53 protein-coding genes and 1 pseudogene (2 of these 54 cut by a window edge) are annotated in these 56324 nt (G+C 63.4%); 25 read left to right on the top strand and 29 right to left on the bottom strand.

Features of this window, described 5'->3' with window-relative positions; genetic code table 11:
- Nucleotides 1-827: the 3' portion of an MDR family MFS transporter gene (locus tag FEM01_RS13555; RefSeq protein WP_138219993.1), read on the top strand. It extends 625 nt beyond the left edge of the window; the window shows 827 of its 1452 coding nt (coding positions 626-1452); its start codon lies beyond the left edge, outside the window; its stop codon occupies nucleotides 825-827.
- A gap of 105 nt (nucleotides 828-932) precedes the next feature.
- Here the strand turns inward: FEM01_RS13555 and FEM01_RS13550 are convergent, their stop codons facing one another.
- Nucleotides 933-1565, bottom strand: coding sequence for a TetR family transcriptional regulator (locus FEM01_RS13550; RefSeq protein ID WP_138219992.1), 633 nt, complete (start codon nucleotides 1563-1565; stop codon nucleotides 933-935).
- A 254-nt stretch (nucleotides 1566-1819) separates the two neighbouring features.
- Here FEM01_RS13550 and ttgA point away from each other — a divergent pair, with 254 nt between their 5' ends.
- The 5 genes from ttgA (at nucleotide 1820) to FEM01_RS13525 (ending at nucleotide 10377) form a co-directional block, all read left to right on the top strand.
- Entirely contained in the window at nucleotides 1820-2974 is a 1155-nt protein-coding gene (gene ttgA / locus FEM01_RS13545) for a toluene efflux RND transporter periplasmic adaptor subunit TtgA (protein ID WP_138219991.1), read from the top strand.
- Between the two features lie 3 nt (nucleotides 2975-2977).
- Nucleotides 2978-6130, top strand: coding sequence for a multidrug efflux RND transporter permease subunit TtgB (ttgB, locus tag FEM01_RS13540; protein WP_138219990.1), 3153 nt, complete (start codon nucleotides 2978-2980; stop codon nucleotides 6128-6130).
- Nucleotides 6127-7569 (top strand): AdeC/AdeK/OprM family multidrug efflux complex outer membrane factor, encoded by a 1443-nt coding sequence (locus FEM01_RS13535; protein WP_138219989.1) that lies wholly within the window; start codon nucleotides 6127-6129, stop codon nucleotides 7567-7569. The genes ttgB and FEM01_RS13535 overlap by 4 nt, the downstream gene beginning before the upstream one ends.
- Before the next feature lie 379 nt (nucleotides 7570-7948).
- Nucleotides 7949-9211: an OprD family porin gene (locus FEM01_RS13530; protein ID WP_138219988.1), complete on the top strand. Its 1263-nt coding sequence runs from the start codon at nucleotides 7949-7951 to the stop codon at nucleotides 9209-9211.
- Nucleotides 9212-9393: 182 nt separating this feature from the next.
- The gene (locus FEM01_RS13525) at nucleotides 9394-10377 is read left to right on the top strand and encodes a LysR family transcriptional regulator (RefSeq protein WP_138219987.1); all 984 of its coding nucleotides are present in this window, start codon (nucleotides 9394-9396) and stop codon (nucleotides 10375-10377) included.
- Here the strand turns inward: FEM01_RS13525 and FEM01_RS13520 are convergent.
- The gene (locus FEM01_RS13520; protein ID WP_138219986.1) at nucleotides 10277-10963 is read right to left on the bottom strand and encodes a Crp/Fnr family transcriptional regulator; all 687 of its coding nucleotides are present in this window, start codon (nucleotides 10961-10963) and stop codon (nucleotides 10277-10279) included. The genes FEM01_RS13525 and FEM01_RS13520 overlap by 101 nt on opposite strands.
- 89 nt (nucleotides 10964-11052) lie before the next feature.
- Here FEM01_RS13520 and FEM01_RS13515 point away from each other — a divergent pair, with 89 nt between their 5' ends.
- A complete protein-coding gene (locus FEM01_RS13515) occupies nucleotides 11053-11577 on the top strand; it encodes a DUF962 domain-containing protein (RefSeq protein ID WP_138219985.1) in 525 nt (174 codons plus the stop codon).
- Between the two features lie 254 nt (nucleotides 11578-11831).
- Here the strand turns inward: FEM01_RS13515 and pcaC are convergent, their stop codons facing one another.
- The 9 genes from pcaC to pcaR all read right to left on the bottom strand — a co-directional run bounded on the left by pcaC (nucleotide 11832) and on the right by pcaR (nucleotide 21628).
- Nucleotides 11832-12233 carry a 4-carboxymuconolactone decarboxylase gene (gene pcaC / locus FEM01_RS13510; RefSeq protein WP_138219984.1) on the bottom strand — a complete coding sequence of 134 codons (402 nt, stop codon included), beginning with the start codon at nucleotides 12231-12233 and terminating at the stop codon, nucleotides 11832-11834.
- A gap of 10 nt (nucleotides 12234-12243) precedes the next feature.
- Nucleotides 12244-13035: a 3-oxoadipate enol-lactonase gene (gene pcaD, locus FEM01_RS13505; protein WP_138219983.1), complete on the bottom strand. Its 792-nt coding sequence runs from the start codon at nucleotides 13033-13035 to the stop codon at nucleotides 12244-12246.
- Between the two features lie 11 nt (nucleotides 13036-13046).
- Nucleotides 13047-14399 (bottom strand): 3-carboxy-cis,cis-muconate cycloisomerase, encoded by a 1353-nt coding sequence (locus FEM01_RS13500; protein WP_138219982.1) that lies wholly within the window; start codon nucleotides 14397-14399, stop codon nucleotides 13047-13049.
- A gap of 9 nt (nucleotides 14400-14408) precedes the next feature.
- Nucleotides 14409-15698: an MFS family transporter gene (locus FEM01_RS13495; RefSeq protein WP_138219981.1), complete on the bottom strand. Its 1290-nt coding sequence runs from the start codon at nucleotides 15696-15698 to the stop codon at nucleotides 14409-14411.
- 157 nt (nucleotides 15699-15855) lie between these two features.
- Complete coding sequence (gene pcaF, locus FEM01_RS13490) at nucleotides 15856-17061, bottom strand: 3-oxoadipyl-CoA thiolase (protein WP_171030961.1); 1206 nt, start codon at nucleotides 17059-17061, stop codon at nucleotides 15856-15858.
- Nucleotides 17058-17837 (bottom strand): CoA-transferase subunit beta, encoded by a 780-nt coding sequence (locus FEM01_RS13485; protein ID WP_138219979.1) that lies wholly within the window; start codon nucleotides 17835-17837, stop codon nucleotides 17058-17060. Before FEM01_RS13485 ends, pcaF begins: the two co-directional genes overlap by 4 nt.
- Nucleotides 17834-18694 (bottom strand): CoA transferase subunit A, encoded by an 861-nt coding sequence (locus FEM01_RS13480; protein ID WP_138219978.1) that lies wholly within the window; start codon nucleotides 18692-18694, stop codon nucleotides 17834-17836. Before FEM01_RS13480 ends, FEM01_RS13485 begins: the two co-directional genes overlap by 4 nt.
- A 164-nt stretch (nucleotides 18695-18858) precedes the next feature.
- Nucleotides 18859-20205: an MFS transporter gene (locus tag FEM01_RS13475; RefSeq protein WP_138219977.1), complete on the bottom strand. Its 1347-nt coding sequence runs from the start codon at nucleotides 20203-20205 to the stop codon at nucleotides 18859-18861.
- A 553-nt stretch (nucleotides 20206-20758) separates the two neighbouring features.
- A complete protein-coding gene (pcaR, locus tag FEM01_RS13470; RefSeq protein ID WP_205884549.1) occupies nucleotides 20759-21628 on the bottom strand; it encodes a pca regulon transcriptional regulator PcaR in 870 nt (289 codons plus the stop codon).
- A 527-nt stretch (nucleotides 21629-22155) separates the two neighbouring features.
- Here pcaR and FEM01_RS13465 point away from each other — a divergent pair.
- Together FEM01_RS13465 and FEM01_RS13460 are read left to right on the top strand one after the other, a co-directional pair.
- Nucleotides 22156-22356, top strand: coding sequence for a hypothetical protein (locus FEM01_RS13465; RefSeq protein WP_138219976.1), 201 nt, complete (start codon nucleotides 22156-22158; stop codon nucleotides 22354-22356).
- A 316-nt stretch (nucleotides 22357-22672) separates the two neighbouring features.
- Nucleotides 22673-24145, top strand: coding sequence for an inorganic phosphate transporter (locus FEM01_RS13460; RefSeq protein WP_138219975.1), 1473 nt, complete (start codon nucleotides 22673-22675; stop codon nucleotides 24143-24145).
- 81 nt (nucleotides 24146-24226) lie between these two features.
- Here FEM01_RS13460 and FEM01_RS13455 read toward each other — a convergent pair whose 3' ends face one another.
- Nucleotides 24227-25702, bottom strand: coding sequence for a helicase HerA-like domain-containing protein (locus FEM01_RS13455; protein ID WP_138219974.1), 1476 nt, complete (start codon nucleotides 25700-25702; stop codon nucleotides 24227-24229).
- 172 nt (nucleotides 25703-25874) lie between these two features.
- Between FEM01_RS13455 and FEM01_RS24785 the strand changes: the two are divergent.
- The 5 genes and pseudogenes from FEM01_RS24785 to FEM01_RS13435 form a co-directional block, all read left to right on the top strand.
- Nucleotides 25875-26891 (top strand): annotated as a pseudogene (locus tag FEM01_RS24785) (HAMP domain-containing protein); the annotation flags it as partial.
- Between the two features lie 93 nt (nucleotides 26892-26984).
- Nucleotides 26985-27749, top strand: a complete 765-nt coding sequence (locus FEM01_RS24780) for a methyl-accepting chemotaxis protein (protein ID WP_416781538.1) — start codon at nucleotides 26985-26987, stop codon at nucleotides 27747-27749.
- Between the two features lie 179 nt (nucleotides 27750-27928).
- Nucleotides 27929-29050, top strand: coding sequence for a glycosyltransferase family 4 protein (locus FEM01_RS13445; protein WP_138220048.1), 1122 nt, complete (start codon nucleotides 27929-27931; stop codon nucleotides 29048-29050).
- Nucleotides 29043-29798 carry a DUF2334 domain-containing protein gene (locus FEM01_RS13440; RefSeq protein ID WP_138219972.1) on the top strand — a complete coding sequence of 252 codons (756 nt, stop codon included), beginning with the start codon at nucleotides 29043-29045 and terminating at the stop codon, nucleotides 29796-29798. Before FEM01_RS13445 ends, FEM01_RS13440 begins: the two co-directional genes overlap by 8 nt.
- Nucleotides 29795-30787, top strand: coding sequence for a lysylphosphatidylglycerol synthase transmembrane domain-containing protein (locus FEM01_RS13435; protein ID WP_138219971.1), 993 nt, complete (start codon nucleotides 29795-29797; stop codon nucleotides 30785-30787). The genes FEM01_RS13440 and FEM01_RS13435 overlap by 4 nt, the downstream gene beginning before the upstream one ends.
- A 141-nt stretch (nucleotides 30788-30928) precedes the next feature.
- On the opposite strand, the gene purU is transcribed toward FEM01_RS13435, so the two are convergent.
- The gene (gene purU / locus FEM01_RS13425; RefSeq protein ID WP_138219969.1) at nucleotides 30929-31780 is read right to left on the bottom strand and encodes a formyltetrahydrofolate deformylase; all 852 of its coding nucleotides are present in this window, start codon (nucleotides 31778-31780) and stop codon (nucleotides 30929-30931) included.
- A gap of 301 nt (nucleotides 31781-32081) precedes the next feature.
- On the opposite strand from purU, the gene mvaT reads away from it, so the two are divergent.
- Nucleotides 32082-32459, top strand: coding sequence for a histone-like nucleoid-structuring protein MvaT (mvaT, locus tag FEM01_RS13420; protein WP_138219968.1), 378 nt, complete (start codon nucleotides 32082-32084; stop codon nucleotides 32457-32459).
- A gap of 77 nt (nucleotides 32460-32536) precedes the next feature.
- Here mvaT and sbcB read toward each other — a convergent pair whose 3' ends face one another.
- The 3 genes from sbcB to FEM01_RS13405 form a co-directional block, all read right to left on the bottom strand.
- Nucleotides 32537-33967 carry an exodeoxyribonuclease I gene (sbcB, locus tag FEM01_RS13415; protein ID WP_138219967.1) on the bottom strand — a complete coding sequence of 477 codons (1431 nt, stop codon included), beginning with the start codon at nucleotides 33965-33967 and terminating at the stop codon, nucleotides 32537-32539.
- Between the two features lie 62 nt (nucleotides 33968-34029).
- Nucleotides 34030-34389: a PilZ domain-containing protein gene (locus FEM01_RS13410; RefSeq protein WP_138219966.1), complete on the bottom strand. Its 360-nt coding sequence runs from the start codon at nucleotides 34387-34389 to the stop codon at nucleotides 34030-34032.
- 124 nt (nucleotides 34390-34513) lie between these two features.
- Nucleotides 34514-34900: a tetratricopeptide repeat protein gene (locus tag FEM01_RS13405; RefSeq protein WP_138219965.1), complete on the bottom strand. Its 387-nt coding sequence runs from the start codon at nucleotides 34898-34900 to the stop codon at nucleotides 34514-34516.
- A gap of 181 nt (nucleotides 34901-35081) precedes the next feature.
- Between FEM01_RS13405 and pyk the strand changes: the two genes are divergently transcribed.
- Nucleotides 35082-36536: a pyruvate kinase gene (pyk, locus tag FEM01_RS13400; RefSeq protein ID WP_138219964.1), complete on the top strand. Its 1455-nt coding sequence runs from the start codon at nucleotides 35082-35084 to the stop codon at nucleotides 36534-36536.
- Between the two features lie 67 nt (nucleotides 36537-36603).
- Here pyk and FEM01_RS13395 read toward each other — a convergent pair whose 3' ends face one another.
- On the bottom strand, nucleotides 36604-37524 hold the full coding sequence (locus FEM01_RS13395) for an iron-sulfur-binding ferredoxin reductase (RefSeq protein WP_138219963.1): 921 nt from the start codon (nucleotides 37522-37524) through the stop codon (nucleotides 36604-36606).
- Nucleotides 37525-37878: 354 nt separating this feature from the next.
- Here FEM01_RS13395 and FEM01_RS13390 point away from each other — a divergent pair, with 354 nt between their 5' ends.
- Complete coding sequence (locus tag FEM01_RS13390) at nucleotides 37879-39402, top strand: fumarate hydratase (RefSeq protein ID WP_138219962.1); 1524 nt, start codon at nucleotides 37879-37881, stop codon at nucleotides 39400-39402.
- 53 nt (nucleotides 39403-39455) lie between these two features.
- Here FEM01_RS13390 and FEM01_RS13385 read toward each other — a convergent pair whose 3' ends face one another.
- Both FEM01_RS13385 and FEM01_RS13380 read right to left on the bottom strand, forming a co-directional pair.
- The gene (locus tag FEM01_RS13385) at nucleotides 39456-40328 is read right to left on the bottom strand and encodes a carbon-nitrogen hydrolase family protein (RefSeq protein WP_138219961.1); all 873 of its coding nucleotides are present in this window, start codon (nucleotides 40326-40328) and stop codon (nucleotides 39456-39458) included.
- Nucleotides 40325-40915 carry a GNAT family acetyltransferase gene (locus tag FEM01_RS13380; RefSeq protein ID WP_138219960.1) on the bottom strand — a complete coding sequence of 197 codons (591 nt, stop codon included), beginning with the start codon at nucleotides 40913-40915 and terminating at the stop codon, nucleotides 40325-40327. The genes FEM01_RS13385 and FEM01_RS13380 overlap by 4 nt, the downstream gene beginning before the upstream one ends.
- 115 nt (nucleotides 40916-41030) lie before the next feature.
- Between FEM01_RS13380 and FEM01_RS13375 the strand changes: the two genes are divergently transcribed.
- Entirely contained in the window at nucleotides 41031-41429 is a 399-nt protein-coding gene (locus FEM01_RS13375; RefSeq protein WP_138219959.1) for a nuclear transport factor 2 family protein, read from the top strand.
- Nucleotides 41430-41474: 45 nt separating this feature from the next.
- Here FEM01_RS13375 and FEM01_RS13370 read toward each other — a convergent pair whose 3' ends face one another.
- The 6 genes from FEM01_RS13370 to FEM01_RS13345 all read right to left on the bottom strand — a co-directional run bounded on the left by FEM01_RS13370 (nucleotide 41475) and on the right by FEM01_RS13345 (nucleotide 46398).
- On the bottom strand, nucleotides 41475-42053 hold the full coding sequence (locus tag FEM01_RS13370) for a DJ-1/PfpI family protein (RefSeq protein ID WP_138219958.1): 579 nt from the start codon (nucleotides 42051-42053) through the stop codon (nucleotides 41475-41477).
- A gap of 236 nt (nucleotides 42054-42289) precedes the next feature.
- Complete coding sequence (locus tag FEM01_RS13365; protein ID WP_138219957.1) at nucleotides 42290-43447, bottom strand: phospholipase D-like domain-containing protein; 1158 nt, start codon at nucleotides 43445-43447, stop codon at nucleotides 42290-42292.
- A 1-nt stretch (nucleotide 43448) separates the two neighbouring features.
- The gene (locus FEM01_RS13360; RefSeq protein ID WP_138219956.1) at nucleotides 43449-44042 is read right to left on the bottom strand and encodes a YceI family protein; all 594 of its coding nucleotides are present in this window, start codon (nucleotides 44040-44042) and stop codon (nucleotides 43449-43451) included.
- Nucleotides 44043-44086: 44 nt separating this feature from the next.
- The gene (locus FEM01_RS13355; RefSeq protein WP_138219955.1) at nucleotides 44087-44383 is read right to left on the bottom strand and encodes an amidase; all 297 of its coding nucleotides are present in this window, start codon (nucleotides 44381-44383) and stop codon (nucleotides 44087-44089) included.
- A complete protein-coding gene (locus FEM01_RS13350; protein WP_138219954.1) occupies nucleotides 44380-45456 on the bottom strand; it encodes a serine hydrolase domain-containing protein in 1077 nt (358 codons plus the stop codon). The genes FEM01_RS13355 and FEM01_RS13350 overlap by 4 nt, the downstream gene beginning before the upstream one ends.
- Before the next feature lie 54 nt (nucleotides 45457-45510).
- Nucleotides 45511-46398 carry an acyl-CoA dehydrogenase gene (locus FEM01_RS13345; protein WP_138219953.1) on the bottom strand — a complete coding sequence of 296 codons (888 nt, stop codon included), beginning with the start codon at nucleotides 46396-46398 and terminating at the stop codon, nucleotides 45511-45513.
- Between the two features lie 135 nt (nucleotides 46399-46533).
- Here FEM01_RS13345 and olsB point away from each other — a divergent pair, with 135 nt between their 5' ends.
- Together olsB and FEM01_RS13335 are read left to right on the top strand one after the other, a co-directional pair.
- The gene (gene olsB / locus FEM01_RS13340; protein ID WP_138219952.1) at nucleotides 46534-47289 is read left to right on the top strand and encodes an L-ornithine N(alpha)-acyltransferase; all 756 of its coding nucleotides are present in this window, start codon (nucleotides 46534-46536) and stop codon (nucleotides 47287-47289) included.
- On the top strand, nucleotides 47289-48077 hold the full coding sequence (locus FEM01_RS13335; protein ID WP_138219951.1) for a lysophospholipid acyltransferase family protein: 789 nt from the start codon (nucleotides 47289-47291) through the stop codon (nucleotides 48075-48077). The genes olsB and FEM01_RS13335 overlap by 1 nt, the downstream gene beginning before the upstream one ends.
- Before the next feature lie 51 nt (nucleotides 48078-48128).
- Here FEM01_RS13335 and FEM01_RS13330 read toward each other — a convergent pair whose 3' ends face one another.
- Nucleotides 48129-48704 (bottom strand): ACP phosphodiesterase, encoded by a 576-nt coding sequence (locus FEM01_RS13330; protein WP_138219950.1) that lies wholly within the window; start codon nucleotides 48702-48704, stop codon nucleotides 48129-48131.
- A 144-nt stretch (nucleotides 48705-48848) separates the two neighbouring features.
- On the opposite strand from FEM01_RS13330, the gene FEM01_RS13325 reads away from it, so the two are divergent.
- The gene (locus FEM01_RS13325; RefSeq protein WP_138219949.1) at nucleotides 48849-49151 is read left to right on the top strand and encodes an ArsR/SmtB family transcription factor; all 303 of its coding nucleotides are present in this window, start codon (nucleotides 48849-48851) and stop codon (nucleotides 49149-49151) included.
- Nucleotides 49152-49168: 17 nt separating this feature from the next.
- On the top strand, nucleotides 49169-50218 hold the full coding sequence (locus tag FEM01_RS13320) for an alkene reductase (RefSeq protein WP_138219948.1): 1050 nt from the start codon (nucleotides 49169-49171) through the stop codon (nucleotides 50216-50218).
- A 102-nt stretch (nucleotides 50219-50320) separates the two neighbouring features.
- On the opposite strand, the gene FEM01_RS13315 is transcribed toward FEM01_RS13320, so the two are convergent.
- The 3 genes from FEM01_RS13315 to FEM01_RS13305 form a co-directional block, all read right to left on the bottom strand.
- Nucleotides 50321-51142, bottom strand: a complete 822-nt coding sequence (locus FEM01_RS13315; protein WP_138219947.1) for an ATPase — start codon at nucleotides 51140-51142, stop codon at nucleotides 50321-50323.
- A gap of 85 nt (nucleotides 51143-51227) precedes the next feature.
- The gene (locus FEM01_RS13310) at nucleotides 51228-52223 is read right to left on the bottom strand and encodes an NAD-dependent epimerase/dehydratase family protein (RefSeq protein WP_138219946.1); all 996 of its coding nucleotides are present in this window, start codon (nucleotides 52221-52223) and stop codon (nucleotides 51228-51230) included.
- Between the two features lie 49 nt (nucleotides 52224-52272).
- The gene (locus FEM01_RS13305; RefSeq protein ID WP_138219945.1) at nucleotides 52273-53163 is read right to left on the bottom strand and encodes a LysR family transcriptional regulator ArgP; all 891 of its coding nucleotides are present in this window, start codon (nucleotides 53161-53163) and stop codon (nucleotides 52273-52275) included.
- A gap of 90 nt (nucleotides 53164-53253) precedes the next feature.
- Between FEM01_RS13305 and FEM01_RS13300 the strand changes: the two genes are divergently transcribed.
- From FEM01_RS13300 to FEM01_RS13290, 3 genes are all read left to right on the top strand, one after another.
- Nucleotides 53254-53853 (top strand): LysE/ArgO family amino acid transporter, encoded by a 600-nt coding sequence (locus tag FEM01_RS13300; protein WP_138219944.1) that lies wholly within the window; start codon nucleotides 53254-53256, stop codon nucleotides 53851-53853.
- Nucleotides 53854-54094: 241 nt separating this feature from the next.
- The gene (locus FEM01_RS13295) at nucleotides 54095-54691 is read left to right on the top strand and encodes a superoxide dismutase (RefSeq protein ID WP_012274023.1); all 597 of its coding nucleotides are present in this window, start codon (nucleotides 54095-54097) and stop codon (nucleotides 54689-54691) included.
- A 268-nt stretch (nucleotides 54692-54959) separates the two neighbouring features.
- Nucleotides 54960-56324, top strand: the 5' portion of a protein-coding gene (locus FEM01_RS13290; protein ID WP_138219943.1) for a putative bifunctional diguanylate cyclase/phosphodiesterase. It continues 687 nt past the right edge of the window; the window shows 1365 of its 2052 coding nt (coding positions 1-1365); its start codon is at nucleotides 54960-54962; its stop codon lies beyond the right edge, outside the window.

Raw genomic sequence — 56324 nt, 5'->3', positions numbered from 1 at the left:
GCCTGGGCAGCCTGCTGCTGGGCATCACATTGGTCGGCCAGGGGCATGCCTGGCTGTCCGCACACGTGCTGGCGCTACTGGGGTGCGCGATGCTCGGGCTGCTCGTATTGATTGCCCACGAGCGCCGCTGCCGCGAACCGTTGCTGCCGATGAGCCTGTTCGCTAACCGCACAGCGGTGTTGTGCTGGTGCGTGATTTTCTTCGCCAGCTTCCAGTCGATCTCGCTGACCATGCTGATGCCATTGCGATACCAAGGCATCACCGGTGCCGGTGCCGACAGCGCCGCCCTGCATTTGCTGCCCCTGGCCATGGGGCTGCCGCTAGGCGCCTTCACTGGCGGGCGCATGACCAGCCGCACCGGCCGCTACAAACCACAGATCCTGGCCGGCGCACTGCTGATGCCACTGGCGATCGCCGCCATGGCCCTGACGCCTGTGCAGGCAGGCGGATGGAGTACCCTGTTCATGCTGCTAAGCGGAATCGCCTGCGGCTTGCAGTTCCCCACTTCGCTGGTGGGCACCCAGAGCGCCGTGGAAGCCAAGGATATCGGCGTTGCGACCAGCACCACCAACCTGTTCCGCTCGCTCGGCGGTGCGCTGGGGGTAGCGTGCATGTCGAGCCTGTTGCTGGCGCTGCTGCACCTCGAAGGGTTCGAAATGAGCGGCAACCCGCTGCTGGGCAGCTTGCAAACCGGAGAAACGGACGCGGCAACCCAAGCCCGACTGGTGGAGACCTTCCGCCACCTGTTGCTCGGCAGTGCCAGTGTGGCACTACTGGGATTGATGGCGGCGCTGGCACTGCCGGACCGGCAATTACGCGGGCGCTGAGGCCGTCAGCGTCTGCGCCGCCATGCTGCGCGCGCGGGCGCGACAAGCCTTAATCACCGCTTAATGAAAAGCGGGCAACACTTCCTCACAATCATTCACAAAGTCTCATTTGCGCAGCCCCGGGCTCAAGCGCAGCATATCCAGCCCGGTGTCGACCCATTTCTCGGCATCGCGCAGCAGGTCGAAACTCTCCGGCAACAGCAGCCAGCGCCCGATCAAACCATCGACATACGCGAACAGGGCCACTGCGGCACGCTCGCAATCGAGGTCTGCCGGCAACTGTTGCCGGCGCACCGCGTTACTGAGGGCCAGGGCGATGCCCTCATGGCAATCGATCACGGCGCTCTGGCGCTGCTGGCGGATTTCACACATGTCATCGGTGAACTCGCACTTGTGATGCAGGATTTCGTTGATACGCCGGGTCCGGGCGTCGAGCACCAGCTCGTTGAACACTTGCAGCAGCAGCTTGCGCATGCAGCCAAGCGGGTCAAGCTCGTCCTCGCTCTCGCTGGCACGTGCAAGGTGGTCATGGGTTTCGCGCAAGCTGTCGAGCAACGCCTGGACAAGGTCGGCTTTGTTACTGAAATGCCAGTAGATCGCGCCACGGGTCACGCCCGCGCGTTCGGCGATATCGGCCAGGGTGGTACGCGCAACCCCGCGCTTATAGAAGGCCTTTTCCGCAGCCTCGATGATCTGGGCGCGCGTTTCCTGGGCTTCTTCTTTGGTTCGACGGACCATGGCAGTACAACCTCATCAGGCCCCGCACAGGCAATAGCCGCACGGGAATCAGGCCGGGGTCGCCTCTTGCAGGGCGATACCCGGGAAAATGGATCACTTCGCGGTGGTAATCGAGTACCTGCCGGCGCTATTTACAAACAACCATGAATGTAAGTATATTCCTTAGCAAGCTATTTATCCACCCGATAGCATTCTTCTGACAGAACTCTTCCACTATTCTTGAGCTTCCCTGCTCCTGCGACCCGAGGATCCTCATGCAATTCAAGCCAGCTGTTACCGCTCTGGTTTCCGCCGTCGCCCTGGCAACACTGCTCAGCGGCTGTAAGAAAGAAGAAGCCCCGCCCGCAGCGCAGGCGCCTCAGGTCGGCGTCGTTACCCTACAGCCGCAGGCCTTCACCCTGACCTCGGAACTGCCGGGGCGCACCAGCGCCTACCGGGTCGCCGAGGTTCGCCCTCAGGTCAACGGCATCATCCTCAAGCGCCTGTTCAAGGAAGGCAGCGACGTCAAGGAAGGGCAGCAGCTCTACCAGATCGACCCGGCCGTCTATGAGGCCACGCTGGCCAACGCACAGGCCAACCTGCAGGCTACCCGCTCGCTGGCCGATCGCTACAAGCAACTGATCGACGAGCAAGCCGTCTCCAAGCAGGAGTACGACGATGCCAATGCCAAACGATTGCAGGCCGAGGCCTCGCTCAAGAGCGCCCAGATCGATTTGCGCTACACCAAGGTGCTGGCCCCGATCAGCGGCCGCATCGGTCGCTCCTCGTTCACCGAAGGCGCCCTGGTGAGCAACGGCCAGGCCAACGCCATGGCCACCATCCAGCAGCTCGACCCGATCTACGTCGACGTCACCCAGTCCACCGCCGAGCTGCTCAAGCTGCGCCGTGACCTGGAAAGCGGCCAACTGCAAAAGGCCGGTGACAACGCCGCGCAAGTGCAGTTGGTGCTCGAAGACGGCAGCCTGTACAAGCAACAAGGTCGCCTGGAGTTCTCTGAAGTGGCCGTCGATGAGACCACAGGTTCCGTCACCCTGCGCGCCATCTTCCCCAATCCCGACCATACCCTGCTGCCGGGCATGTTCGTGCACGCGCGCCTGCAAGCCGGTGTCAATGCCAACGCCATCCTGGCCCCGCAACAAGGCGTGACACGCGACCTGAAGGGCGCGCCGACCGCGATGGTGGTCAACCAGGAGAATAAAGTCGAACTGCGCCAGCTCAAGGCCAGCCGTACCCTGGGCCACGACTGGCTGATCGAGGAAGGCCTGAACCCAGGTGACCGCCTGATCACTGAAGGCCTGCAATACGTGCGCCCAGGCGTCGAGGTCAAGGTCAGCGAAGCCACCAACGTCAACAAGCCGGGCAGCTCTGATCAGTCCAGCGCAGCGAAAGCAGACGCCAAAGCGGAGTAAACCATGTCGAAGTTCTTTATCGATCGCCCGATCTTCGCTTGGGTGATCGCCTTGGTGATCATGCTGGTCGGCGCCCTGTCGATCCTGAAGCTGCCGATCAACCAGTACCCCAGCATCGCGCCGCCGGCCATCGCCATCGCCGTGACCTACCCCGGCGCCTCGGCGCAAACGGTGCAGGACACCGTGGTACAGGTCATCGAGCAGCAGCTCAACGGCATCGACAACCTGCGTTATGTGTCGTCCGAAAGTAACTCCGACGGCAGCATGACCATCACCGCCACCTTCGAGCAGGGCACCAACGCGGACACCGCGCAGGTGCAGGTGCAGAACAAGCTCAACCTGGCCACCCCGCTGCTGCCGCAAGAAGTGCAGCAGCAGGGTATCCGCGTCACCAAGGCGGTGAAGAACTTCCTGCTGGTGATCGGCCTGGTGTCCGAAGACGGCAGCATGACCAAGGACGACCTGGCCAACTACATCGTCTCGAACATGCAGGACCCGATCTCGCGTACCGCAGGGGTCGGTGATTTCCAGGTGTTCGGCGCCCAGTACGCCATGCGTATCTGGCTCGATCCGGCCAAGCTGAACAAGTTCCAGCTGACCCCGGTCGACGTCAAGACCGCCGTGGCCGCGCAGAACGTGCAGGTGTCCTCCGGCCAGCTCGGCGGCCTGCCGGCAGTGCCGGGCACGCAACTGAACGCCACCATCATCGGCAAGACCCGTCTGCAGACCGCCGAACAGTTCGGCAACATTCTGCTCAAGGTCAACGCCGACGGATCGCAGGTGCGCGTCAAAGACGTTGCCACGGTCGGCCTGGGTGGTGAGAACTATTCGGTCAGCGCACAGTTCAACGGCAAGCCGGCCTCGGGCCTGGCGGTTAAGCTGGCGACCGGCGCCAACGCCCTGGATACCGCCAAGGCGCTGCGCAAGACCATCAGCGACCTGGAGCCGTTCTTCCCGCCAGGCGTGAAGGCCGTGTTCCCGTATGACACCACCCCAGTGGTCACCGAATCGATCAGCGGCGTGATCCACACCCTGATCGAGGCCGTGGTGCTGGTGTTCCTGGTGATGTACCTGTTCCTGCAGAACTTCCGTGCCACCATCATCACCACCATGACCGTGCCGGTGGTACTGCTGGGCACCTTCGGCATCCTGGCCGCAGCGGGTTTCAGCATCAACACCTTGACCATGTTCGCGATGGTCCTGGCGATCGGCCTGCTGGTGGACGACGCCATCGTCGTGGTGGAAAACGTCGAGCGGGTGATGTCCGAAGAGGGGTTGCCGCCCAAGGAGGCGACTAAGCGCTCCATGGAGCAGATCCAGGGGGCGCTGGTGGGTATCGCCCTAGTGCTGTCGGCGGTATTGCTGCCGATGGCGTTCTTCGGCGGCTCCACCGGCGTGATCTACCGTCAGTTCTCGATCACCATCGTCTCAGCCATGGGCCTGTCGGTACTGGTTGCGCTGATCTTCACCCCAGCACTGTGCGCCACCATGCTCAAGCCCCTGAAAAAGGGCGAGCACCACACCGCCAAGGGTGGTTTCTTCGGCTGGTTCAACCGTAACTTCGACAAGAGCGTGCAAGGCTACGAGCGCAGCGTCGGCACCATTCTGCGCAACAAGGTGCCGTTCCTGCTGGCCTATGCGCTGATCGTGGTCGGCATGATCTGGCTGTTCGCGCGCATTCCTACCGCGTTCCTGCCCGAGGAAGACCAAGGCGTGCTGTTCGCCCAGGTGCAGACTCCGGCCGGCTCCAGTGCCGAGCGCACCCAGGCGGTGGTCGACCAGATGCGCGAATACCTGCTCAAGGACGAAGCCGACACCGTGTCGTCGGTATTTACCGTCAACGGTTTCAACTTCGCCGGTCGCGGTCAAAGCTCGGGCATGGCCTTCATCATGCTCAAGCCATGGGGCGAGCGCTCCGCCGAGAACAGTGTGTTCAACCTGGCACAACGCGCCCAGCAACACTTCTTCAGCTTCCGCGACGCAATGGTGTTCGCCTTCGCCCCGCCTGCGGTACTGGAGCTGGGTAACGCCACCGGCTTTGACGTGTACCTCCAGGATCGCGGCGGTGTCGGCCACGCCAAGTTGATGGAAGCGCGCAACCAGTTCCTGGGCATGGCCGCGCAGAGCAAGATCCTCAGTGCCGTGCGCCCGAACGGCCTGAACGATGAGCCGCAGTACCAGCTGAGCATCGATGACGAGCGTGCCAGCGCCCTGGGCGTGACCATCTCGGACATCAACAACACCCTGTCGATTGCCCTGGGGGCCAGCTACGTCAACGACTTCATCGACCGTGGCAGGGTCAAGAAGGTGTACATCCAGGGGCAACCCAACGCGCGGATGAACCCGGAAGACCTGCAGAAGTGGTACGTGCGCAACAGCGCCGGTGAAATGGTGCCATTCTCCTCGTTCGCCAAGGGTGAATGGACCTACGGCTCGCCGAAGCTGTCGCGCTACAACGGCGTCGAGGCGATGGAAATCCTCGGTGCGCCAGCCCCTGGCTACAGTACCGGTGAAGCCATGGCCGAGGTCGAGCGCATCGCCGGCCAACTGCCAGCGGGCATCGGCTACTCCTGGACCGGCATGTCCTACGAGGAAAAACTCTCCGGCTCGCAGATGCCGGCACTGTTCGCCCTCTCGGTACTGTTCGTGTTCCTCTGCCTGGCAGCCCTGTACGAAAGCTGGTCGATCCCGATCGCCGTGGTACTGGTAGTACCGCTGGGGATCATCGGTGCGCTGCTGGCCACCAGCCTGCGCGGGCTGTCCAACGACGTGTACTTCCTGGTCGGCCTGCTGACCACCATCGGCCTGGCGGCGAAGAACGCCATCCTGATCGTCGAATTCGCCAAGGAACTGCACGAGCAAGGCCGCAGCCTGTACGATTCGGCCATCGAGGCGTGCCGCATGCGTCTGCGTCCGATCATCATGACCTCGCTGGCGTTCATCCTCGGCGTGGTACCGTTGACCATCGCCAGCGGCGCCGGTGCCGGCAGCCAACACGCCATCGGTACCGGTGTGATCGGCGGCATGATCAGCGCCACGGTACTTGCGATCTTCTGGGTACCTCTGTTCTTCGTCGCGGTGTCGTCGCTGTTCGGCAAAAAAGAACACGACAAACACGCCACCCCTGAAACTCCACGTTATGAGGCTGGGCAATGACCAAGTCTTTGTTGTCCCTGGCGGTCACCGCCTTCATCCTCGGCGGCTGTTCGCTGATTCCCGACTACCAGACCCCCGAGTCGCCGGTAGCTGTGCAGTGGCCGCAAGGCCCTGCGTACTCGCCGACCGAGTCGGCCGACGTGGCAGCCGCCGAGCAAGGCTGGCGCCAGTTCTTCCACGACCCGGCGCTGCAGCAACTGATCCAGGCCTCGTTGGAAAACAACCGAGACTTGCGCGTCGCGGCGTTGAACATCGACGCCTACCGCGCGCAGTACCGCATCCAGCGCGCCGACCTGTACCCGGCAGTGTCGGCAACTGGCAGCGGCAGCCGCCAGCGTGTCCCGGCCGACATGTCGCAGACCGGCGAGGCCAATATCACCAGCCAGTACTCCGCGACCTTGGGCGTCAGCGCCTACGAACTGGACCTGTTCGGCCGTGTGCGCAGCCTTACGCAACAAGCCCTGGAAACCTACCTGTCCAGCGAACAGGCACGCCGCTCCACGCAGATCAGCCTGGTGGCCAGCGTGGCCAACGCCTACTACACCTGGCAAGCTGACCAGGCGCTGCTGAAGCTGACCGAAGAAACGCTGAAGACCTACGAAGAAAGCTACAGCCTCACCCGCCGCAGCAACGAAGTCGGCGTGGCATCGGCGTTGGACCTGAGCCAGGCGCGCACCGCCGTCGAAGGCGCGCGGGTCAAGCTGTCGCAGTACCAGCGCCTGGTCGCACAGGACCTCAACAGCCTGACCGTGCTGGTCGGTACCGGCGTGGGCAACCTGCCTGCACCGCTGACTCTGGACGCCAACCAGCTGGCTGAAGTCCCGGCAGGCCTTCCCTCCGAGCTGCTGCAACGCCGCCCGGACATCCAGGAAGCCGAGCACCTGCTCAAGGCCGCCAATGCCAACATCGGCGCCGCCCGCGCAGCGTTCTTCCCAAGCATCAGCCTGACCGCCAATGCTGGCACCCTGAGCCCGACCATGGGCGGGCTGTTCAAGGGCGGCTCGGGCACCTGGCTGTTCCAGCCGCAGATCAACCTGCCGATCTTCAACGCCGGCAGCCTGAAAGCGAGCCTGGACTATTCGAAGATCCAGAAGGACATCAACGTCGCCAAGTACGAAAAAACCATCCAGACCGCCTTCCAGGAAGTCGCCGATGGCCTGGCCGCACGCAAGACGTTCGAAGAGCAGTTGCAGGCCCAGCGCGATCTGGTGCAAGCCAACCAGGACTACTACCGCCTGGCCGAGCGTCGCTACCGTATCGGTATCGACAGCAACCTGACCTTCCTCGATGCCCAGCGCAACCTGTTCAGCGCCCAGCAGTCGCTGATCAGCGATCGCCTGTCGCAGTTGGTCAGCGAGGTCAACCTGTACAAGGCCCTCGGTGGTGGCTGGTACGAGCAGACCCAGCAGCAGGCCTCGATCGACAAGCCCAAGGGCTGATCGATCTGGCTACGGCAAAAAGCCCACCCTCGCGGTGGGCTTTTTGTTACCCGTCGTTCACCTCCCCTGTAGGAGCGGCCTTGTGTCGCGAAAGGGCCGCAAAGCGGCCCCGACAATGTGTGCCTTGGCTGGAATCCTGGGGCCGCTGCGCAGCCCTTTCGCGACACAAGGCCGCTCCTACAAGTGCAGAATTAACTAACTGGAACATTTCGTTCGATAATCGCCCGTTTCCGTTTGCGACGAATTGCCTCGCCCCCACCCTGCCGCGCACCATCCTCCTCGCAACGTTGCACACGCTCTTACAAAAAGACGCCCAGACCCTGTGGTCCGCACCCGCAACGCCACGGCTCGCCCAATAAAAACAAGAGATTCACGACAGATGAGCACTTTGCACCCCGCACGCCAGCTGCTGCCCGGCCTGTTGGCCATGTCCTGCGCCCTGCCCGCCCTGGCCGCCCTGGCCGCCGACGGCGGTTTTTTGGAGGACGCCAAGGCCAACCTCAACCTGCGCAACTTCTACATCAACCGCAATTTCGTCGATCCGGCCAACGCACAAGGCAAGGCCGAAGAATGGACCCAAAGCTTCATCCTCGACGCCCGTTCAGGCTTCACCCAAGGCACCGTCGGCTTCGGCGTCGATGTACTGGGGATGTATTCGATCAAGCTCGATGGCGGCAAGGGTACTGCCGGCACTCAACTGTTGCCGGTGCACGACGATGGCCGTCCTGCCGACGACTTCGGCCGTTTGGGCGTGGCCTTCAAGGCACGCCTGTCGCAGACTGAACTGAAGGTCGGCGAATGGATGCCCGTGCTGCCAATCCTGCGCTCGGACGATGGCCGCTCGCTGCCGCAGACCTTCCGCGGCGGCCAGCTCACCTCGAAGGAGATCGACGGCCTGACGGTGTATGCCGGCCAGTTCCGCGGCAACAGGCCGCGCAACGACGCGAGCATGGAAGACATGTTCATGCAGGGCCGCGCCGCCGTGACTTCGGACCGCTTCAACTTCGCAGGCGGCGAATACACCTTCAACGACAAACGCACCATGCTTGGCCTGTGGGACGCCCAACTCAAGGATATCTACCGCCAGCAGTACCTGAACCTGGTACACAGCCAGCCGCTGGGCGACTGGACACTGGGCGCGAACCTTGGCTACTTCATCGGCAAGGAAGACGGCAGCGAACGCGCAGGCGAGCTGGACAACCGCACAGCCTCGGCCCTGCTCTCGGCGCGCTACAAGGGCCACACGCTGTATGTCGGCTTACAGAAGGTCAGCGGCGACGACGCCTGGATGCGGGTCAACGGCACCAGCGGCGGCACCCTGGCCAACGACAGCTACAACTCAAGTTTCGACAACGCCAAGGAACGCTCCTGGCAGATCCGCCACGACTTCAACTTCGCCACCGTCGGCATTCCGGGGCTGACCCTGATGAACCGCTACATCAAAGGCGACAACGTGCACACCAGCGTGGTGGACGATGGCAAGGAATGGGCACGCGAAACCGAACTGGCCTATGTGGTGCAGTCAGGGACGTTCAAGGACCTATCGCTGAAGTGGCGCAACTCGACCATGCGCCGGGACTACAGCACCAATGCGTTCGACGAGAACCGGGTGATCGTGAGTTACCCGCTGAACCTGCTTTAACAGGCCCGGCCTATTCGCAGGCAAGCCCGCCCCCAGCATCAGCCTGTGGGAGCGGGCTAGCCCGCGCAAAAGCCAGCAGCCCAAAAAGAACAAAAAGACATATATAAATCAAATAACATTCTTTGACGCTATATGTAACAAAAGCTAAAACCGAGTCCTGCCCCTCGTACCAGAGCCCGAGCATGGACCTCCGCCAACTGCGCTACTTCATCGCCCTCACTGAATACCGCAGTTTCGTCCGCGCCGCCGAAGCCATGGGCATCACCCAGCCGGCCTTCAGCCGGGCTATCCAAAGCCTCGAACACACCCTCGGCTGCACCTTGGTCGATCGCGGCAACAAGGCCCTGCCACCAACCCCCGAAGGCCAGGTGGTCCTGCAACACGCCCGCCGCCTGGTACAAGGCGCCGCGCAGTTGAACAACGATGTTCTGCAAATGACCAAACTTGACGCCGGCGAGCTGCATTTTGGCAGCGGCCCGGCCCTGGCCGCGCGCCTGGTGCCCGAGGCCCTGCAACGCTTCATGGCCAGCCACCCAGGCATCCGTAGCGCGCTGCTGGTGGATAACGCCGAACGCCTGGGCCAGGCGTTGCGCCGCGAGCAGATCGAATTCTTCGTCGACGACATCCGCCCCTTCGAGGCTGACCCTAACTTCCACACCGAACCGCTCAGCCCGCGCCCCGGCTTGTTCTTCTGCCGCCCCGAGCATCCGCTGCTGGCCAAGGAAAGCCTGTCGACCAACGACCTGTTCAACTACCCCTTGGCGTGCTCCCTGCTCGCCCCCGGCGTGCGCAAGCGCCTGGCCAACCTCAGCGGGCGCGACGACTTCACCCCGCACCTGCAAACCGAGCACCTGGCCGTGCTGCGCAGCGTGGTGCTGGCCAGCGACGCCATCGGCAGCGCCAGCGAGGAGGCTGTGGCCGATGACCTGGCAGGCGGTAGGCTGGTGCGCCTGCATTGGCGCAACCTGCCACCGGGGCTGGAAGTGCTGAGCGTGCGTTGCGGGATCGTCAGCCGCAGCGGCTACCGGCTGTCACCGGCAGCCCGGGCGATGATCGATACGCTGGTCAGCCTGGATGCTGAGCCAGCGCGCGCAGACGTTGCGCATCGACAATCTCCACCTCACCGTAGCCCAGGCGCAGCACGCCGGACTGCTCGAAGCTCCTGAGTATCTGGTTGATGGTCTGGCGCGACAACGACAGCATCAGCGCCAGTTGCTCCTGGGACAACTGCAAGCGCCACTGCGCGACATCACGCTCGCCATAGCCTTCGGCAATCTGCAGCAATCGATGCGCCACCCGCGGCGCGGCGCCCAGCAGGCTCTGCTGTTCCAAGGCGACGAACACCCAGCGCAGCTTGTGGCTCATCAGCAGGGCCAGTTCACGCCAGTGTTGCGGCTGTCGCTCCAGCCAGTTCAGCAATGCCGCCTGGGGAATCCACAGCAGTCGCGTCGGGCCCTCGGCAAACGCGTCATGGGTTCGCGGCTGGCCGTCGAACAGGCTGATTTCACCGAACCAGTGCGGCGCCTCGACCAAGGTCAACAACGCCTCCTTACCTTCGCTGCTGACCGCCCCTACGCGCATGGCGCCAGCCAGCACCGCATACAGCCCGCAAGGCACGTCGCCGCGCTGGAACAGGCACTGCCCCGCCGCCAGCTCCCGCACCCGCGCCAAGGCGAGCAGGCTATCCTGAACCGGGTCGGGTAATTGCCGAAACCACTGGCCGTGCAGCAGTTGGGAACGCAGCTCGTGCATGACACCTCGCAAACGCACTCTGTCGGCCAGGCGACAGACGACGACGACAGGACGGGGCACGCTGGGCTACCCCTGATGGAGGAACAACAATGAAAAACCTCGTCGAGCACCTGAGTCAATATGCGGCCTACCACCGCGATCCACGCAACATCGCCACGCATTTCGTCGGCATCCCGCTGATCGTGCTGGCGGTGAGTATCCTGCTGTCGCGTCCCGGCTGGGAAGTCGCGGGTATCTGGTTGTCACCGGCGCTGCTGCTGGCGGGTTGGTCGGTGTGGTTCTACCTGCGCCTGGACCTGCGTTTCGGCGTGCTGATGGGATTACTGCTGGGCCTGTGCCTGTGGGCCGGTCAGGCGCTGGCGGTGCAGGCCACCGGGGTGTGGCTGAGTGCAGGGCTGGGCGCGTTCGTGGTCGGCTGGATCATCCAGTTCGTCGGGCACTGGTACGAAGGACGCAAGCCCGCCTTCGTCGATGATCTCAGCGGGTTGATCATCGGGCCATTGTTCGTGGTGGCGGAGCTGGCGTTCATGGCCGGGCTGTGCAGCGAGCTTAAGAAAGCCGTGGAGGCGAATGCCGGCCCGGTGGCGGTGCGCCAGAAGAAGGCGGTCGTGTAGCCTGATACGGGCAATGTGTAGAAGCGGCCTGGTGCCGCGAACGGGGCGCGTAGCGGCCCCAGGATTCCAGTCACATGCACGATCGCCGGGAGGGCTGCGCCCTCCTTTCGCGGCACAAGGCCGCTCCTACAGGGGTAACGCTGGATTCAGGCATTGCACTATCTTGTGGGAGCACCTACACGACCAGTTCTTTGCGCGACAGCGCAGCCCAAAGGGCTGGGGGATCGCCTACACAGGTCCGGCGTTTGATTCGATCAGGTGACCTGCTGACGCGACTCGACCCCCAGCTCATCCCAGACGGCCTCGGCCATGTGGAAGGTGGCATTGGCGGCCGGGATGCCGCAATAGATCGCGCTCTGCATCAGCACTTCCTTGATCTCGTCGCGGGTTACGCCGTTGTTGGCCGCGGCGCGCAAATGCAGCCTGAGTTCATCGTTGCGGTTCATGCCGATCAGCATGGCGATGGTGATCAGGCTACGGGTGTGGCGTGGCAGCCCCGGACGGGTCCAGATATCACCCCAAGCATGCCGGGTGATCATCTCCTGGAACTCGCCATTGAAATCGTTGAGCTTCTCCAGGCTCCGGTCTACATGGGCATCGCCAAGCACCGCGCGGCGTACCTGCATGCCTGCGTCGTAACGTTGTTTCTCATCCATCGGGCAATCCTCAGCGGGCCAGCAGGAAATCGAGCACGCGGGCGGTGAACGCCTCGCCGACCTCGACGTTGGACAGGTGCGCTGCCGGGAATTCGGCATATGTGGCATTGACGATGGCGCTCTGCATGAAACGCGCATGTTCGGGCGTGGTCACCACATCCTCGGTCCCCGCCACGATCAAGGTCGGCACCTGGATGCGCGCGATCTGCGTGCGATAATCGGCATCACGCACCGCGGCGCAGTTGGCCGCGTAACCTTGCGCGCTGGTTTGTGCGAGCATCTGGCAGATGCGCTGGGCCTCAGTCGGCTGCTGCTGTGCGAAAGCCGGGGTGAACCAGCGAGCGATAGAGGCATCGCGTAGGTCGCGCATGGCCTGCTGGCCGCCCTTGAGCACAGTGTCGATACGGGTGTTCCACACCTCGTCGTTGGCGATCTTCGCGGCGGTGTTGCACAGCGTCAGGCTGTGCAGACGATCACCGGCGTTGATCCCCAGCCACTGGCCGATCAGGCCACCCATCGACAGACCAACGAAGTGCGCATGCGCGATATCCAGCGCATCAAGCAGCGCCAGGACATCGCGGCCCAGCTGTTCGATGCTGTAAGGGCCTTCGCTGACCTGCGAGCCACCATGCCCACGGGTGTCATAGCGCAGCACGCGAAAGTGCTCGCTCCAGGCGGGAATCTGCGCGTCCCACATGCCCAGGTCGGTGCCCAGGGAATTGGAAAGCACCAGTACCTGCGCATCGGCCGGGCCATCTATTTGGTAGTTCAATACGCCATCGGCCAATTGCAAAAGCGCCACAGCGGTCTCCTTCAGGCAGTCAAACGTTGATGTTCAGACACGGCCCGCGCCACCCAGACGCGGGCCTGACCGAGGTAATGAGCGGGGTCGAGCAAGCGGTCGAGTTCTTCGGCACTGAGTTCTGCGCTGACCTGCGCGTCATCGCCCAACACCGCGCGCAAATGGCGTTGTTCAGCCACCGCGCGCTGGCAACATTGCTCCAGCAGGTGGTGCGCACGATCACGCCCCAGACGCTGGGCCAGCACGATACTGACCGCTTCGGCCAGCACCAGGCCTTGGGTCAGATCGAGGTTGCGGCGCATGCGCGCAGCGTCCACCTCCATGCCCTCGGCAATCTGCTGCGCCTGTTGCAACGCGCCGGACACCAGACAGCAGATCTCCGGCAAGGTCTCCCATTCGGCATGCCACAGGCCCAGGCTGCGCTCATGCTCTTGGGGCATGGCCGCGAACAGCGTCGAGATCAGCCCAGGCACACGGGTGGCGGCGCCGATCAACACCGCCGCCCCCACTGGGTTGCGCTTGTGCGGCATGGTCGAGGAGCCGCCCTTGCCCGGTGCCGACGGCTCGAACAGCTCGCCGGCCTCGGTTTGCATCAGCAAGCTGACATCGCGGCCGAACTTGCCTAGGCTGCCGGCGATCAAGCCCAGCACCGAGGCGAATTCCACCAACCGGTCACGCTGGGTGTGCCAGGGTTGCTCGGGCAGCTTGAGCTTGAGCTGCTCGGCCAACGCCTCGGCTACCGGCAGCGCCTTGCTGCCTAACGCCGCAAGGCTGCCGGAAGCACCGCCGAACTGCAGCACCAGCAGGCGCGGGCGCAACTCGCTGAGGCGCTGGCGATGACGGGTCAGCGCGCCCAGCACACCGGCCAGCTTCATTCCCAAGGTAACGGGGGTGGCATGCTGCAGCCAGGTGCGCCCCACCAGTGGCGTGTCGGCGTGCAGCAAGGCTTGGCGCGCGAGGGTATCGGCCAGCTTGGCCAGGGCGCCCTCAATCAGCCCCAAAGCATCGCGCAGTTGCAGGATCAGCCCAGTGTCCATGGCGTCCTGGCTGGTGGCGCCCAGGTGCACGTAGCGTTCGGCCTCGGGCACGCCGCTGGCGATCACCTTGCCCAGCGCCTTGACCAGCGGGATCGCCGAGTTGCCCGCCGTGGCGATGGCCTCGGCCAGGGCACGGGTATCGTAGCGCTCGGCCTTGCACCCCGCCTCGATGGCCGCCACGGCACTTTGCGGCACCAGCCCTGCGGCCGCTTCGGCGCGGGCCAGGGCTGCTTCGAAGTCGAGCATGCCCTGTAGCCGGCCACGGTCGCAGAACACCTCGCGCATGGCGGGCGCGGTGAAGTAGGCGTCGAACAGTTGGTTGCTCATGCAACGTCCTTAATGGTCATGGTGCAGGTACTCGGCCTGTTTCGGCAGGCGCAGGCTGAACAGGAAGGCGATGGCCATCATGGCCGTCACGTACCAGTAGAAGGTGTTCTCCATGCCCAGGGTCTTCAAGCCCAGGGCCACGTACTCGGCCGAACCGCCGAAGGCCGCGTTGGCCACCGCATAGGCCAGACCCACCCCCAGCGCACGCACCTGCGGCGGGAACATCTCCGCCTTCACCAGGCCGCTGATCGAGGTGTAGAAGCTGACGATGCACAGCGCCAGGCTGACCAGCAAGAAGGCCATGAACGGGCTGCTAACGGTCTTCAGCGCCATCAGCAACGGTACGGTGAAAAGCGTGCCCAGCGCGCCGAACAGCAGCATCGAGTTACGTCGGCCGATCCGGTCGGAGAGCATGCCGAACACCGGCTGCAAGATCATGAACAGGAACAGCGCCCCGGTCATCACGAAACTGGCGCTCTTGGCGTTCATCCCAGCAGTGTTCACCAGGTACTTCTGCATGTAGGTGGTGAAGGTGTAGAAGATCAACGAGCCGCCAGCGGTGTACCCCAGCACGGTAACGAACGCCGCTGCGTGGTTGCGGAACAACCCCTTGATGGACCCGGCCTCTTTGTCCTGGCGGGTTTCGGCGCTGCTGGTCTCGTGCAGCGAGCGGCGCAGCATCAGCGAGATCAGCGCCGCGATGGCGCCGACCACGAACGGGATGCGCCAGCCCCACGCGCGCAGCTCCTCTTCACTCAGCAATTGCTGCAGGATCACCACCACCAGCACTGCCAGCAACTGGCCGCCGATCAGGGTGACGTACTGGAACGAAGCGAAGAAACCGCGCTGGCCACGAAGCGCCACTTCACTCATGTAGGTGGCGGTGGTGCCGTACTCGCCACCCACCGACAACCCCTGGATCAGCCGCGCCAGCAACAGCAGCACCGGGGCCAGGGTGCCGATGCTCGAATAGGTCGGCAGACAGGCGATCATCAGGGAGCCGAAGCACATCATCAGCACCGAGATCATCAGGGAATTCTTACGCCCATGACGGTCGGCCAGACGGCCGAAAATCCAGCCGCCGATGGGCCGCATCAGGAAACCTGCGGCGAACACCCCAGCGGTATTGAGCAACTGCACGGTGGGATCGTCTGAGGGGAAGAACGCCGGGGCGAAGTAAATCGCGCAGAAGGCATAGACATAGAAGTCGAACCATTCCACCAGGTTGCCCGATGAGGCACCGACGATGGCGAAGATGCGTTTGCTGCGTTCTTCGCCGGTGTAATAGCTTGAAGTCATGGGGGTTGCTCCTGGAGGGTACTAGGTAAGTCTAGACATACCTAGTAACACACTCGTTCCGCTTGGGGGCTGGCCATTAGCCTTGGGTCTAACGAGTCCGGCCTCATCGCGTGCAAGGCGCATCAGTGCGCCTTGCACGCGATGAGGCCGATACGGGTCAAACCCGTTCGATGGCCAGCGCCAAGCCTTGGCCAACGCCCACGCACATGGTCGCCAGGCCTTTACGCCCACCGCTCTTCTCCAACTGGTGCAGCGCCGTCAGTACCAGGCGCGCCCCACTCATGCCCAGCGGATGGCCAAGCGCGATGGCGCCGCCGTTGGGGTTCACTTGCGGCGCATCGTCAGCTACCCCCAGCTCGCGCAGTACCGCCAGGCCCTGGCTGGCGAAGGCTTCATTGAGTTCGATCACGTCGAAGTCGCTCACCGCAACGCCCAGGCGCTCGGTCAGCTTGCGCACCGCCGGGACCGGGCCGATGCCCATCACCCGAGGCGCCACACCGGCACTGGCCATGCCCAGCACGCGGGCACGCGGGGTCAGGCCGTGCAGCTTCACCGCTTCGGCCGATGCCAAGATCAGCGCGGCGGCACCGTCGTTGACGCCCGAGGCATTGCCAGCGGTGACGGTCTTGTCAGAGCCATTGACCGGCTTGAGTTTGCTCAGCGCCTCCAGGGTCGTATCTGCGCGTAGGTGTTCGTCACGCTCAACGACGGTCTCGCCTTTCTTGTGGGCGATACGCACCGGCACGATTTCCTCGGCGAAGAACCCCGCAGCCTGTGCAGCGGCAGCCTTCTGCTGGCTGCGCAGGGCGAAAGCGTCCTGGTCGGCGCGCGAGACCTGATAGTCGTCGGCGACGTTGTCAGCGGTCTCGGGCATCGAGTCCACGCCGTACTGGGCTTTCATCAGGGGGTTGATGAAACGCCAGCCGATGGTCGTGTCTTCGAGCTTCATGTTGCGCGAATAGCCGCTTTCGGCCTTGCCCATGACGAACGGCGCGCGCGACATCGACTCGACGCCGCCGGCAATGGCCAACTCCATCTCGCCGCTGGCGATGGCGCGAAAGGCCGTGCCGATGGCATCCATGCCCGAGGCGCACAGGCGGTTGAGGGTCACCCCGGGAATGCTCTCGGGCAGGCCGGCCAGCAGCAGCGCCATGCGCGCGACGTTGCGGTTGTCTTCGCCAGCCTGGTTGGCGCAGCCGAAGAACACCTCGTCGAGCTGCGCCCATTGCACGCCTGGGTTACGTTCGATCAGCGCCTTGAGCGGCACCGCCGCCAGATCGTCGGCGCGCACGCCGGCCAGCGCACCGCCAAAGCGGCCAATCGGTGTACGGATGGCATCGCAGATGAATACGTCACGCATCAGGCTTCTCCTGCCACTTGCCCATGGGCAGCGGCGGTGCGGGCTTCGAGGTCGCGCAAGGCGGTCAGCTCGACATCGCTCGGGGCAGTGGTTTCTTGCACGTCATCGGCAAAGCGTATCGCCCAGCCGGTGGCGTTAATGATCTGCTCACGGGTCACGCCAGGGTGAATCGAGGTCACCACGAACTCGTGGGTGTCGGCTTCCGGCTCCATGATGCACAGGTCGGTGATGATGCCGACCGGCCCATCGCCCGGCAGGCCCAGGCGCTTGCGCGAATCGCCGCCCTCGCCGTGGCCAACCGAGGTGATGAAGTCGAGTTTGTCGACGAACGCACGCGGCGACTGCTTGAGGATGATCAGCACTTGCTTGGCGGAACCGGCGATCTCAGGCGCGCCACCGGCACCGGGCAAGCGGGTTTTCGGTGCGAAGTAGTCGCCCACCACGGTGGTGTTGATGTTGCCGAAGCGGTCGACCTGGGCAGCGCCAAGGAAGCCGACATCGATACGTCCACCCTGCAACCAATAACGGAAGATCTCGCCGGTAGGCACCACGGTATCGGCGGTCTCGGCAAGCTCGCCGTCACCGATCGACAGCGGCAACACGCTCGGCTTGGCGCCAATCGGGCCGGACTCGTAGATCAGCACCACGTCGGGCGAGGACGTCAGGCGCGCCAGGTTGGCAGCCTTGGACGGCAGTCCGATACCGACGAAGCACACAGCGCCATTGCGCAAGCGACGGGCCGCCGCGACGGTCATCATTTCGGAAGTGGAGTAGCTCATTGCGCGGCCTCCGCGGTGCTGGCCAGCTTGGCCTGGAATTCGGTGAAGTCTTGGGTGCCACGGATGTAGGTATCGATCCAGGCGCTGAACGTCTCGCGGTTGCGGGCGATCGGGTCCCAGGCCTGGTAGAAGCGGTTGTCACGCTCGTAGTATCCATGGGCGTACGAGGGGTGAGCACCACCAGGCACCAGGCACACCGCGCTCAGGGCCCAGGTCGGCAACACGCAGGCATTCATTGGCGCGTTCAGGTCATCGACGATTTCCTCGACGGTGACGATGCAGCGCTTGGCCGCCAGGGCCGCTTCCTTCTGCACGCCCAGGATGCCCCACAGCAGCACGTTGCCCTTGCGGTCGGCTTTCTGCGCGTGGATCACGGTCACGTCCGGGCGCACCGACGGCACTGCCGCGAGCACCTCGCCGGTGAACGGGCAGGTGACGCTCTTGATCAGCGGGTTGACCTTGGGCAGGTCGGAACCTGCATAGGCGCGCAGCACCGCGAATGGCAGGCCCGAGGCGCCAGCCACATAGGCGTTGGCGAGGTCGGCGTGGCTGTGTTCTTCGATCTCGATGGCATGCGGCCAGTGTTTCTCGACCGCATCGCGCAGGCGATGCAGCGAGCCCACGCCAGGGTTGCCGCCCCAAGAGAAGATCAGCTTGCTCGCGCAGCCAGCACCGATCAGTTGGTCGTAGATCAGGTCCGGGGTCATGCGCACCAGCGTGAGGTCGCGCTTGTCCTGGCGGATGATCTCGTGGCCGGCTGCGGTCGGGATCAAGTGCGTGAAGCCTTCGAGAGCGACGCAGTCGCCATCCTGGATGAACTGCTTCACAGCCTCGTGAAGCGAGAGAATTGCTGCCATTGGAGACTCCTGGTCAGAACGAGTCGGGTCGATGAGCAGCGGGCCGATGCGTCGCTGCGATGCGTTCAGATTAAGGAGGCTGGCGGGACTCCGACAATCCGATAATCGCACTTTTGTGCGATTATCGAACCATTTGTTACCCTGTTAACCACCCTCCCGCAGGGTCAGGTCGCGTCGGCGTGACTGACCAGCCCCTTGACCACAACCCCGACCGCAGCCAGCGCAGCCGGCACCAGCAGCGCGGTCAACACCTGCTCGAAGTTCCAGCCGAGGCCCAGCAGAGTCGCCCCGCTCCAGGCCCCGAGGATCGCACCGAAGCGTCCGATGCCGAGCATCCACGACACACCGGTGGCGCGGCCCTGGGTGGGATAGAAACGTGCCGCCAGCGAAGGCATGGCCGATTGCGCGCCGTTGACGCACATCCCTGCGACCAGCACCAAGGTTGCCAGCAGGGTGATGTTGCCCAGGCTCTGGCCTACCGCGTAGGCGAACACCCCAGCCAGCAGGTAGAACACGCCAATGACTTTGTGTGGGCTGAAGCGGTCCATCGCCCAGCCCACTGCCACCGCACTGAGCACGCCGCCAAACTGGAACAGCGCGCCGATGAACGCAGCTTGCTCCATGCTCGCGCCACTGTCGCGCATCAAGGTCGGCAGCCAGCTGGTCAGCAAATAGACGATCACCAGCCCCATGAAGTACGTCAGCCACAGCAGCAAGGTGCCCACGCCATAGGTGCCCGAGAAAATCACCGCGAACACGTTGCGCGTTGCCACCGCCTTTTGCTCGGGTACACAGAAACCCGAAGCCTGCGCCACCAGCGCTGGAGCGATCGGCGCCAGGGTCTTGCGCACTTTGTCGGTACCGCGGTTACGCACCACCAGAAAGCGCGCCGATTCCGGCAGCCAGACCAGCAGTACCACCGCCAGCAGCAACGGCAGCACACCGCCGATCACCAGCAGGCTGTGCCAGCCATAGGCCGGAATCAACTTGGCCGAAATGAAGCCACCGCCAGCCATGCCCAGGTTAAAGCCGCAGAACATGCTGGTCACCAGCAGCGACTTCAGGCGCTCAGGGGTGTATTCGGAAAGCAAGGTGGTGGCATTGGGCATACCCGCACCCAACCCCAGGCCGGTCAGAAAGCGCAACACCAGCAACTGGTCAACGTTGCTGGCGTACGCCGATGCCAGGCTGAAACCGCCAAACACCAGCACCGCGCCCACCAACACGCCTTTGCGTCCGAAACGGTCAGCCAGCGGCCCCGAGCCCAAGGCGCCGAACACCATGCCGATCAGCGCGGCGCTCATCACCGGGCCCAGACTTGCGCGATCGATACCCCACTCCTGGGACAACGCCGGCGCGATGAAGCCCATGGCAGCGGTATCCAGGCCATCGAGGAAAACGATCAGGAAACACAGGATCACCACCCGCCACTGGTAGCGGGAAAGCGGTTGGTCGTTGATCAATGACTGGACGTCGAGGTAATTACCGACAGTGGATTGCGGTTTGTTCATTGTTGTTATCCGGATGAAGGGCACAGGCAGGCAACTGCGTGCTACCGACACGCAGAAACGAGAAGTGATCAGGAATGCTTGGCCGTCGCTCAGCCGTCGTGCAGCGCGACTGTTCGCGGGTGCGGCCGCGACAGCGAATGATGTGTGCTCATCGAGAAGCCCTTGGGTGGCCTGTTGTTATTGTCGGGTCGGCAAAGCCGACACGTGACAAGACATTAATCAGCAGACCGAGGCTGTGCAATTCGTTGCAAACGAGATTGTGCGTTTATCGAACAGCAATGCTGCGCGGCGTTCGATTTCGGTGCAGGGCAACGGGGGATTCGGGCGTTGCGCGGACCTGTAGGTTTTCCTGAGTGCCGGGCCACCGCGAAGCGGTCTACGCGGTGGGTGGCACCGGCCTTGCCGGTGTTCGCGGCTAAAGCCGCTCCCACAAGGTACGCGGCGCGCTTACGAAATCAGTTTTCTGCGCGACAGCGCAGCCCAAAGGGCTGGGTAATCTCACACAGGGATTGGGCCCATTTCTAAAAATGTGGCAAGACAATAATCAATGCGATCAGCCAAACAACTGATGGCAGAGGTCGCGGCTGGCCGCCAAAAGGATCGGCAAGAAGCGCTGCTCCAATTCGGTGCGGCTGACCCGGCCAACGTGAGTGCTGACGTTCAAGGCTGCCAGTACCTGCCCGGAGGCATCGTAGATCGGCACGGCAATCGAGCGCAGCCCCTGCTCCAGCTCCTGGTCCACCACGCACCAGCCCTGCTCGCGGACCTGCTGGATGCAGGCGAACAACGATGCGTGATCGTGCAAGGTACGACTGGTACGCGCCTTGAGGTCAGCGCGCTCCAGGTACTCGTGCAAGCTCGCGTCGTCCAGCGCTGCCAGCAGGATGCGGCCCATGGACGTGCAATAGGCCGGCAAGCGCCCGCCTACCGACAGGTCAACCGATATCAGCCGCTCGACCGTGGCCGAACGGGCTATATAAAGGATGTCGTCGCCTTCGAGGGTGGCCATGTTGGCAGCTTCGTGCAGTTGGTCGCTGATGCGGTCCAGGTAAGGCTGCGCCGACACCGCCAGTGGCGTGGACGATAGGTAGGCGTGCCCCAGGGTCAGCACCTTGGGCAGCAGCGAATAGGTGCGGCCATCGGTGGTGGCGTAACCCAACTTGATCAGCGTGTGCAGGCAGCGACGCACGGCAGCCCGAGGGATCTCGGTGCGGTGGCTGATCTGGGCGATGGTCAGGTGGCGTTTGCGCTCCTGGAAGGCCTGAATCACCGCCAGGCCCCGGGCCAGGGAAGTCATGAAATCCGGGTCACCGGTAAACGCCTGGATGCGCTTGGCCGGCGATGCCACGATCGGCGGGGCCAACGCAAGACTGGTGCTGCGCACCGGCTCGTTCGCCATTGGGCCAGTGGTTTCTTCGTTCATGGGCACGCCTCAAGAAATCGGGTCACTTGTGCGATTATCGAACGAACGGCCGATAATCGCAATTGACCGCCGACACTTTTACTTATACCTTTCCTCTGCCACATGTGGCTTCTTTGGAGAGACTGGTCAGGTACCCACCGTAGAAGTCCCAGGCAACGGCCTCGCCCAACCGCGAGGCCGTTTTCATTTGCATCTTCGCAACTGTAACTTTCGATCCCGCAGTTTGAACTTGTGCGTGCCCCACCGACTCTTTCAACGTATCGGGCCCGTACAACTTCACCGGCGCGCAGTTTGATGGTTTCAAGCGCATGGCCTTCGACGCGGCCATTGTTATAATCGCACACGCTGTTTGCCCCAGGCACACCACTGGCCTGGCGGCAATCAACCCTGATTCATCGCGGCACGGCCCGCGCCCGAATGTCCAGCGCCTGTTGGCGCAACGATGAGTAATCTGTCCTGGCGTCTATCGGCACACCGACGCGGTGCACCTACGCCAGTTATCAACAACAACCTGTTCAGGTATTACTGTGACGAAAGAAGAACTGCGCGCAGAACTCGAGCGCCAGGCTGAACGTTACAAGGAAGTTTACGGTGGTGAAGTCACCACCTATGCCGCACAACCCGATCCAGAGCGTAAGCCCTGGCGCAAGCGAGCGACGGTTCACGACCAGGCGTTCGCCCAAGAACTCGAGAAGATGGAAAAGGAACTGCGCCAGGACGGCGATTGAAGCAGCCCGACATCACCGTGCCATCGACCCTGGGGCCGTTGGCGCGGACCTCTCTGGTTCCTTTAACCGTGCGGATGAAATGGAATTACACAAATTTCATACATTCGTTTGAATTCCGTCAATCCTGCAAAAACCGCAATAAATCCTTGATTTAGCTGCATTTTATAGATTTTTATCGACATTTTGAGCGCATCGCCCGGCACCGACGCGCCCTCCTGCGCACCTCATCGAGCAGCCATCGGTCTGCGGCAGGTGCATCGATTGCCATGGTTTTCTGGCATAATCTCGCCCCCCTAAGACCGCCAGAAAACCCTTCATGATCGATTTATTCAGCGGACTGGATGCCTGGGTTGTCGTGAGCCTGATGCTCGCTCTAACCTTCGTGCTCGCATTCGAGTTCATCAATGGCTTTCATGACACCGCCAACGCGGTAGCCACTGTCATCTATACCAAAGCCATGCCACCGCACCTGGCCGTGTTCTTCTCCGGCGTGTTCAATTTCCTCGGTGTCCTGCTCGGCGGTGTCGGGGTGGCCTATGCCATCGTCCACCTGCTGCCAGTCGAACTGCTGATCAATGTGAACACCGGGCACGGCCTGGCCATGGTCTTCTCGCTGCTGGCCGCGGCCATCACCTGGAACCTCGGCACCTGGTACTTCGGCATCCCGGCCTCCAGCTCGCATACCCTGATCGGCTCGATCCTCGGGGTGGGCCTGGCCAATGCCCTGATCAACGACATCCCACTGGGCGATGGCGTCAACTGGCAGAAGGCGATCGACATCGCCATGTCGCTGGTGGTCTCGCCGATGGCCGGTTTCGCCGTCGCCGCGCTGGTGCTGATCGCCCTGAAATGGTGGCGCCCACTGTCGAAGATGCACAAGACGCCAGACCAGCGCCGCAAGCTCGACGACAAGAAGCACCCGCCGTTCTGGAACCGCCTGGTCCTGGTGATTTCGGCCATGGGCGTGAGCTTCGTGCACGGTTCCAACGACGGCCAGAAAGGTATCGGCCTGATCATGCTGGTGCTGATCGGTATCGTGCCGGCCAAGTTCGTGCTGGACCTGAACAGCACTACTTACCAGATCGAACGAACCCGCGACGCCACCTTGCACATGAGCCAGTTCTACCAGCGCAACGCCGCCACCCTCGGCGAGTTCCTGGCACTGGGCAAGGCTGCGCCGACCGATTTGCCGGAGCAGTTCAGCTGCAACCCGCAGCAGACCGAGCCGACCATCGCTGCGCTGCAATCGTCGCTGCAAGGCGTGACCGACTACCGCGACCTGAGCGCCGACAAGCGCGTCGAAGTTCGCCGCTACCTGCTGTGCCTGGACGACACCGCCAAGAAAGTCGGTAAGCTGCCTGGCCTGGAAGCGCGTGAAAAGGCTGACCTCGAGAAGCTGCGCAAAGACCTCACCGCCACCACCGAATACGCCCCGTTCTGGGTAATCGTGGCCGTTGCCCTGGCCTTGGGCCTGGGCACCATGGTCGGCTGGAAGCGCGTGGTACTGACCGTTGGCGAGAAGATCGGCAAGCAAGGCATGACCTATGCCCAAGGTATGTCGGCGCAGATCACCGCCGCCTGCGCCATCGGCATGGCCAACGTGTTCAGCCTGCCCGTGTCCACCACCCACGTACTGTCTTCGGGTGTGGCTGGCACCATGGTCGCCAACAAGAGCGGCCTGCAAGGCGGTACGGTGAAGACCATCCTGTTGGCCTGGGTACTGACCCTGCCGGCCTCGATGGGTCTGGCGGCTGGCCTGTTCTGGCTGGCGTCCAAGGCGATCGGCTGAGTACAGTCGCTCAGTTGATGCGGGTCAATTGGGGTTGCAGAGCAGCCCCAATTGACTTAACAGACTGGCATTAGGTACAGCCTACTTTTTCCTCCCCCCCAACAACGACCCCATCAGCCCACGCACCAACTGGCGCCCCAACTGATTGGCCGCCTGGCGTACCGCCGACTTGATCGCCTGCCCTGCCGCACTTTGCAAAAACTCCCCTGCCTTATCGGCAAAGCTATCCTCCTCAGCCTTGGGCTGTGGCGCGGGCTCTACCGGCTCACCCTTGCGCTGGGTAAGCATTTCATAAGCCGACTCACGGTCAATGGGTTTGTCATAGCGCCCCGCCAAGGGCGATGCGCCAATCAAAGCGCTGCGTTCGGTGGCGCTCAACGGCCCAATCCGCGACTGCGGGGGCGCAATCAGCACCCGCTGGACCATCGCCGGCGTCCCCTTGTCTTCCAGCGTGCCGACCAGCGCTTCGCCGATCCCCAGCTCAGTCAGCACCGCCAGGCTGTCGAACGCCGGGTTGGGACGAAAACCATCGGCCACTGCGCGCAGCGATTTCTGCTCCTTGGCGGTGAATGCGCGCAATCCGTGCTGAACGCGCAAGCCCAGTTGCGCCAGTACCGCATCAGGCAGATCACCGGGCGATTGGGTGACGAAATACACCCCTACCCCCTTGGAGCGAATCAACCGGACCACCTGCTCCAGCCGGTCCTGCAACGCCTTCGGCGTGCCGTTGAACAATAAGTGGGCCTCGTCGAAGAACAGCGCCAGCACCGGCTTATCGGCGTCACCGCGCTCAGGCAACTGCTCGAACAGCTCAGCCAACAGCCACAGCAAGAAGGTCGCATAGACCTTAGGGGCCTCGTGCACCAGGCGACTGGCGTCGAGCAGATGGATCCGCCCACGCCCATCACTGGCCGGCTGCAGCAGGTCTTCAAGTTGCAGGGCCGGTTCGCCGAACAGCGCTTCGGCGCCCTGCTGCTCCAGCGTGGCCAAGCGCCGCAGAAGAGCCTGGGTCGAAGCGCTGGTCATCAGCGCGCTGTCCTCGCCCAACAGTTGCGGATTGTCCTTGAGGTGCGCGAGCAGGGCCTTGAGGTCCTTGAGGTCGAGCAGCAACAACCCTTCGCGGTCGGCCACCTTGAATGCGGCATACAGCGCCGCCTGCTGGCTGTCGGTGAGTTCCAGCAAATTGCCCAAAAGCAGCGGCCCCATTTCGCTCAACGTGGTGCGCAAGGGGTGCCCGGACAGCCCGGCGATATCCCACAACACCAATGGGTAAGCCTGCGGCCGATGCGTCAGCCACGGCATGCTGGCGATTCGCTCGGCCACCTTACCCTGGGGCGCTCCAGCGACGCCCAGACCGCACAAGTCGCCTTTGACGTCGGCAGCAAACACCGCCACACCCGCATCGCTGAACTGCTCGGCCAAATGCTGCAACGTGACGGTCTTGCCTGTGCCGGTGGCCCCCGCCACCAGGCCGTGACGGTTGGCCAAGCGCAGGCGCTGGACAGCGGGCTGGCCGTCTGAGCACATACCTACAATCATTTCTGAATTTTCTGACATGACATTACCTCGTTCCGCTCAAGTTCTGCCCTACGACGGCCGATAGTTAGTAATGATTAATTCCTGAATTCGGTAAATACCCGTAAAGGATCGGCGGGAGCTGTTGCACGGATTATTACCCCCTGTTTGTGCGAACGACCCGATAAAAAACCTTAGCGGACGCGATCACGTCATGAATAAAAGCCTTCGTTTCAGCCACAAGATCCTTCTGGCCGCCTCACTGATCGTGATATTGGCCTTTAGCCTGTTCACCCTATACAACGACTACCTTCAGCGTAATGCGATTCGCGCCAACCTGGAGAACTACCTCGCCGAAATGGGCGACTCGACCGCCACCAACATTCGCAACCTCTTCGAAGGGCGCATCAAGCTGGTCGAGAGCGTCGCCCAGAACCTGGCGCAAAACCCACAGAACATTGGCGCCCAGTTGAACCAGAACGCCTTGACCTCAAGCTTTCTGACCATCTACCTGGGCCAGCCTGATGGCACCTTCACCGTCCGCCCTGACACCAAGATGCCCGACGGCTACGACCCGCGCGTACGCCCGTGGTACAAGGACGGCCTGAACGCCAACGGCCCGATGCTCACCGAGCCGTATATCGACATGGCCACCAACAAAATGGTGATCTCGATCATCAGCACCGCCTCGCGTTCGGTCGGTGTGGTCGGCGGCGACCTGGCCCTGGACGGCCTGGCGCAGATCGTCAACTCGCTGAACTTCGGCGGTATGGGCTACGCCTTCCTAGTCAACGACCAAGGCAAGATCCTGGTACACCCGGACCAGAACCTGGTGATGAAGTCACTGCCGGACCTGTTCCCGCAAAACACCCCGAAACTGTCCGGCAACTTGACCGAAGTCGAAGTCGACGGCCAGCCACGCCTGGTCACCTTCACCCCGGTCAAAGGGCTGCCCTCGGCCAACTGGTACATCGGCCTGTCGGTGGACAAAGACAAGGCGTTCAGCATGCTCACGGCCCTGCGCACCTCGGCGGTGATCGCCACTTTGGTGGCGGTGGTGATCATCCTCGTACTGCTCGGCCTACTAATTCGCGTGCTGCTGCAACCGCTGCACACCATGACCCGGGCCATGGAGAACATCGCCGAGGGCGAAGGCGACCTGACCCGCCGCCTGGATATCCACACCCAGGATGAATTCGGCACCTTGGGCACGGCCTTCAACCGCTTCGTCGAGCGTATCCATGGTTCGATCCGCGAAGTGTCCTCGGCCACCGAGCAGGTCAACGAAGTGGCCCAGCGGGTGATCAGCGCCTCGAACTCTTCGATGAGCAACTCCGACGAGCAGTCCAACCGCACCAACAGCGTCGCCGCTGCCATCAACCAGTTGGGGGCTGCGGCCCAGGAAATTGCCGGCAACGCAGCCCAGGCCTCGCAGCATGCCAGCTCTGCCCGTCTGCTAGCTGAAGAAGGCCAGCAGGTAGTGCAACGCAATATCGAGGCGATGAACCGCCTGTCGGATTTGATCGTCACCTCCAGCGGGCATATCGAGACCCTCAATGGCAAGACCGTGAATATCGGTCAGATCCTTGAGGTGATTACCAGCATCTCCCAGCAGACCAACCTGCTCGCGCTCAACGCCGCGATTGAGGCCGCGCGTGCCGGTGAGGCCGGGCGTGGGTTCGCGGTGGTGGCCGACGAAGTGCGCAACCTGGCCCACCGCACCCAGGAGTCGGCGCAGCAAGTGCAGAGCATGATCGAAGAATTGCAGGTCGGTGCACGCGAATCGGTCGACACCATGGGTCAAAGCCAGCGCCACAGCCAAGACAGCATGCAGATCGCCAACCAGGCCGGCGAACGACTGGGCAGCGTGACCCAGCGTATCGGCGAGATAGACGGCATGAACCAGTCGGTGGCAACCGCCACCGAGGAACAGACCGCCGTGGTCGATTCGATCAACATGGACATCAGCGAAATCAACCTGCTCAACCAGCAAGGCGTGCAGAACCTGCAAGCCACCCTGAGCGCCTGTTCAGACCTGGAGCAACAGGCCGGACGCCTGAAACACCTGGTCGGCAGCTTCCGTATCTGAGTTGCAAGCTTCAAGCTACAAGAAAAAGCGGATCGTGCGCGGTCTCGCTTCTTCTTGTAGCTTGTAGCTCGCAGCTGCTTCTTCCCGATCGAACAAACTATCCTTCCTCAAGGTCAACCTTCAGGCGAGTCATACCAGCCCCGTGCCGGATGACAGACCCCGAAGACGATCCCGGAGGGATGCTGATCGTGCACATTGCCGACATCACCATGTTCTACGCCCCAGCCAGCGGCGGCGTGCGAACCTACCTTGATGCCAAACACCGCCGCCTCGACGCCATACCCGAGGTGCGCCACAGTTTGCTGGTCCCCGGCGCCAGCGCCGGCCACACCGATGGCGTCTACCAGGTCCCCGCCCCACCCCTGCCCTTTGGCAACGGCTACCGCTTCCCGGTACGCCTGGCGCCCTGGTGCAACGAGCTGCGCCGCCTGCAACCGGACCTGATCGAAGTAGGCGACCCCTACCTCACCGCCTGGGCCGCCCTGGAAGCACGGCGTAAACTCGATGTCCCGGTGATCGGCTTCTACCACTCCGACCTGCCCCTTTTGGTGAGCAACCGCATGGGCAATTGGTTCACCCCGAACGTCGAAGCCTATGTCAGCAAGCTCTACGGTAACTTCGACAGGGTACTGGCGCCGAGCCAAGTGATGGCCGACAAGCTCCGACGCCTCGGAGTCAGAGCCGTGCACGTACAACGCCTGGGCGTGGACCTGGCCCTGTTCAACCCCGAGCAGCGCGACCCCGGCCTGCGCGCCGAACTCGGTATCCCCGAAAATCGCCACTTGCTGGTGTTCGCCGGGCGTGGCTCGCGCGAAAAGAACCTGCCCGTGCTGATTGAGTGCATGCGCACCCTGGGCCCGAATTACCACCTGTTGCTGGTCGGTTCGAACATGCCACTGAGCACGGCGGACAACGTCAGCGTGATCGATCACTTCTGCCCGCCTGCACAGGTAGCCCGAATACTGGCCAGCGCCGACTTGCTGGTGCATGCCGGCGATCAGGAAACCTTCGGTCTGGTGATCCTCGAAGCCATGGCCAGCGCCACACCAGTGGTGGCCGTGCGCGCCGGGGCGTTCGGCGAGATCGTGCCCCCAGACTGCGGCCGCCTGTGCCCACCCAACGACGCCCAGGCCATGGCCGATGCAGTGCGCGAAACCTTCGAAGCAGGCGTGCAGCAACTCGGTGCCCAGGCCCGCCAGCATGTCGAGCGCCATTACAGTTGGGACAACGTGGTCAACGGATTGCTCAGCCATTACCAAGCAGTGCTCGGCACATCGCCGCTGGCCCGCGCCCATGGCTGAACGACGCCCCAGCCTGATGCTGGTGCTGCACGACGTAGCACCGCAAACCTGGCCGGACTACCAACCTTTCGTGCAAGCCATCGATGCACTCGGCGGCGTGCGCATGACGTGGCTGGTGGTGCCAGACTTTCACCAGCGTAACGCGCTGGCACACTTTCCTGCCTTCTGCCGCCTGCTCGACCAGCGCTTGGCCTGCGGTGACGAACTAGCCTTGCACGGCTACTACCACGCCGACGACGGCCCGCCGCCACGCGGCCCGGTCGAGTTTTTCATGCGCCGGCTCTACACCCACGAAGGCGAGTTCTACGCCCTCGATCACGCAGCCGCCTTGCAACGCCTGCAAGCCGGGCTGGCGCTGTTCGAGCGCCAGGGATGGCCCGTGGCTGGCTTCGTCGCCCCCGCCTGGCTGATGAGCGAAGGCACCCGCCAAGCCTTGCGCCAACTGCCGCTGCGCTATACCAGCACACCCCAGCACCTGTACCGCCTGCCAGACTTCACCCCGATCGAGGCCCCAGGACTGGTATGGAGCGCGCGCAGCGCCTGGCGCCGCAGCGTCTCGAAAGTGCTCAGCGACTGGCAACGTCGGCGCTGGCAACACGCCGACACCTTGCGCCTAGGCCTGCATCCGGTGGACATGCGCCACCCCTGTGCACGTACTTACTGGCTCGACACCGTGCAAGCCTTGCTCGCCGAAGGCCGCGAGCCGCTGACCAAGTCCGCCTGGCTAGACCGCCAGATCGGTCCATGAAGCGTCTCGGCTGGCTTGGCCTGGCCCTGCTGCTGGCGCTACTGGTCCCGGCATTGCTGGGTGGCAGCGACCTGCTGGCGCGCCTGAGCAGGTTCCCGCTACGCCTGCTGCTGCTGTTGCTTGGGATGATCCTGTTGTGCTGGCTGATCAACACCGCCCGCCTGCGCCTGCTGCTCGGCCAGCAAGGCACAGCACTGGGCTGGAGACGCGGCCTAGGCGTGGTCATGGCCACCGAGTTCGCCATCTGCACCACACCTGGCGGCAGTGGCGGGCCACTGACGCTGATGGCGCTGCTCGGCCGCCAACGCATCACGGCCTCGCACAGCGGGGCGGTGTTCGCCCTGGACCAGCTCAACGATCTGCTGTTCTTCTTCTGCGCCACGCTGGCAATCGCGGGCTACGCGCTGTTCCACCACCTGGGCCACAGCCAGCAAAGCCTGCTACTGGGTAGCGCCGCGCTACTATGCACAGCCCTGGCGGGCGTGTTGCTGTCGTTGCGCCATCAGGCCCTGCTGATCCGCGCCAGCGGCCACTTGTTGCGGCGCCTGGGCGTGCCAGCGCAACGTCGTCGACGCTGGGCGCGCGCACTGCTGCGTTTCTGCCATGCCCTGGCCGAGACCTCGCGCCTCCCCAAACATACGCTTGCGCTGGTGTTCGGCCTCACCTGCGCGCACTGGGGGCTGCGCTACAGCGTGCTGTACCTGGTGTTGCAGGGCTTGGGGGGCGTGCTGGGATGGGGAGCGAGCTTTCTGGTGCAAATGCTTGCACTCAGCGCCGGCCAGTTCAGCCTGCTGCCCGGTGGCGCGGGGGCAGCGGAGCTGACTTCAGCAACCTTGCTCACGCCAATGGTAGGCAGTTCGACAGCCGCTGCCGCGATCCTGATCTGGCGCGCGGTTACCTACTACTTTTATCTGCTGGCAGGCGGGCCGGTGTTCGTGTGCCTGCTGGCGCGTCCTCTGCTGGAGCGCTGGCGGCGTCAGGCCGGTTGAGCGCCTGCCACAACGCGGCGGCACCGGGAAACTCGGTGCCATCCTCGTCGCTGAGCGCATCCGGGTCGAAACGCGCCAGGCAGCCCTCGCCCAAGGTAGGTGGCACCGAGGCGCCGGCCTTGTCACGAGGGTTGGCCATGCTCAGTCGAAAACCACGGTCTTGTTGCCGTGTACCAGCACGCGATCCTCAAGGTGGTAGCGCAGGCCACGAGCCAGCACCATCTTCTCGACATCACGGCCGAAACGCACCATGTCTTCGATGCTATCGGCATGGCTGACACGCACCACGTCCTGCTCGATGATCGGGCCGGCGTCCAGTTCTTCGGTCACGTAATGGCAGGTGGCGCCGATCAGCTTCACACCACGCAACGCGGCCTGGTGATACGGCTTGGCGCCGACGAACGACGGCAGGAAGCTGTGGTGGATGTTGATGACCTTCTCGGCGTAGTCGCGGCACAGCTGCGGCGGGAGGATCTGCATGTAGCGGGCCAGCACCACGACGTCGGCAGCGTGCGCTTCGACCAGGCGCGACACCTCGGCGAAGGCCGGGGCCTTGTCCTTGGGATCGACCGGTACATGGAAGAACGGAATGCCATGCCACTCGACCATGCTGCGCAGGTCGTCATGGTTGGAGATCACGCACGGGATCTCGCAATCCAGCTCGTCGGTGTGCCAGCGGTGCAGCAGGTCGGCCAGGCAGTGAGACTCGCGGCTGGCCATCAGCACCACGCGCTTCTTCTGCGCCGAGTCGGTGATGCGCCAGGTCATCGAGAACTCTTCGGCGATCGGCGCGAACGCTTCACGGAAGGCCTCGATACCGAACGGCAGCGACTCGGCGCGAATCTCATGGCGCATGAAGAACCAGCCGCTCTGCTCATCGGAGTGGTGGCTGGCTTCATTGATCCAGCCATTGTAGAGGGCCAGGAAATTACTGACTTTTGCCACGATGCCGACGCGGTCGGGGCAGGCAATCACCAGTCGATAGGTGCGCATGAAAAAAGGCTCCAGAACTTCGCAAAGGGGCATATTCTAACGGTCTGTCGGAAAAAACGCAGTAATGTTCGAAGCCCGGACACACGCGCCCATCGCGCGCACTCCCCCTGCACATGCCCCTGCGTCCTACAGGGACATGGCCATTGGCCGTAACACTAAGTAAATTTTTCTTAACCTAACAGCGATACGGCCATTCATTGCTATTAATTGATTCACGACTTTTTAATTGTTTACTTGAGTGTGAGGCGTGTCTATTATTGTCGGCACTGCCCCTTTTACACACGCTTTCAAGGAACTCTCCATGTCCCTGATCAACGAATACCGCGCCACCGAAGAAGCCATCAAAGAACTTCAGGCTCGCCTGACCAACCTGCAGCAAGATGGCAAACTGCAAAAAGAACTCGAGTTCGAAAAGAAGCTGCGCGAGCTGATGGCCGAAAATGGCAAGTCGCTGCGTGACGTTATCGCCCTGCTCGACCCGGAAAGCAAACTGAGCAAAGCCCCGCGCGGCGTCGCCAAGCCAGTTACTACCAAGCGTGCGCGCAAGGTCAAGCAATACAAGAACCCGCACAATGGCGAGGTTATTGAAACCAAGGGTGGCAACCACAAGACCCTGAAAGAATGGAAAGCCAAGTGGGGCGGCGACGTCGTCGAAAGCTGGGCTACCCTGCTGGACTGATCCAGGCGACTGCCGTTTCAGTTTCAACATGAAAAAACGCCGGCACTTGCCGGCGTTTTTTCATGGGTCTGCTCGCCTCACACGGCAAAGCGCGTCTTCAAATGCGCAACGTGCTCAAGCCAGGCTTGCAGCACCTGTCGTCCGGCCTCGTCGGCCTCGCCCCAGCGGCTCTGACAGGCCTGTTCGAAGTCGCCCACGGTATTCGGTGCACCCATCTGCCGATTGCTCAGGCGCTGTTCACAAAACACCTGCCAGCGTGCCTGCTCCTGTTCATTCAAGGTGTCTGCGAAGTTACGCGCGCGGTAGCGGAACAACAGTTCAGGCAAGCGCGGATCGTCGAACATCCAGTGCCCCTGACCCAATTGGGCAGGATCGGCCATACGCACTTGTTCGCACAAACGCCGGTCACGGTCCCCGATAAAACCATCATACAGCTGTTGTTCGGGGTCTTCGCTCGCGGCGCCCCCCTCTTCCTGGTAGATGATTTCCAGCTTGTCACGCCAGATGTCCTGTTGATTGGCCAATTGCTCGGCCCGTCGCTGCAGCTCGGACATATCCAGCCCCAAACGCTGCTCGTCTGCAGGACGCACCACCGATAAAGGTGCCACCACTGGGCAACGGTTGATGTGTACCAACTTCAATGGGACAGGTAATTGCCCGTCAGACATTTCCTCACGGCGCATGTACAAACGTTGACGCAGCGTTTGCGCACTTTCCTGCAACAGCGGTGAATTGTCCTGCCCAAGATCACAAACAATCAGTGCATTGCGATTACGCGGATGCCAGGCCAGCGGCAACACCACGCCGATGTACTTGCGATCCGCCGAAAAGCGCCCGGTGATATGCACCAGCGGCTGCAAAAGACGGATCTGCTCCTGCACTTTATGTTTGCTGCGCAGCTGGAACAGCCAGTCATACAACTTCGGTTGTTTGCTGCGGATCAGCCGGGCCAGGCCGATGGTCGCCCGTACGTCGGAAAGCGCCTCATGGGCATGGCCATGTTCCAGGCCATTGGCCTTGCTGAGCAGTTCCAGGCGCAGGCTGGTGCGGCCCTCCTGCTGCGGCCAGACGATACCTTCGGGGCGCAGCGCATAGGCCGTGCGTACCACATCGATCAGGTCCCAGCGGCTGTTGCCGCCCTGCCACTCGCGGGCGTAGGGGTCGAAGAAGTTGCGGTACAGGCTGTAGCGGGTGACTTCATCGTCGAAGCGCAGGGTGTTGTAACCGGCCCCGCACGTCCCCGGACGCGCCAGCTCGCTGTGCACGCGGGTCATGAACTCGGCTTCGCACAGGCCGCGCTCGACCAGTTGCTGCGGGGTGATCCCCGTCACCAGGCACGCTGCCGGGTGCGGCAGGATGTCGTCGCTGGGGCGGCAATAGAGATTGATCGGCGCCTCGATCTCATTGAGATCCAAGTCGGTGCGCACACCGGCCATTTGCAGCGGTCGGTCGCTGCGCGGATTGATGCCAGTGGTTTCGTAGTCGTGCCAGAAGATGCTGGAGCTCACGGGGTCTTCCTGTAACAAGGTCGACCAGAGTCTAGCGGCCTACCCCGGCCAGGGGCCAGCGTTCAGGCAGAGGCGTTGAGCGAATGGAAGCTGAAGAACTCGCGTAGCGAACGCACGAAGGCATCGTACTCATCAGGCGCCTGCAGCAGCATGAAGCCTGCATCGAAATGCCCAGGGTTCTCGTCTTCGCGGCACCACAGGCAACTGGCCGTCAGATTGATGAACTGCAACCCGCCACCGGCCAGCGGCACGCGCAATTGCAGCTCGAAATCCGGCCCCACCAGCACCGGCAGGTGGCTGATGATCATCAGGCCGTCTTCGGAGGCATTGCCCAAGTAACCGATCTCCTGACCGGTAAACCGGTTGAAGACCCGCAACGCGCAAGGCAATTGATGACGTTCTATTCGGCGTTCGACAAACATGGTCGTATGCACGGTCCTGTACCTGAGGCCAGGAAGACACGGTACTGGCAATGAGGATGACAACACAATCAAAGATTAGCCCACTGAAGCGGGCTGCCTACATGAAATCAATGACACCTTGGAATTAACGCCAAGGTGTAGCCTTGACCGGACTGGCGACCGCCGCCTCGCTGCCGCGCAAGTGGCCAAGCTTATCCAGGGTCTCCAGGCGCGCCTGGGCGCGGTAGGCGTATTCGTTGCCGGGGTACTGGCGGATCATGAATTGGTAGGTCTGCGCCGCGTCCACGTAGAGTTTCTGCCGCTCAAGGCACTGACCACGCAGCAACGACACTTCCGGATGGATGAATGGCCGCGAACGGCTGGCGCGGTCGACCTGCGACAACTCCAGCATCACCCGCGCGCAGTCACCACGGTCGTAGGCACGGTAGGCGTTGTTGAGGTGGTGGTCCATGGACCAGCGAGTACAGCCGACGACACTGGCCGCCATGGTCAAAACGATCAGGGTGCGCATGGGAATTCTCCTTTGATGGGCAGTGTATCGGCCTTTTGCGTCAAATCTTCACAGCCTTTTGCAAGCATACGCCTGCCGTTCAAACGCTACCTTGGTTCGACAACAGGTAGTGCAACGGAACAATGACTACAGCGAGATTCAGGAGTAGCCTTTCGCTGCGCTTCACTATAGGAGTCTGTGCATGACCATCCGCCGTACCAAAATCGTCGCCACCCTTGGCCCCGCCAGCAACTCGCCGCAAGTGATCGAACAGCTGATCCTCGCCGGCCTGGACGTAGCACGCCTGAACTTCTCCCACGGCACCCCGGACGAGCACAAGGCCCGCGCCCGCCTGATCCGCGACATCGCCGCCAAGAACGGCCGCCACGTCGCGCTGCTGGGCGACCTGCAGGGTCCGAAGATCCGCATCGCCAAGTTCGCCAACAAGCGCATCGAACTAAAAGTCGGTGACAGGTTCACCTTCTCCACCGCGCACCCGCTGACCGAAGGCAACCAGGATATCGTCGGCATCGACTATCCCGACCTGGTCAAGGATTGCGGCGTCGGTGACGAACTGCTGCTCGACGATGGCCGCGTGGTCATGCGCGTCGAAACCGCGACCAGCGACGCCCTGCACTGCGTAGTGATCATCGGCGGCCCGCTGTCCGACCACAAAGGCATCAACCGCAAAGGTGGCGGCCTGACCGCGCCGGCGCTGACCGAAAAAGACAAGGCCGACATCAAGCTGGCTGCGGAAATGGACCTGGACTATCTGGCCGTGTCGTTCCCGCGTGACGCCAGCGACATGGAATACGCGCGCAAGCTGCGTGACGAAGCTGGCGGCAGTGCCTGGCTGGTGGCCAAGATCGAACGCGCCGAAGCGGTCGCCGACGACGAGACCCTCGACCAGTTGATCCTCGCCTCCGACGCCGTCATGGTGGCCCGTGGCGACCTGGGTGTGGAAATCGGTGACGCCGAGCTGATTGCCATCCAGAAGAAGATCATCCAGCACGCCCGCCGCAACAACAAGGCGGTGATCGTGGCGACCCAGATGATGGAGTCGATGATCCAGAACCCCATGCCGACCCGCGCCGAAGTCTCCGACGTGGCTAACGCCGTGCTGGACAACACCGATGCGGTGATGCTGTCGGCCGAAAGCGCCGCCGGCAGCTACCCAATCGAAGCTGTGCAGGCCATGGCCCGCATCTGCTCGGGCGCCGAGAAGCACCCGACCAGCCAAAAATCCAGCCACCGCCTGCACACCACTTTCGAGCGCTGCGACGAATCCATCGCCCTGGCGGCGATGTACACCGCCAACCACTTCCCCGGCGTCAAGGCGATCATCGCCCTCACCGAAAGTGGCTACACCCCGCTGATCATGTCGCGCCTGCGCTCGCACGTACCGATCTTCGCGCTGTCGCCGCACCGTGCCACCCAGGCCCGTGCCAATATGTTCCGCGGCGTCTACCCGATTGCCTTCGACCCGGCCTCGCTGCCGGCCGACAAGGTCAGCCAGGCAGCCGTCGACGAGCTGCTCAAGCGCGGTCTGGTGGAGCAAGGTGACTGGGTGATCCTGACCAAGGGCGACAGCTATCACACCATCGGTGGCACCAACGGCATGAAGATCCTGCACGTAGGTGATCCGCTGATCGGTTGATCCGCCAATCGTCACCTTCGCGGTGGTGCGGACTTGGAATGCCGCACCACCGCGATCGCTTCAGGCTTCAAACGTGCTCGGTGAACACATCCGCCAACACTTGGTTACGCGGAACCCCGGCGATGAACAGCCGCCGGGCAAAACGTTCGACACTTCCCGGTGCCCCGCACAGCAAGGCCATGGTCTGACGCGAGGTCAGGCGCAATGCGGCCAGCGCTTCATCCATCTGCTCGGCCAGCACCTGTTCCACACTCACCCCCGCCATCGACTGCAACGCTTCGGCCAGGTAGTGCCCAGCTGGCGTGCGCGCCACATGCAGCAAACGAATCTCCCCTTGGTGCCCCTGGCGCAACGCCTCGCGCAGGATGCCCCACAACGGTGCCAGCCCGGTACCGGCTGCCAGCAGCCACAGCGGCCGCGTCTGCCAATCGGGGTCATAGTGCAAGGCGCCGCCACGCAGCTCGCCAAGGCTGACCACATCCCCCAGTTGCCAATGCCGGGCCCGGTCGCAGAAAGCACCAGGACGGCTGCAATCGATGTGAAACACCAGGCAATCGTCCTCGCCCGGCAGGCTTGCCAGTGAGTACGGGCGCGCGACATCGCCACACCACAGCACCAGATGTTGGCCGGCCTGATAGCGCAACGGCCGTTGCGGCCTGAGCTGCAAGCGCAGTACGTCGCCGAACCAGTCCAAGGCGCTGACCGTGGCCGGCAGGCCATCGCGCTGCGGATCGAACACCGCCACCCGCAGGTCGCCGGCCAGTGTGCACTGGCAAGCCAGCCGCCAGCCTTCGTCGCGCTTGTCGGCGCTCAGTGCTTCGGGCTTGGCGTCCACGGGCAGGCCGTCCAGACAGCGCACCAAACAGGCGTGACAGCTGCCGGCACGGCAACTGTAGGGCACGGCGCAACCGGCATCGTTGAGCGCATCGAGCAGGTTGCTCGCGGCCGGCACCGTAAAGCGGCGCTCGCCCACGCAGAGTTCAGGCATGTTCGGGGGTTCTCCAATTTCGATTGGGGGCGCTTTGCGCCCGTTTCGCGGCACGCCGCTCCTACAGACGAACGCGATTCCCTGTAGGAGCGGCCTCTTGCCGCGAAAGGGCTGCATCGCAGCCCCAACCAGTCTAAGGGGAGTCAGGCCACCAGACAGCAAAAAGGATGCCCACCCGGCAGCCGACCATGGTCCAGACCGCCCGCAGGTGTTTCCCGCAGCGGGCCTGCGGTATACTGCCGCGCCTTTTTGCGCCGGCCGACCACCGACGCCTTGCCAGGCATGCCTGACCTAGCGGTGTGCTGCGTCGGAGTGCCTTTATACATGTTCCCGTCTTTAAGAGGAGCGCGCTGCATGACCGTGATCAAGCAAGACGACCTGATTCAGAGCGTTGCCGACGCCCTGCAATTCATCTCGTACTACCACCCCGTCGACTTCATCCAGGCGATGCACGAGGCCTACCTGCGTGAAGAGTCGCCTGCCGCGCGTGACTCGATCGCCCAGATCCTGATCAACTCGCGCATGTGCGCCACCGGCCACCGCCCGATCTGCCAGGACACTGGTATCGTCACCGTGTTCATCCGCGTCGGCATGGATGTGCGCTGGGACGGCGCGACCATGAGCGTCGACGACATGATCAACGAAGGTGTACGCCGCGCCTACAACCTGCCCGAGAACGTCCTGCGCGCCTCGATCCTGGCTGACCCGGCCGGTGCACGCAAGAACACCAAGGACAACACCCCGGCGGTGATCCACTACTCCATCGTGCCCGGCGACAAGGTCGAAGTCGACGTTGCAGCCAAGGGCGGCGGTTCGGAGAATAAGTCGAAGATGGCCATGCTCAACCCGTCCGACTCGATCGTCGACTGGGTGCTCAAGACCGTGCCGACCATGGGCGCTGGCTGGTGCCCGCCTGGCATGCTCGGCATCGGCATCGGCGGTACCGCCGAGAAAGCCGCCGTCATGGCCAAGGAAGTGTTGATGGAGTCCATCGACATCCATGAACTCAAGGCCCGCGGCCCACAGAACCGCCTCGAAGAGATCCGCCTGGAGCTGTTCGACAAGGTCAACCAACTGGGCATCGGCGCACAAGGCCTGGGCGGCCTGACCACCGTGCTCGACGTCAAGATCATGGATTACCCGACCCACGCCGCCTCGCTGCCGGTGTGCATGATCCCCAACTGCGCCGCCACCCGTCACGCCCACTTCGTACTCGATGGCAACGGCCCGGCCGAACTGGAAGCGCCGTCGCTGGACGCCTACCCGGAAATCGTCTGGGAAGCTGGCCCGAGCGCACGCCGCGTGAACCTGGACGACATCACCCCAGAAGAAGTGGCCAGCTGGAAACCGGGCGAGACCATCCTGCTCAACGGCAAGATGCTCACCGGCCGCGACGCTGCGCACAAGCGCATGGTCGAAATGCTCAACCGTGGCGAACAGCTGCCGGTGGATCTGAAAGGCCGCTTCATCTACTACGTCGGCCCGGTCGATCCGGTCGGTGACGAAGTGGTAGGCCCAGCCGGCCCGACCACTGCCACCCGCATGGACAAGTTCACCCGCCAGATCCTCGAACAAACCGGCCTGCTGGGCATGATCGGCAAGTCCGAGCGCGGCCCGACCGCCATCGAGGCGATCAAGGACAACAAGGCCGTCTACCTGATGGCTGTCGGCGGCGCGGCGTACCTGGTGGCCCAGGCCATCCGCAAGTCGAAGGTCCTGGCCTTCGCCGAGCTGGGCATGGAAGCGATCTACGAGTTCGAAGTCAAGGACATGCCGGTCACCGTCGCGGTGGACAGCCAAGGTGAGTCGGTGCACATCACCGGCCCCGCCCTGTGGCAAGGCAAGATCGCCGAGAGCCTGGCGGTCGAAGTGAAGTAACGGCGAAAAAGCTGTACGTCTTCGCGGGCTTGCCGGTGAAGACGTACAGCTGCCTACACCACTCGGTCGAACTGCTCCGGCCAGTCCCTGCGGGTGAATACCTGCCCTTGCTGTCGCACCCGCCGCACTTGCTCCAGGTCGATATCACAGACCAGCCAGCGGCTGCCCTCCGGCATCATTGACGCACTTTGCGCGATCACCCCATCCTCCGGCATGCCGTGGTCGGGCGGTACGAACAAACCTGCCTTGCCTATATTCTCATCCAACGCCGGTGACCATGCCGCCAGTCCCACGGTCGGGCTTTGCAGCACCGCGACCTGGTTCTCCAGCGCCCGCGCCTGGGCGCCGATGCGTACCCGGTGGTATCCGGCCACGGTATCGGTGCAACTGGGCGCCAGGATCAGGTCAGCGCCGCCTTCGGCCAAGGTGCGGGCCAGCAGCGGGAACTCGTTGTCGTAGCAGATCAGAATACCCAGCCGTCCCAGCGCGGTGTCGAACACTCGCACCCCCTGACCGGCACTGATGCCCCACTGCTCACGCTCGAAGCGCGTCATCATCAGCTTGTCCTGATGCCCCAGCCGCCCTTCAGGGCCAAACAGCCAGGCGCGATTGCGGTAGTAACCGTCGGCGTCCAGTACCGGTACGCTGCCCGGCTGCAGGTAGACCCCCAGACGCCGGGCAATCCCCTCGCACAGGGCCAGCCAGGGCGCGATCAACGGCTGGATGCCGGCGATGCACGCTTTGAGATCGCCGCGCTCGGCGACCGGCAACTGACCACTGAGTACCAAGCCTGCGTACTCGGGCAGCAACAGCAATTGTCCGCCCTGCTGCGCCGCCTCGGCACACAAGCCTTCCAGGTGCGCTGCATAGACGTCCCAGTGCTCATGCAGCTCGATGGCGTACTGGCAGGCCGCGACGCGGATCATACCGGCAGGGCCTTGAGCCAGAACGACATGATCTTGGGCGACTGCTCAGGCTCATCCAGATCACGCCAACTGTAGGCGGTACGCAGCGAGGGCTCATGCAGAAAGCCGCGGTTACGCCAGAAACCGTGCAGCGGCTTGTAGTCTTCGGGCCGTCGCGGATGCCCCGCCGGGCGCTCCACCGCGCAAAAGGCGCAGTAGTCGAATTCGGCGAGCTTGTGGGCATAGGATTCACGTTCGATGAAAAACCGCACCCCAAGTCCACGCCCCCGGTAGGCCGGCAGCAACACTGACTCACCGAAGTAGTAAACCGTCGCAGGGTCGCGGCCTTGGGCCAGGAACGGCTGCTGAAACTCAGGGCTTTCGTCGGCCAGCGGCAAGCCGGTGGACGCGCCGACCACCTGCTCGCCGTCCAGCGCCAGCACCACCAGGCTGCGCCCGGAGCGCGCATAGGTAGACAAGTACTCGGCCTCGTAGGCTTCGTCACCGTCGTAGAGATAGGGAAACTCGCGGAACACCGTCAGGCGCAAACGAGCGAGGTCATCGATGTAAGGCGCGATGGCAGCGCCATGCAGCAGGCGTATTTGCATGCGGGGCGGTCGTTTTGTCGATGTGGATGACGCGCTCGGCTAAGCCGGGCCTGAGGGGAAACCCTATCATCGGCTCCACATCACTCCCTTTCCCCTGCGCGACAGGTATTTCTCCATGACCGCTACCGAACTCGTCACTGCCTACTACAACGCCTTCAACGCTGGCGACATGCCCGCCTTCCTCGCGCTGCTCAGCGAAGACGTGATCCACGACATCAACCAGGGCGAACGGCAAATGGGCAAGGCCGCCTTCGCCGCCTTCATGGACAAGATGAACCGCTGCTATCGCGAACGCCTGGCCGATATCGTGGTAATGCAGAACGCCGAGGGCAACCGCGCTGCCGCCGAGTTCACCGTGCACGGCGAGTACCTGGCCGACGACGAAGGCCTGCCGCCAGCCAACGGGCAAAAGTACGTGCTGCCGGCCGGCGCATTTTTTTACATCCACTGCGGCAAGATCGCCCGGGTGAGCAACTACTACAACCTCAACGACTGGGTCGAACAGGTAGGCTGAGGCATATCGCGGGGCGCCATTGCGGCTTGCCCCGCGAAGGCGGTGTCAATGGATACGCGTCCCCAGCACCTTGAGAAACGCCGCCAGCCACGCCGGATGCGCAGGCCACGCCGGCGCAGTCACCAGGTTGCCATCGACATGCGCCTGATCCACGGCAATGTCGATGAAGCGCCCGCCTGCCAGCTTCACTTCTGGCGCACACGCCGGATACGCGCTGCACTCACGCCCCTCCAACACCCCCGCTGCGGCCAGCAACTGCGCGCCATGGCATACGGCAGCAATCGGCTTGCCGGCCTGGTCGAAGGCGCGCACCAAGTCCAGCACCTTTTCGTTCAGACGCAGGTACTCCGGCGCCCGGCCACCGGGAATCAACAGTGCGTCGTAGCTTTCGGCGCGTACCTGGACGAAGTCGTAGTTCAGGGCGAAGTTGTGACCGGGCTTCTCGCTGTAGGTCTGCTCCCCCTCGAAATCGTGAATCGCCGTGCGCACCGTTTGCCCGGCGACCTTTTCAGGACACACCGCATGCACGGTATGCCCGACCATGCTCAGCGCCTGGAACGGCACCATCGCCTCGTAGTCCTCGACGTAATCACCCACCAGCATGAGAATCTTCTTAGCCGTCATCGCATCCACTCCTTGCGTTGCAGGGGAACAATCCGAGCACAATAGTCCGCTTTGCCGGCGAGCGATATACGCCGCTAGTGCCCTGTCTCGGAAATACGTGCTCTTTTGGGGAGTGGCTTGGATGTTCGGCCAAGGCGCCGCGACGAGTCATAGCAGGGCTATGGCGAGGAGTGGCAACGCAGGCCGGGCATTCAAGACGCCGCCAAAAGTGAACAGCTTATTTCCGGGACAGGACACTAATCGCGTCGGTCCAACAGATTGGCCACCAGCCGGTCGAGCCAACCCCACACACGCTGCTTGACCCGCCGCCACAAGGGGCGTGCCTGCCACTGGAGCAGGTCGACTTCCTCGCTCAAGGCGAAGTCGCGCTCGAAGCTCGCGGCCACCGCGGCGGTCAGCGTTGGGTCGAGGGCCTCGACATTGGCTTCGAGGTTGAAACGCAGGTTCCAGTGGTCGAAGTTGCACGAGCCCACACTCACCCAATCGTCCACCAGCACCATCTTCAGGTGCAGGAAACACGGCTGGTACTCGAAAATTCGAACCCCGGCGCGCAGCAGCCTCGGGTAGTAGCGATGGCCGGCATAGCGCACTGCGGGGTGATCGGTGCGCGGGCCGGTTAGCAGCAGGCGCACGTCCAGGCCCTTTTGCGCAGCCCGGCGCAGCGAGCGGCGCACGCTGAAGGTAGGCAAGAAGTACGGCGTGGCCAGCCAGATACGCCGCTGCCCGCTGTTCAGCGCGCGCACCAGCGCATGCAGGATGTCCTTGTGCTGGCGGGCATCGGCGTAGGCTACGCGGCCCATGCCCTGCCCTTCGAGCGGGACCCGGGGCAGGCGTGGCAGGCCGAAATTCTCCGGCGGGCGCCAGGCGGTACGGCGCTGGTTGGCGTGCCACTGGCGGTCGAACAGCAACTGCCAGTCGCCGACGATCGGCCCCTCCATGCGCACCATCACCTCATGCCACTCGCTGAGCACCTCGTTCGGCTTCCAGAATTCGTCGGTTACCCCGGTGCCGCCGACCACCGCCCAGCGCTCGTCCACCAACAGCAGCTTGCGATGATCGCGGTACAGGTTGCGCAAACCCCGACGCCAACGCAGGCGGTTGTACCAGCGCAGCTCCACGCCGGCTGCCAGCAAGCGTTCGCGCAAGGCCGCAGGAAACCCCAGCGAGCCGTAGTCGTCGAACAGGCAACGCACCCGCACGCCCCGCCGCGCGGCCTGTTCCAAGGCCTCGACCACCGCCTGCGCACAGGCCCCGCCCTCGACCAGGTACAGCTCCAGGTCCACCTGGAACTCGGCACGCACGATGGCCAGGAGCATGCACGGGAAAAACTCGGGGCCGTCGATCAGCAGCTCGAACTGGTTGCCGCCGCGCCAGGGGAAGACCGGCCCCGGCATGTCAGCGGGCGTTGAAGATCAGCACCGCGCTCACCGGCACCGACGGGTTGATCGACTTGAGCCCGGCCAGCTTGCGCAGGCTTTCCAGGCCCGGCATCAAGCCAAAGTCCTCGGCACGCAGCACCAACGGTTCCAGGGTCACCACCTGGAAACGTCGCTCGTCCAGCCGAGTGGCCAGCAGCAGGGTGTTGTAGTTGTGAGTCTGCCCATGCAGGGTGACGCTCACCGGCAAGCGCAGTTCCAGTTGCGCACCGTTGGCCAGGTCGTTGATCGGGCGTAAGTCGATCTGGGCTTGCACCTTGCCCTCGGCGAAGCGCTCCACCTCGAACAGGCTATCGCGCAGGCGCTCATCACGCAGGGCGATGCCACTGCTGATCGAGTCCATCTCGATACTGACCTCGGCCGCCCCCTTGCGATCGACCGTGCCGTGCAGGACCAGGAAACGGTTGACCTCGGCGATGTTGCCGTTCTTGCCGGTGACGAAGGACAGGCGCGACGACTCGCCATCCAGGTGCCAGTTAGCCTGGGCTGGCAGGCCCACGCTGACGAGAAGGGGAAGCAGCAATGCAGGAAGCAGACGGGACGGCTTGAACATGGGAAATCCTGTAAAACAAGGCCGTCAACATTACCCGCCCGATTTCATGGCAGCAAGCGGCAGCCCTCGCGCGCACTTTGCCAGGCCGCCTCGCTGCGTCGGCCCAGGCCTTCAGCGCGAACCCGGCGCTGCGTGCTGTCCTCCTCCAGCAAGCCCAGCGGCAGGTATTGTTTTACGTAGCCACGGCAGTAGCCTTGCTCGAAGCCCATGACAAACCGGCAGGAGCAGTATTCCTTGGCCGAGTATGCCGACAGGATGCCGGGAAAGTCCGCCAGCGCCTGGCGCTCGTGCCAGGCCCAGGCCAGCAGCGCCAGCACCAGCAACAGCCCGATGCGTTTCATCGCCCCTCCTTGGCCAGCGCAGCAAGCACCTGCTTGAGCAGTGCGTTGTGGCTGAAACTGGCGTCACGGTCATCGGCATAGCGCACGATCACCAGTTTCTGCGCAGGCAGCACGTACAGCGCCTGACCCCAGTGGCCCAAAGCGGCAAAGGTGTCCGCCGGGGCATCGGGCCACGGGCGCGGCTGGCCGGGCAGCGGCTGGTTGAGCCACCAATGCCCGCCGGGATTGGCCTCCCCTGGGATGGCTTCGGCGCGTGCGAACAGGGTGCGGTTGAAGGCCACCCACGCGGCGGGGACGAGCTGGCGATCACCCCAACGCCCGTCACGCTGCATCAGCAGGCCGATACGTGCCAGGTCACGGGCGCGCAGGTAAAGATAAGAAGACGCGACGTAGTTGCCGGCGCCATCGCGCTCCCAGACTGCGCCGTCGATCCCCAGCGGCGTGAACAGCGCCTGCCAGGGATAATCGGCGTACTGCTGCGGCGCAAGCATGCCGCGCAGGGCTGCACCGAGCAGGTTGCTGTCGCCGCTGGAGTAGACGAAACGTTCGCCAGGCACACGCTCGGCGGGCATGCCGGCAGCGTATGCCGCCATATCGTCACGACCACGGGTGTAGAGCATGGCCACCACCGACGACTTGAGCGGTGCGTACTCATAGTCTTCCTGCCAGACCAGGCCACTGGCCCAGTGCAGCAGGTCACGCAGGCGCAGCGCCGGGTGCGCCCGCAATGCCGGGTAAAAGCGCGAGGCAGGGTCGTCCAGCTCGAAGCGCCCTTCGCCCTGGGCCACACCCAGCAACGTGGCCAGCACACTCTTGCTCACCGACCAGGTCAGGTGCGGTGTGTCGGCGCGGGTTGGCGCGGCGTAGCGCTCGTGAACGATGCGGCCATCGCGGATGATCAGCAGTGCGTCGGTGCGAACACCGCTGCGCTCGGCGTTGCGTTCAGGGAAGGCGTAGGCGTCCACGGCTCGCCAGTCGATGGCGACGCCGTCGATTGGCCAATCCGGGGTAGGCCACTCTTCGGCGCGAACCGCGACAACTGCCAGTGCAAGCAGCAGCAACAGTATCTTCATGGTGATCGCAGGGCCCCAGGATGGGTGGTCAAATGCGCCCAATTTCTCAGGCTTTCATGACAATCCCGCTGCCGCCCAGGCCTTGGCCAGGCGTTTATCCCGCGCGGCACTGGCCAGCGCCAGCACCCCCTGGTCACGCGCCCACAACTGCCCCCACGACGCAGGGCCGGCAGCCATCGCTTTGTCGATCTCACCGCGCAGGCTATCGAACTGGGCGAACAATCCTGCCATCAACAAATGCCCCGTGGTGCTGTCGGCACACTGCCGGCTGCCCTCGGCACAGCCGGCCAGCAGGCTGATCAAACGCAGGCGCAAGGGCTGCGGCCAAGCACACTCCTGGGCAACCCCATGCAGCCACGCCACCAGGGCGGCCAGCACGTAAAGGTCTTCAAGGGTGCGGAAGGGTTTGACGTAAGCATCCCAGCCATCGCCGGCCAGCAGCTCGCAGGCTGCGCTTTCCAGTTGAACCCGCGCATGCCCGATCTCTGGCATCAGCGGCAGGATCGGCAACGCTTCAAGGGCCACACCAGGTTCGCCCGGATAGACCACCGCCAACTGCAACTGCGGCGCTTGCCCCTGCGCCTCGCTACGCGCCGCCACCAGCAACCACTCGGCCTCAAGTCCGGCGGTGACGAAATCCTTGCTGCCGGTCAGGCGCAATTGATCGAGCCGGGTGTGCATATCGGCCGGGCGCACGCTGCGCCGTTCGGTGGCGCACAGGGCGCCGAGGCTGGCCGGCGCGCTGGGCCACAGCACCCGCAACGCGGCCTGGTAGCCGACCAGGAAAGCCAGCCCAGGCGTGGCCATGGCGCGAGCCCCCAGCACGGCCAGTTCGAACGGCGAACCGGCGCCGAAGCGCTCAAGCACCGCTGCATAGGCCTCCCCCAGGCTGGCCTGGGGCGCATACCGCAAGGGGTCGTTGAGTCGTTGCAACCAGGCCATCGAGGGTCCTCCCATGGGGGCTGTCACGCAAGCATCACCAAAGATTCACGGGGGTGACACCGCACGTACCTAGGCTGACTTTGCACAACAAAGCCGACCGGCCGCAACCCTTTGGCTGGCTCATGGAGACTCGCAATGACTCGGATCGCTCGCTCTGGCGACAACAGCCCTGAACGCCGTCTGCAAGCCGAACGCCTGGTCGGCGCTGACGCCTTGCACGAAGCTCAGGCGCTGCGCTTCAAGGTGTTCAGTGGTGAATTCAAGGCCAGGCTCAAGGGCGCCGAACAGGGCCTGGACATGGACGACTACGACGTCCACTGCCGCCACATCGGCGTGCGTGACCTGGCCACCGGGCAACTGGTCGCCACCACCCGCCTGCTCGATCACCAGGCGGCCAGCAGCCTGGGGCGCTTCTACAGCGAAGAAGAATTCCGCCTGCACGGTCTGCTGCAACTGCAAGGGCCGATTCTGGAGCTGGGCCGCACCTGTGTGCACCCTGACTACCGCAATGGCGGCACCATCGCGGTACTTTGGGCAGAGCTGGCCGAGGTGCTCAACGAAGGCCGCTACCACTACCTGATGGGCTGCGCCAGCATCCCCATGCAGGATGGTGGCGTACAAGCCCACGCCATCATGCAGCGCCTGCGCGAGCGGCACCTGTGCACCGATCACCTGCGTGCCGAGCCAAAGAACCCGCTGCCCAACCTGGCCTTGCCCGGCAACGTCATCGCCCAGATGCCGCCACTGCTCAAAGCTTACATGCGCCTGGGCGCGAAGATCTGCGGTGAGCCGTGCTGGGACGAGGACTTCCAGGTCGCCGACGTGTTCATCCTGCTCAAGCGCGACGACCTTTGCCCTCGCTACGCCCGCCACTTCAAGGCGGCGGTCTGATGCTGCGGCTGCGGGCATACGCCCGCCTGTTGCGCCTTGTGCTGGTTCTGCTACTGGGCGTGGCGCTGGCCGCCAGCATCGCCCTGGCCGAACGCCTGGGCCTGCCTACCCCGCTTGAACGCCGTCAGCGCTGGACCCGCCTGTTCATGGGCCGGCTGGTGGCGGCCTTGCCGTTCGAGGTGAAGGTGATCGGCGAGGTGCCACGCCAGCCGATGCTGTGGCTGAGCAACCATGTGTCCTGGACCGACATCCCACTGCTGGGCATGCTCACCCCACTGTCGTTTCTGTCCAAGGCCGAAGTGCGCCACTGGCCGCTGGCCGGCTGGCTGGCAGAGAAAGCCGGCACCTTGTTCATCCGACGTGGCGGTGGTGATGGACAACGGCTGCGCGAGCAGATCAGCGGCCAGCTCGCCCAACAGCGCCCGCTGCTGATATTCCCCGAAGGCACCACGACCGATGGCCGCACACTGCGCACCTTCCATGGCCGCCTGTTGGCTGGGGCGATCGACCATGGCGTACCGATTCAACCGGTTGCGATCCATTACCTGCGTGACGGCCAAACTGATCCCATCGCACCGTTCATCGGCGACGACGACGTGCTCTCGCACCTGATGCGGCTGTTTGCGCAACCGCGTGGCGAGGTGCAGATCCAGCTCTTGCCGGCCATCGCCAGCCAGGGCAAAGAGCGCGCCATACTTGCCTTGCAGGCCCAACAGGCCGTGCATCTGGCGCTCTTCGGGATCGAGCACAGCGCACCGTCGGCGCAGCGCCAGGCACGTGCTGCATGAAACGGCTCACACCGCGCGGCCAGGCGAGAGTCCCACGACAGGCCGGCTGGCCTATCCGCGCTGCGCCGCCGCGAACCTCTGTAACTGCGGATAGAACGCCCGAAAATCCGCCATCAGCGGCTCGTACAAGCGCTCAAGCTCATCCATTACCCCTGCCATGCCTTCGGGCCGCGACAAACGCCGGGCGATGCCGTTGAACACCTGTTCAAGCGTGGCGAAATCACCATAGGCGCCCAACCAATCATCCGCCGCCATGAACGGCGCGATGCGCGCCAGACGCCCAGGCAGCTCAGGTTCAGCCAACAGCACCTGGTAAAAGCGCCCGGTGAACACCGCCAGCGGTTGCTCGGCGTAATCCCCCCAATGCCGCGCCAGGCAATGGTCGAAGAACACATCAAGGACGATCCCGGCAAAACGTCGGCGCGCCTGTGGGAACCGCGCCAGCGCAGCCAGCACCAACGGGTGGCTGTCGGTGTAGCTGTCGATCTGCCGGTGCAGCCGGATAGCAGCCGCCAGCTCAGGCGCAAAACGCCCCTCCAGCGATCCTTTGACGAAATCGCCATACAGGCTGCCGAGTAGTTGTTGCGGCGCCGGGCCGCCCAGGTGCAGGTGCGCGAGGTAGTTCATGGGCGCAGTCTAGCACCGGTAAGCCCTATATCGTTATAACGCGATATAGCGATTCGCACTCAGCTCATAACGCGTTCATATTTGTATATCGCGAAATATCGATTTAAATTTCGCCCTATCGCGATACACAACGAGCCTCACCGCATGCCACTCGATCTCGACGAAATCATCAAAGCACTGGCCCACCCGGTCAGGCGAGAAATTCTCAGCTGGCTGAAAGATCCCGCCGTGCAGTTTCCCGACCAGTACCACAGCACCGAAAACGGCGTGTGTGCCGGGCAGATCGACCAACGCTGCGGCCTCTCGCAGTCGACCGTCTCCGCCCACCTGGCCACCTTGCAGCGCGCGGGGTTGATCAACAGCCAGAAAATCGGCCAATGGCATTTCTTCAAACGCGACGAAGCCACCATCCAGGCGTTCCTCGAACAACTGCGCCAAGCGCTTTGACAAGGCAGGTAACCGCTATGACCACGCTTTTCGATCCGATCAAACTGGGCGACCTCGAATTGCCCAACCGCATCATCATGGCCCCGCTGACCCGTTGCCGCGCCGACGAAGGTCGCGTGCCCAACGCGCTGATGGCCGAGTACTACGTACAGCGCGCCAGCGCGGGACTGATCCTGAGCGAGGCGACCTCGGTCAGCCCGATGGGCGTCGGCTACCCCGATACCCCGGGCATCTGGAACGACGAACAGATGCGCGGCTGGCACAACGTCACCAAGGCCGTGCACGCCGCTGGCGGGCGGATTTTCCTGCAACTGTGGCACGTGGGGCGCATCTCTCACCCCTCCTACCTGAACGGTGAACTGCCGGTGGCGCCCAGCGCGATCCAGCCCAAAGGGCATGTGAGCCTGGTGCGTCCATTGAGTGACTACCCGACCCCACGCGCCCTCGAAACCGAAGAAATCGCCGACATCGTCGAGGCCTACCGCAGTGGCGCCGAGAACGCCAAGGCCGCAGGTTTCGACGGCGTGGAGATCCACGGCGCCAACGGCTACCTGCTCGACCAGTTCCTGCAAAGCAGCACCAACCAGCGCACCGACCGCTACGGCGGCTCGTTGGAAAACCGCGCACGGCTGCTGCTGGAAGTGACTGACGCGGCCATCGAGGTGTGGGGCGCCGGCCGGGTCGGCGTGCACTTGGCCCCCCGCGCCGACGCCCACGACATGGGCGACGCCGACCGCACTGAGACCTTTACCTATGTCGCGCGGGAGCTGGGCAAACGCGGCATCGCGTTCATCTGCTCGCGGGAGAAAGAAGCCGACGACAGCCTCGGGCCGCAAATCAAGGCCGCCTTCGGTGGGCCGTACATCGTCAACGAAGGCTTCGACAAGGCCAGTGCCAATGCCGCGCTGGCGGCGGGTTGGGCCGATGCCGTGGCGTTCGGCGTGCCGTTCATTGCCAACCCTGACCTGCCGGCGCGGCTGGCGGCCGATACCCCGCTAAACCCGGCGCATCCAGAGACCTTCTATGGGCGTGGCCCGGTGGGCTACATCGACTATCCGCGCCTGTGAGCGAACTCGCCGGGGCCGCGCTGCGGCCCTTCGCGAGTGAACCCGCTCCCACAGGTTTTGCGTTGACCGGTGGACGTGGGTTTAACCACGCCCGCGCCTAGTTCAGGGCCGGGCGTTGATCTGCTGTTGCAGGTTCTGGATCTGGCTTTGCAGGGTGCTGATGTTACGCGTGGTCTGCCCACGGAAGGCATCGAACTCCTGCACCGAAGCGCCCCCGGAGGCTGCCGCCGGGCGGTTGTCGATCTGAGTCTTGAGCACCAGTACATCCTGCTCCAGGCTCTCGATGGCCGCGTTGGGGTTGCTCTTCTTGAGCGCCGCGACTTCCGTGCTGAGGCTCTTGAGCTCAGCCTCAAGCTTACCGCCGTCGAGCTGGCCAGACTTCAACGCCGCCAACTCACTGTTCACCGCTTTCAATTGCGCCTGCAACTGAACCTGCAATGCATTGACCGCCTGCTGCTGGGCGCGGGTATCGGCCAGCACCTGCTCCAGGCGCTTGCCCAGGTCGCCCGCCTGACCGGCGACGCCCTGTTGCTGCTTGCCCTGCTCGGCCAGGCTGGCCTGCAACTGGCGAATCTGCAACTTCAACGCTTCGCTGCCGGTATTGCTGGACGACTCGCTCGCCTCGACCTTGCCGCTGATCGCCTGCAAGCGCCCGGCGGCTTCCTCGCTGATACGCGCGAAGCTTTCCTGGGTCGCCACCAGTTGCTGCTCCATCAGCGAGATCTGCTGGAAACTCCACCAGCCAAGCCCGCCAAGGGCTATGAACGAAGCCCCCAGCAGGGCCCACAACGGGCCATTGCTGCGCGGCCGTGCAACCTTCTGCCGACTACGCGCCACATGGGCGGGCAGTAGCTCGTCATCATCAGGGGTACCGGCGCGCAGGGGGGGCACGTCGTCGAAATCGTCGTGAGCGTCGTTACGCATGGGCATTCAACCACGGTGATAGCAAAGAGGAATGATTATAAACCGTCGAAGCGGCGCACTGGTGACCATCAGCGCCGCGTGCAGTTCAGTGATTGCCCGGTTGGGCCTGCCACCAGGCGCAAAATTCATCCAGCGCACTCCACACCTGCACACGTGGACGGTAATCCAGATACTGGCGGGCACGACTGATGTCGAGGGTGAAATCGCGACTCATCACCTGCATCGCCGTACGGCTCAGGGTCGGCTGCGGACGTCCGGGCCACAGCAGGCAGGCAGCCTCGTTGAGCGCCGCCAGGCTATAGGCCAGGCCGTAGCTGCGGTAGCGGGTCACCTGGGGCAGGTCCATGCGGCGCATCACATAGTTCACCACATCCCACAACGGCAGCGGATGGCCATTGCTGATGTTGTAGGCCTGGCCCAACGCCGCGTCATCGGCGAACAACGCATTGAACAGTGCATCATTGAGGTTGTGCACACTGGTGAAATCGACCTTGTTCAGGCCGTTGCCGATGATCGCCACACGGCCTTTGCGCTGCATTTGCATCAGGCGAGGGAAGAGGCTTGCATCGCCTGCTCCGGTGACGAAGCGCGGGCGCAGCGCCAGCACTTCGAGGCCGAACTCCTGGGCACCAAAGACCTTCTGCTCAGCCAGGTGCTTGGTCAGCGCGTAGTGATCGTGAAAACGCCGGGGCAGTTGCTCTTCGCGAATGTCCAGGCGCGAGCGGCCATTGAAGTAGACCGATGGCGAGGACAGGTGCACCAGACGGCGCACATGCTCCTTGATGCAGCCTTCGACCACGTTCTCGGTCAGCACCACGTTGCCGTGATGAAAGTCCTGGTAGCGCCCCCAGGTCCCTACGGCGCCCGCACAATGCACCACCGCCTCGACGCCTTGGCACAGACGCCGCGCCAGTTCCGCGTCGCCCAAATCGCCCGGAATGAACTGCGCACCCCGCTTGACCAGATGCTCCACACCCTCGGCCCGGCGACCATTGACCCGTACTTCGAGGCCCTGCTCCAGGGCAAAGCGCGCAAAGCGCCCGCCGATGAAGCCGCTCGCGCCGGTGACCAGAATTCGCATGTGACACTCCGCCTTGCCAGATTTCAGATGCAACTGACGCTGCCCGCGCCTACAAGGGCACCAGCCAGTCGCGCGCCGCGTGGCGCAGGTGATCGGTCAGTTGGGCAAGCAGTTGCCCGCCATTGCGCCAATGATGCCAGTACAGCGGTACATCGATGGGGGTATCGGTGCAGATTTCCACCAACTGACCGCTGGCGATCTGCTCACGGGCCTGCAATTCAGGCACCAGGCCCCAGCCCAACCCGGCCTCGGTCATACGCAGGAAGCCCTCTGACGAGGGGCACAGGTGGTGCAGGAAACCGTCCTCGATGCCCAACGAAGCCAGGTAGCGATGCTGCAGGAAGTCGTCCGGGCCGTAGACGATCCCGGGAGTACGGGCCAACCGCGCCGCCTCGAAACCCTGGGGAAAATGCCGCGCCATGAATGCAGGGCTGGCGAGGGCCCGGTAGCGCATGGCCCCCAGCGCCAGGCTGCGCGCGCCGGCTACCGGCCGCTCGCTGCCGCACAGGCACGCCGCTACTTCACCGGCACGCATACGCTTGAGGCCGACCTCCTGGTCTTCGACCACCAGGTCGGTCAGCAGTCGGTGCTCGGCGCAGAATGCGCCGACCGCGCCGGCCCACCAGGTCGCCAGGCTGTCGGCGTTCAAGGCGATGCGCAAGCGTTCGGGAATGCCTTGTTCGTCCAAAGCGGGCACCTGGCGTTGCAAGTCACGCTCCAGCAGGCGCACCTGCTGCACGTGGTTGAGCAACTGACGGCCCACATCGGTGGGACTTGGCGGCGTGGCACGCACCAGCACGGGCTGGCCGACCCGCGCTTCGAGCAGTTTGATGCGCTGCGAGATCGCCGACTGCGACAGCCCCAGTACCTGAGCTGCGCGCTCGAAGCCACCCTGCTCGACCACCGCAGCCAAGGCAGCGAGCAATTTATAGTCGAACATCGATTTAACTAATGCCTGATCAGCTTTATTTGTTTTTCTTATACAGCGCGACGCCCCACACTGGCCAGCATCTTTTCGGGAGTATCGGCCATGTGGCAAAGCTATTTGAACGGCATGCTGGTCGCCTTTGGCCTGATCATGGCCATCGGTGCGCAGAACGCCTTCGTCCTGGCGCAGAGCCTGCGCCGCGAGCATCACCTGCCGGTGGCTGCGCTGTGCATTGTCTGCGACGCCATCCTGGTCGCCGCTGGGGTGTTCGGCCTGGCCACGGTGCTGGCGCACAACCCAATGTTGCTGGCGATCGCTCGCTGGGGCGGTGCGGTGTTCCTGATCTGGTACGGGGCCAAGGCGCTACGCAGTGCCTGCTCCAAACAGAGCCTGCAACACCAACAAGACCAGGGCGCGCGCTCGCGCCGCGCAGTACTGCTGAGCGCCCTGGCGGTGACCCTGCTCAATCCCCACGTGTACCTGGACACCGTGCTGCTGATCGGCTCGCTCGGCGCTCAGCAGGCTGCGCCTGGCGCCTACGTGGCCGGTGCGGCGAGTGCATCGTTGTTGTGGTTCTCGACCCTGGCACTGGGCGCGGCGTGGTTGGCGCCGTGGCTGGCGCGGCCAGCGACCTGGCGGATGCTCGACCTGATGGTGGCGGTGATGATGTTCGCGGTGGCAGCGCAGTTGATCTTTTCTTGAGCGGCAAGTGGCGAGCTTCAAGCTGCAAGCAAAGGCGGGGGCAGCGGACACGCTTCAAACTTGCCGCTTGCAGCTCGCCGCTTGCGACTATTCCCTATAGTTGTTGCGTGGTTATGCGGCAGACCCGGTGCTATGATCGGGCCCTTGCGTCGCAAAGAGTACAAACTCGTCGACGCTTTCATACAGGCCACCCGTGAGGCCTGGCGTACACCGCAAACAGACCTGAATCAGGAGATCCACCATGGCTTTTGAATTGCCGCCGCTGCCGTATGCCCACGATGCCCTGCAGCCGCACATCTCCAAGGAAACCCTGGAGTTCCACCACGACAAGCACCACAACACCTACGTCGTGAACCTGAACAACCTGGTCCCAGGCACCGAATTCGAAGGCAAGACCCTGGAAGAGATCGTCAAGACCTCTTCGGGTGGCATCTTCAACAACGCCGCTCAAGTCTGGAACCACACCTTCTACTGGAACTGCCTGGCACCGAACGCTGGTGGCCAACCGACCGGCGCCCTGGCTGATGCCATCAACGCCGCCTTCGGTTCCTTCGACAAGTTCAAGGAAGAGTTCACCAAGACTTCGGTCGGCACCTTCGGCTCCGGCTGGGGCTGGCTGGTCAAGAAAGCCGACGGCTCCCTGGCACTGGCCAGCACCATTGGCGCCGGCTGCCCGCTGACCAGCGGCGACACCCCGCTGCTGACCTGCGACGTCTGGGAACACGCCTACTACATCGACTACCGCAACCTGCGTCCGAAGTACGTCGAGGCGTTCTGGAACCTGGTCAACTGGGCCTTCGTCGCCGAGCAGTTCGAAGGCAAGACCTTCAAGGCCTGATTTTCGCGCCTTGCAAAGAACCCGGCCTCGGCCGGGTTTTTTTTCGCCACAGATCGGTCATCCGGTGCTTGCTCAGGACGCACAGCGCGCTAACATCAATTGCTTGGAAAGCTGACGCAACGCACTCAAGTCGCATGCTCGTCCAACCGATATAGAGCCAAGGGCAACGTCGTCGACAAGCGAGTTGCCCACCACGGCAATCGGTGGATATTCTGTTGTCAAAGTTGATGGCAAAATAGTGGCATGCGCATGGATTAAGGAAACCCCATTGAAGCTGGAATTTCGCAACAGCTTGTCGGTGAAGTTGCTCAGGGTAGTGCTGCTCTCGGCGCTGGCTGTGGGCGTAGTGCTCAGCTGCGCGCAGATTGTCTACGACGTCTACAAGACCCGCCAGGCCATCAACAACGATGCCCAGCGCATCCTCGACATGTTCCGCGACCCTTCCACCCAGGCGGTGTATAGCCTCGACCGGGAAATGGGCATGCAGGTGATGGAAGGCCTGTTCCAGGACGAATCGGTGCGCATGGCCTCCATTGGCCACCCCAACGAAACCATGCTGGCGGAAAAATCCAGGCCGCTGCAGGACATGTCCATGCGCTGGCTGACCGATCCGATTCTCGGCCAGGAACGCACCTACACCACACAGCTGGTTGGCCGCGGTCCATATAGCGAGTACTACGGCGACCTCAGCATCACACTGGACACCTCCAGCTACGGCGAAGGCTTCCTGATCAATGCAGTGATCATCTTCATTTCCGGCGTGTTGCGCGCCCTGGCCATGGGCCTGGTGCTGTACCTGGTGTACCACTGGCTGCTGACCAAACCGCTGTCGAAGATCATCGAGCACCTCACCCAGATCAACCCCGACCGCCCCAGCCAACACCAGATCCCGCAGCTCAAGGGGCACGAGCGCAATGAGCTGGGGCTGTGGGTCAACACTGCCAACCAGTTGCTGGCCTCGATCGAGCGCAACACGCACCTGCGTCACGAGGCCGAGAACAGCCTGCAACGCATGGCCCAGTACGACTTCCTCACCGGCTTGCCCAACCGTCAGCAGCTGCAGCAACAACTGGACAAGATCCTGGTCGACGGTGGCCGACTGCAACATCGCGTAGCGGTACTGTGCGTCGGGCTGGACGACTTCAAGGGCGTGAACGAGCAGTTCAGCTATCAAGTCGGCGACCAACTGCTACTGGCCCTGGCCGACCGCCTGCGCGCCCACAGTGGGCGCCTGGGTGTCCTGGCACGTCTGGGCGGTGATCAGTTCGCACTGGTACAAGCCAATATCGAGCAACCTTACGAGGCCGCCGAGCTTGCCCAGAGCATCCTCGACGACCTCGAAGCACCCTTCGACCTCGACCATCAGCAGATCCGCCTACGCGCCACCATCGGCATCACCCTGTTCCCCGAGGACGGTGACAGCACCGAGAAGCTGCTGCAAAAGGCCGAGCAGACCATGACCCTGGCCAAGGCGCGCTCGCGCAATCGCTACCAGTTCTATATCGCCAGCGTCGACAGCGAGATGCGTCGTCGCCGGGAGCTGGAAAAGGATCTGCGCGAGGCGCTGCCGCGCAACCAGCTGTATCTGGTGTACCAACCGCAGATCAGCTACCGCGACCACCGCGTAGTGGGC

Source organism: Pseudomonas mosselii (genome assembly GCF_005796105.1).
Classification (GTDB): domain Bacteria; phylum Pseudomonadota; class Gammaproteobacteria; order Pseudomonadales; family Pseudomonadaceae; genus Aquipseudomonas; species Aquipseudomonas mosselii_C.
The sequence above is the reverse complement of the archived record's forward strand: the minus strand, read 5'-3'. Positions and strand labels throughout refer to the sequence as shown.

Coding starts and splice junctions, on each gene's coding strand:
- olsB (WP_138219952.1), top strand. CDS start 46,534: ATGACTCGGATCGCTCGCTCTGGCGACAACAGCCCTGAACGCCGTCTG.
- FEM01_RS13455 (WP_138219974.1), bottom strand. CDS start 25,702: ATGTCAGAAAATTCAGAAATGATTGTAGGTATGTGCTCAGACGGCCAG.
- FEM01_RS13435 (WP_138219971.1), top strand. CDS start 29,795: ATGAAGCGTCTCGGCTGGCTTGGCCTGGCCCTGCTGCTGGCGCTACTG.
- FEM01_RS13440 (WP_138219972.1), top strand. CDS start 29,043: ATGGCTGAACGACGCCCCAGCCTGATGCTGGTGCTGCACGACGTAGCA.
- FEM01_RS13530 (WP_138219988.1), top strand. CDS start 7,949: ATGAGCACTTTGCACCCCGCACGCCAGCTGCTGCCCGGCCTGTTGGCC.
- FEM01_RS13550 (WP_138219992.1), bottom strand. CDS start 1,565: ATGGTCCGTCGAACCAAAGAAGAAGCCCAGGAAACGCGCGCCCAGATC.
- pcaC (WP_138219984.1), bottom strand. CDS start 12,233: ATGGATGAGAAACAACGTTACGACGCAGGCATGCAGGTACGCCGCGCG.
- FEM01_RS13315 (WP_138219947.1), bottom strand. CDS start 51,142: ATGCGTAACGACGCTCACGACGATTTCGACGACGTGCCCCCCCTGCGC.
- FEM01_RS24780 (WP_416781538.1), top strand. CDS start 26,985: ATGAGCAACTCCGACGAGCAGTCCAACCGCACCAACAGCGTCGCCGCT.
- FEM01_RS13410 (WP_138219966.1), bottom strand. CDS start 34,389: ATGTTTGTCGAACGCCGAATAGAACGTCATCAATTGCCTTGCGCGTTG.
- FEM01_RS13360 (WP_138219956.1), bottom strand. CDS start 44,042: ATGTTCAAGCCGTCCCGTCTGCTTCCTGCATTGCTGCTTCCCCTTCTC.
- FEM01_RS13445 (WP_138220048.1), top strand. CDS start 27,929: ATGCTGATCGTGCACATTGCCGACATCACCATGTTCTACGCCCCAGCC.
- FEM01_RS13385 (WP_138219961.1), bottom strand. CDS start 40,328: ATGATCCGCGTCGCGGCCTGCCAGTACGCCATCGAGCTGCATGAGCAC.
- FEM01_RS13365 (WP_138219957.1), bottom strand. CDS start 43,447: ATGCCGGGGCCGGTCTTCCCCTGGCGCGGCGGCAACCAGTTCGAGCTG.
- pyk (WP_138219964.1), top strand. CDS start 35,082: ATGACCATCCGCCGTACCAAAATCGTCGCCACCCTTGGCCCCGCCAGC.
- FEM01_RS13305 (WP_138219945.1), bottom strand. CDS start 53,163: ATGTTCGACTATAAATTGCTCGCTGCCTTGGCTGCGGTGGTCGAGCAG.
- pcaR (WP_205884549.1), bottom strand. CDS start 21,628: ATGAACGAAGAAACCACTGGCCCAATGGCGAACGAGCCGGTGCGCAGC.
- FEM01_RS13335 (WP_138219951.1), top strand. CDS start 47,289: ATGCTGCGGCTGCGGGCATACGCCCGCCTGTTGCGCCTTGTGCTGGTT.
- FEM01_RS13525 (WP_138219987.1), top strand. CDS start 9,394: ATGGACCTCCGCCAACTGCGCTACTTCATCGCCCTCACTGAATACCGC.
- FEM01_RS13375 (WP_138219959.1), top strand. CDS start 41,031: ATGACCGCTACCGAACTCGTCACTGCCTACTACAACGCCTTCAACGCT.
- FEM01_RS13495 (WP_138219981.1), bottom strand. CDS start 15,698: ATGACTTCAAGCTATTACACCGGCGAAGAACGCAGCAAACGCATCTTC.
- FEM01_RS13485 (WP_138219979.1), bottom strand. CDS start 17,837: ATGAGCTACTCCACTTCCGAAATGATGACCGTCGCGGCGGCCCGTCGC.
- FEM01_RS13405 (WP_138219965.1), bottom strand. CDS start 34,900: ATGCGCACCCTGATCGTTTTGACCATGGCGGCCAGTGTCGTCGGCTGT.
- FEM01_RS13325 (WP_138219949.1), top strand. CDS start 48,849: ATGCCACTCGATCTCGACGAAATCATCAAAGCACTGGCCCACCCGGTC.
- FEM01_RS13320 (WP_138219948.1), top strand. CDS start 49,169: ATGACCACGCTTTTCGATCCGATCAAACTGGGCGACCTCGAATTGCCC.
- FEM01_RS13355 (WP_138219955.1), bottom strand. CDS start 44,383: ATGAAACGCATCGGGCTGTTGCTGGTGCTGGCGCTGCTGGCCTGGGCC.
- FEM01_RS13395 (WP_138219963.1), bottom strand. CDS start 37,524: ATGCCTGAACTCTGCGTGGGCGAGCGCCGCTTTACGGTGCCGGCCGCG.
- FEM01_RS13480 (WP_138219978.1), bottom strand. CDS start 18,694: ATGGCAGCAATTCTCTCGCTTCACGAGGCTGTGAAGCAGTTCATCCAG.
- FEM01_RS13370 (WP_138219958.1), bottom strand. CDS start 42,053: ATGACGGCTAAGAAGATTCTCATGCTGGTGGGTGATTACGTCGAGGAC.
- FEM01_RS13460 (WP_138219975.1), top strand. CDS start 22,673: ATGATCGATTTATTCAGCGGACTGGATGCCTGGGTTGTCGTGAGCCTG.
- FEM01_RS13345 (WP_138219953.1), bottom strand. CDS start 46,398: ATGGCCTGGTTGCAACGACTCAACGACCCCTTGCGGTATGCGCCCCAG.
- FEM01_RS13300 (WP_138219944.1), top strand. CDS start 53,254: ATGTGGCAAAGCTATTTGAACGGCATGCTGGTCGCCTTTGGCCTGATC.
- FEM01_RS13515 (WP_138219985.1), top strand. CDS start 11,053: ATGAAAAACCTCGTCGAGCACCTGAGTCAATATGCGGCCTACCACCGC.
- FEM01_RS13475 (WP_138219977.1), bottom strand. CDS start 20,205: ATGAACAAACCGCAATCCACTGTCGGTAATTACCTCGACGTCCAGTCA.
- FEM01_RS13535 (WP_138219989.1), top strand. CDS start 6,127: ATGACCAAGTCTTTGTTGTCCCTGGCGGTCACCGCCTTCATCCTCGGC.
- FEM01_RS13520 (WP_138219986.1), bottom strand. CDS start 10,963: ATGCACGAGCTGCGTTCCCAACTGCTGCACGGCCAGTGGTTTCGGCAA.
- FEM01_RS13500 (WP_138219982.1), bottom strand. CDS start 14,399: ATGAGCAACCAACTGTTCGACGCCTACTTCACCGCGCCCGCCATGCGC.
- ttgA (WP_138219991.1), top strand. CDS start 1,820: ATGCAATTCAAGCCAGCTGTTACCGCTCTGGTTTCCGCCGTCGCCCTG.
- purU (WP_138219969.1), bottom strand. CDS start 31,780: ATGCGCACCTATCGACTGGTGATTGCCTGCCCCGACCGCGTCGGCATC.
- FEM01_RS13310 (WP_138219946.1), bottom strand. CDS start 52,223: ATGCGAATTCTGGTCACCGGCGCGAGCGGCTTCATCGGCGGGCGCTTT.
- FEM01_RS13380 (WP_138219960.1), bottom strand. CDS start 40,915: ATGCAAATACGCCTGCTGCATGGCGCTGCCATCGCGCCTTACATCGAT.
- ttgB (WP_138219990.1), top strand. CDS start 2,978: ATGTCGAAGTTCTTTATCGATCGCCCGATCTTCGCTTGGGTGATCGCC.
- FEM01_RS13390 (WP_138219962.1), top strand. CDS start 37,879: ATGACCGTGATCAAGCAAGACGACCTGATTCAGAGCGTTGCCGACGCC.
- FEM01_RS13350 (WP_138219954.1), bottom strand. CDS start 45,456: ATGAAGATACTGTTGCTGCTGCTTGCACTGGCAGTTGTCGCGGTTCGC.
- FEM01_RS13330 (WP_138219950.1), bottom strand. CDS start 48,704: ATGAACTACCTCGCGCACCTGCACCTGGGCGGCCCGGCGCCGCAACAA.
- mvaT (WP_138219968.1), top strand. CDS start 32,082: ATGTCCCTGATCAACGAATACCGCGCCACCGAAGAAGCCATCAAAGAA.
- FEM01_RS13295 (WP_012274023.1), top strand. CDS start 54,095: ATGGCTTTTGAATTGCCGCCGCTGCCGTATGCCCACGATGCCCTGCAG.